This is a genomic window from Hydrogenophaga sp., assembly GCF_030158645.1.
GTDB lineage: Bacteria > Pseudomonadota > Gammaproteobacteria > Burkholderiales > Burkholderiaceae_C > Hydrogenophaga.
The window spans coordinates 1-52582 of record NZ_JAOASO010000065.1; the positions used below are offsets into that span (position 1 = coordinate 1).

General features: G+C 66.0%; 48 protein-coding genes. 23 read left to right on the forward strand and 25 right to left on the reverse strand.

Annotated elements, in window-relative coordinates:
- Positions 1-138: 138 nt before the first annotated feature.
- The gene (gene rpoH, locus Q1W68_RS06790; protein WP_300652596.1) at positions 139-1086 is read left to right on the forward strand and encodes an RNA polymerase sigma factor RpoH; all 948 of its coding nucleotides are present in this window, start codon (positions 139-141) and stop codon (positions 1084-1086) included.
- 67 nt (positions 1087-1153) lie between these two features.
- On the opposite strand, the gene lysS is transcribed toward rpoH, so the two are convergent.
- The 9 genes from lysS to Q1W68_RS06835 all read right to left on the reverse strand — a co-directional run bounded on the left by lysS (position 1154) and on the right by Q1W68_RS06835 (position 11651).
- Complete coding sequence (gene lysS / locus Q1W68_RS06795) at positions 1154-2707, reverse strand: lysine--tRNA ligase (RefSeq protein WP_300652593.1); 1554 nt, start codon at positions 2705-2707, stop codon at positions 1154-1156.
- Positions 2708-2782: 75 nt separating this feature from the next.
- A complete protein-coding gene (locus Q1W68_RS06800; protein ID WP_300652590.1) occupies positions 2783-3499 on the reverse strand; it encodes an ABC transporter ATP-binding protein in 717 nt (238 codons plus the stop codon).
- Between the two features lie 13 nt (positions 3500-3512).
- A complete protein-coding gene (locus Q1W68_RS06805; RefSeq protein WP_291212137.1) occupies positions 3513-4283 on the reverse strand; it encodes an ABC transporter ATP-binding protein in 771 nt (256 codons plus the stop codon).
- A gap of 14 nt (positions 4284-4297) precedes the next feature.
- On the reverse strand, positions 4298-5383 hold the full coding sequence (locus tag Q1W68_RS06810; RefSeq protein WP_300715943.1) for an ABC transporter ATP-binding protein: 1086 nt from the start codon (positions 5381-5383) through the stop codon (positions 4298-4300).
- A gap of 17 nt (positions 5384-5400) precedes the next feature.
- Positions 5401-6330 (reverse strand): branched-chain amino acid ABC transporter permease, encoded by a 930-nt coding sequence (locus tag Q1W68_RS06815; protein ID WP_300715944.1) that lies wholly within the window; start codon positions 6328-6330, stop codon positions 5401-5403.
- Positions 6331-6560: 230 nt separating this feature from the next.
- Positions 6561-7862: a replication-associated recombination protein A gene (locus Q1W68_RS06820; RefSeq protein WP_300652694.1), complete on the reverse strand. Its 1302-nt coding sequence runs from the start codon at positions 7860-7862 to the stop codon at positions 6561-6563.
- On the reverse strand, positions 7859-8494 hold the full coding sequence (lolA, locus tag Q1W68_RS06825) for an outer membrane lipoprotein chaperone LolA (RefSeq protein WP_300652692.1): 636 nt from the start codon (positions 8492-8494) through the stop codon (positions 7859-7861). The genes Q1W68_RS06820 and lolA overlap by 4 nt, the downstream gene beginning before the upstream one ends.
- A 42-nt stretch (positions 8495-8536) precedes the next feature.
- Positions 8537-10885 (reverse strand): DNA translocase FtsK, encoded by a 2349-nt coding sequence (locus Q1W68_RS06830; protein ID WP_300715945.1) that lies wholly within the window; start codon positions 10883-10885, stop codon positions 8537-8539.
- Between the two features lie 91 nt (positions 10886-10976).
- A complete protein-coding gene (locus tag Q1W68_RS06835; protein WP_069045504.1) occupies positions 10977-11651 on the reverse strand; it encodes a Crp/Fnr family transcriptional regulator in 675 nt (224 codons plus the stop codon).
- 153 nt (positions 11652-11804) lie between these two features.
- On the opposite strand from Q1W68_RS06835, the gene trxB reads away from it, so the two are divergent.
- From trxB to rpmG, 3 genes are all read left to right on the forward strand, one after another.
- Complete coding sequence (gene trxB, locus Q1W68_RS06840) at positions 11805-12752, forward strand: thioredoxin-disulfide reductase (RefSeq protein ID WP_300661343.1); 948 nt, start codon at positions 11805-11807, stop codon at positions 12750-12752.
- A gap of 190 nt (positions 12753-12942) precedes the next feature.
- Entirely contained in the window at positions 12943-13176 is a 234-nt protein-coding gene (gene rpmB, locus Q1W68_RS06845) for a 50S ribosomal protein L28 (RefSeq protein WP_056269541.1), read from the forward strand.
- Between the two features lie 12 nt (positions 13177-13188).
- The gene (rpmG, locus tag Q1W68_RS06850; RefSeq protein ID WP_056269543.1) at positions 13189-13359 is read left to right on the forward strand and encodes a 50S ribosomal protein L33; all 171 of its coding nucleotides are present in this window, start codon (positions 13189-13191) and stop codon (positions 13357-13359) included.
- Positions 13360-13482: 123 nt separating this feature from the next.
- Here the strand turns inward: rpmG and Q1W68_RS06855 are convergent, their stop codons facing one another.
- Both Q1W68_RS06855 and Q1W68_RS06860 read right to left on the reverse strand, forming a co-directional pair.
- Positions 13483-14709, reverse strand: a complete 1227-nt coding sequence (locus tag Q1W68_RS06855; RefSeq protein WP_300661332.1) for a fatty acid desaturase — start codon at positions 14707-14709, stop codon at positions 13483-13485.
- A 165-nt stretch (positions 14710-14874) separates the two neighbouring features.
- Positions 14875-16143 carry an RsmB/NOP family class I SAM-dependent RNA methyltransferase gene (locus tag Q1W68_RS06860; protein WP_300652569.1) on the reverse strand — a complete coding sequence of 423 codons (1269 nt, stop codon included), beginning with the start codon at positions 16141-16143 and terminating at the stop codon, positions 14875-14877.
- A 148-nt stretch (positions 16144-16291) separates the two neighbouring features.
- On the opposite strand from Q1W68_RS06860, the gene Q1W68_RS06865 reads away from it, so the two are divergent.
- The gene (locus tag Q1W68_RS06865) at positions 16292-17911 is read left to right on the forward strand and encodes a peptide chain release factor 3 (protein WP_300715947.1); all 1620 of its coding nucleotides are present in this window, start codon (positions 16292-16294) and stop codon (positions 17909-17911) included.
- On the opposite strand, the gene purN is transcribed toward Q1W68_RS06865, so the two are convergent.
- Positions 17912-18502: a phosphoribosylglycinamide formyltransferase gene (gene purN, locus Q1W68_RS06870; RefSeq protein WP_300715948.1), complete on the reverse strand. Its 591-nt coding sequence runs from the start codon at positions 18500-18502 to the stop codon at positions 17912-17914.
- Positions 18503-18516: 14 nt separating this feature from the next.
- Here purN and Q1W68_RS06875 point away from each other — a divergent pair, with 14 nt between their 5' ends.
- The 4 genes from Q1W68_RS06875 to Q1W68_RS06890 all read left to right on the forward strand — a co-directional run bounded on the left by Q1W68_RS06875 (position 18517) and on the right by Q1W68_RS06890 (position 23092).
- Positions 18517-19248, forward strand: a complete 732-nt coding sequence (locus Q1W68_RS06875) for a YceH family protein (protein ID WP_300648386.1) — start codon at positions 18517-18519, stop codon at positions 19246-19248.
- A gap of 78 nt (positions 19249-19326) precedes the next feature.
- Complete coding sequence (locus Q1W68_RS06880; protein ID WP_300715949.1) at positions 19327-20508, forward strand: acyl-CoA dehydrogenase family protein; 1182 nt, start codon at positions 19327-19329, stop codon at positions 20506-20508.
- 12 nt (positions 20509-20520) lie between these two features.
- Positions 20521-21636 carry an acyl-CoA dehydrogenase family protein gene (locus tag Q1W68_RS06885; protein WP_300715950.1) on the forward strand — a complete coding sequence of 372 codons (1116 nt, stop codon included), beginning with the start codon at positions 20521-20523 and terminating at the stop codon, positions 21634-21636.
- A 79-nt stretch (positions 21637-21715) separates the two neighbouring features.
- Positions 21716-23092 carry an alpha/beta fold hydrolase gene (locus Q1W68_RS06890; RefSeq protein ID WP_300715952.1) on the forward strand — a complete coding sequence of 459 codons (1377 nt, stop codon included), beginning with the start codon at positions 21716-21718 and terminating at the stop codon, positions 23090-23092.
- Positions 23093-23106: 14 nt separating this feature from the next.
- On the opposite strand, the gene Q1W68_RS06895 is transcribed toward Q1W68_RS06890, so the two are convergent.
- Entirely contained in the window at positions 23107-23664 is a 558-nt protein-coding gene (locus Q1W68_RS06895; protein ID WP_300648380.1) for an HNH endonuclease, read from the reverse strand.
- Positions 23665-23855: 191 nt separating this feature from the next.
- Between Q1W68_RS06895 and Q1W68_RS06900 the strand changes: the two genes are divergently transcribed.
- The 5 genes from Q1W68_RS06900 to Q1W68_RS06920 all read left to right on the forward strand — a co-directional run bounded on the left by Q1W68_RS06900 (position 23856) and on the right by Q1W68_RS06920 (position 31401).
- Positions 23856-24935 (forward strand): bifunctional riboflavin kinase/FAD synthetase, encoded by a 1080-nt coding sequence (locus tag Q1W68_RS06900; RefSeq protein ID WP_300715953.1) that lies wholly within the window; start codon positions 23856-23858, stop codon positions 24933-24935.
- A 119-nt stretch (positions 24936-25054) separates the two neighbouring features.
- Positions 25055-27922: an isoleucine--tRNA ligase gene (gene ileS / locus Q1W68_RS06905; protein ID WP_300715954.1), complete on the forward strand. Its 2868-nt coding sequence runs from the start codon at positions 25055-25057 to the stop codon at positions 27920-27922.
- On the forward strand, positions 27922-28431 hold the full coding sequence (gene lspA, locus Q1W68_RS06910) for a signal peptidase II (protein ID WP_300648374.1): 510 nt from the start codon (positions 27922-27924) through the stop codon (positions 28429-28431). The genes ileS and lspA overlap by 1 nt, the downstream gene beginning before the upstream one ends.
- 68 nt (positions 28432-28499) lie before the next feature.
- A complete protein-coding gene (locus Q1W68_RS06915) occupies positions 28500-30161 on the forward strand; it encodes a Na/Pi cotransporter family protein (RefSeq protein WP_300715955.1) in 1662 nt (553 codons plus the stop codon).
- 91 nt (positions 30162-30252) lie between these two features.
- Positions 30253-31401, forward strand: a complete 1149-nt coding sequence (locus tag Q1W68_RS06920; RefSeq protein WP_300648371.1) for an aminotransferase class V-fold PLP-dependent enzyme — start codon at positions 30253-30255, stop codon at positions 31399-31401.
- Positions 31402-31577: 176 nt separating this feature from the next.
- On the opposite strand, the gene Q1W68_RS06925 is transcribed toward Q1W68_RS06920, so the two are convergent.
- A complete protein-coding gene (locus tag Q1W68_RS06925) occupies positions 31578-32573 on the reverse strand; it encodes a quinone oxidoreductase (protein ID WP_300715956.1) in 996 nt (331 codons plus the stop codon).
- 125 nt (positions 32574-32698) lie between these two features.
- Here Q1W68_RS06925 and Q1W68_RS06930 point away from each other — a divergent pair, with 125 nt between their 5' ends.
- Positions 32699-33634, forward strand: a complete 936-nt coding sequence (locus Q1W68_RS06930) for a DMT family transporter (protein ID WP_300715957.1) — start codon at positions 32699-32701, stop codon at positions 33632-33634.
- Between the two features lie 94 nt (positions 33635-33728).
- Here Q1W68_RS06930 and Q1W68_RS06935 read toward each other — a convergent pair whose 3' ends face one another.
- The 6 genes from Q1W68_RS06935 to Q1W68_RS06960 all read right to left on the reverse strand — a co-directional run bounded on the left by Q1W68_RS06935 (position 33729) and on the right by Q1W68_RS06960 (position 41197).
- Complete coding sequence (locus Q1W68_RS06935; RefSeq protein WP_300715958.1) at positions 33729-34526, reverse strand: SDR family oxidoreductase; 798 nt, start codon at positions 34524-34526, stop codon at positions 33729-33731.
- 24 nt (positions 34527-34550) lie between these two features.
- On the reverse strand, positions 34551-35468 hold the full coding sequence (locus Q1W68_RS06940) for a DMT family transporter (RefSeq protein ID WP_300648363.1): 918 nt from the start codon (positions 35466-35468) through the stop codon (positions 34551-34553).
- A gap of 39 nt (positions 35469-35507) precedes the next feature.
- Entirely contained in the window at positions 35508-37322 is a 1815-nt protein-coding gene (locus Q1W68_RS06945; protein ID WP_300659883.1) for a type II/IV secretion system protein, read from the reverse strand.
- 7 nt (positions 37323-37329) lie between these two features.
- On the reverse strand, positions 37330-38112 hold the full coding sequence (locus Q1W68_RS06950; RefSeq protein WP_300648360.1) for a spermidine synthase: 783 nt from the start codon (positions 38110-38112) through the stop codon (positions 37330-37332).
- A 356-nt stretch (positions 38113-38468) separates the two neighbouring features.
- Positions 38469-40205 (reverse strand): single-stranded-DNA-specific exonuclease RecJ, encoded by a 1737-nt coding sequence (gene recJ, locus Q1W68_RS06955; RefSeq protein WP_300715959.1) that lies wholly within the window; start codon positions 40203-40205, stop codon positions 38469-38471.
- Positions 40202-41197 carry a phosphoglycerate mutase gene (locus tag Q1W68_RS06960; RefSeq protein WP_300648357.1) on the reverse strand — a complete coding sequence of 332 codons (996 nt, stop codon included), beginning with the start codon at positions 41195-41197 and terminating at the stop codon, positions 40202-40204. Before Q1W68_RS06960 ends, recJ begins: the two co-directional genes overlap by 4 nt.
- A 42-nt stretch (positions 41198-41239) precedes the next feature.
- Between Q1W68_RS06960 and Q1W68_RS06965 the strand changes: the two genes are divergently transcribed.
- Together Q1W68_RS06965 and lolD are read left to right on the forward strand one after the other, a co-directional pair.
- Positions 41240-42496: a lipoprotein-releasing ABC transporter permease subunit gene (locus Q1W68_RS06965; protein WP_300715960.1), complete on the forward strand. Its 1257-nt coding sequence runs from the start codon at positions 41240-41242 to the stop codon at positions 42494-42496.
- Positions 42489-43163 (forward strand): lipoprotein-releasing ABC transporter ATP-binding protein LolD, encoded by a 675-nt coding sequence (lolD, locus tag Q1W68_RS06970; protein ID WP_300659897.1) that lies wholly within the window; start codon positions 42489-42491, stop codon positions 43161-43163. The genes Q1W68_RS06965 and lolD overlap by 8 nt, the downstream gene beginning before the upstream one ends.
- Here lolD and Q1W68_RS06975 read toward each other — a convergent pair.
- Complete coding sequence (locus Q1W68_RS06975; RefSeq protein ID WP_300715962.1) at positions 43160-43576, reverse strand: META domain-containing protein; 417 nt, start codon at positions 43574-43576, stop codon at positions 43160-43162. The two genes, lolD and Q1W68_RS06975, sit on opposite strands and share 4 nt — an antisense overlap.
- A gap of 68 nt (positions 43577-43644) precedes the next feature.
- Here Q1W68_RS06975 and Q1W68_RS06980 point away from each other — a divergent pair, with 68 nt between their 5' ends.
- Both Q1W68_RS06980 and Q1W68_RS06985 read left to right on the forward strand, forming a co-directional pair.
- Positions 43645-44490, forward strand: a complete 846-nt coding sequence (locus Q1W68_RS06980; protein ID WP_300652843.1) for a TatD family hydrolase — start codon at positions 43645-43647, stop codon at positions 44488-44490.
- Entirely contained in the window at positions 44487-44975 is a 489-nt protein-coding gene (locus Q1W68_RS06985) for a DNA-deoxyinosine glycosylase (protein ID WP_300652840.1), read from the forward strand. Before Q1W68_RS06980 ends, Q1W68_RS06985 begins: the two co-directional genes overlap by 4 nt.
- 22 nt (positions 44976-44997) lie before the next feature.
- On the opposite strand, the gene Q1W68_RS06990 is transcribed toward Q1W68_RS06985, so the two are convergent.
- Positions 44998-45732: a LytTR family DNA-binding domain-containing protein gene (locus tag Q1W68_RS06990; protein WP_300652837.1), complete on the reverse strand. Its 735-nt coding sequence runs from the start codon at positions 45730-45732 to the stop codon at positions 44998-45000.
- A gap of 35 nt (positions 45733-45767) precedes the next feature.
- Complete coding sequence (locus Q1W68_RS06995) at positions 45768-46829, reverse strand: histidine kinase (RefSeq protein WP_300652834.1); 1062 nt, start codon at positions 46827-46829, stop codon at positions 45768-45770.
- Between the two features lie 174 nt (positions 46830-47003).
- Here Q1W68_RS06995 and argH point away from each other — a divergent pair, with 174 nt between their 5' ends.
- Positions 47004-48455: an argininosuccinate lyase gene (gene argH, locus Q1W68_RS07000; protein WP_300715964.1), complete on the forward strand. Its 1452-nt coding sequence runs from the start codon at positions 47004-47006 to the stop codon at positions 48453-48455.
- Between the two features lies 1 nt (position 48456).
- Here argH and Q1W68_RS07005 read toward each other — a convergent pair whose 3' ends face one another.
- The gene (locus Q1W68_RS07005) at positions 48457-48771 is read right to left on the reverse strand and encodes a DUF4124 domain-containing protein (RefSeq protein ID WP_300655929.1); all 315 of its coding nucleotides are present in this window, start codon (positions 48769-48771) and stop codon (positions 48457-48459) included.
- A 65-nt stretch (positions 48772-48836) separates the two neighbouring features.
- Between Q1W68_RS07005 and Q1W68_RS07010 the strand changes: the two genes are divergently transcribed.
- The 3 genes from Q1W68_RS07010 (at position 48837) to Q1W68_RS07020 (ending at position 52159) form a co-directional block, all read left to right on the forward strand.
- Positions 48837-50381 carry a bifunctional aminoglycoside phosphotransferase/ATP-binding protein gene (locus Q1W68_RS07010; protein WP_300655930.1) on the forward strand — a complete coding sequence of 515 codons (1545 nt, stop codon included), beginning with the start codon at positions 48837-48839 and terminating at the stop codon, positions 50379-50381.
- 108 nt (positions 50382-50489) lie between these two features.
- On the forward strand, positions 50490-51650 hold the full coding sequence (locus Q1W68_RS07015; RefSeq protein ID WP_300655931.1) for an alpha-hydroxy acid oxidase: 1161 nt from the start codon (positions 50490-50492) through the stop codon (positions 51648-51650).
- On the forward strand, positions 51647-52159 hold the full coding sequence (locus Q1W68_RS07020; protein ID WP_300655932.1) for an anti-sigma factor: 513 nt from the start codon (positions 51647-51649) through the stop codon (positions 52157-52159). The genes Q1W68_RS07015 and Q1W68_RS07020 overlap by 4 nt, the downstream gene beginning before the upstream one ends.
- Before the next feature lie 7 nt (positions 52160-52166).
- Here Q1W68_RS07020 and Q1W68_RS07025 read toward each other — a convergent pair.
- Positions 52167-52582 (reverse strand): SIMPL domain-containing protein (locus tag Q1W68_RS07025; protein ID WP_300715966.1); only part of this gene is annotated, 416 nt, incomplete at its 5' end.

The window sequence follows — 52582 nt, forward strand, 5'->3', positions numbered from 1 at the left end:
CGGCAGGCGACGCCGTTCTTGCTCCCTGTATCGTCTTTTTGACCGGCTTCTTGAACCAGCAAGGTGATGGAACTTCCCTCTTAGCACTCACTCACAGAGAGTGCTAACATCATTGGTACATACCCGAGGAGGTTCTCCATGTCCCACTCACTTGCCCCCATTTCTGCCGCTGCCGGTGGCCAGGTCGCTGTCGCGAACCCCTGGGCGCTGGTGCCGCCACTGGGCAACCTCGACGCCTACATTTCCGCGGTCAACCGCCTGCCACTGCTCACGCTGGACGAAGAGCAGAAGGCCGCACGCCGCCTGCGCGACGACAACGACCTGGAGGCCGCGGGCCAGTTGGTCATGTCCCACCTGCGCCTGGTGGTCTCCATTGCCCGCCAGTACCTGGGCTATGGCCTGCCCCACGGCGACCTGATCCAGGAAGGCAACGTCGGCCTGATGAAGGCGGTCAAGCGCTTCGACCCCGACCAGGGCGTGCGCCTGGTGAGCTACGCCATGCACTGGATCAAGGCCGAGATCCACGAATATGTGTTGAAGAACTGCCGCATGGTCAAGCTGGCCACGACCAAGGCGCAACGCAAGCTGTTCTTCAACCTGCGCTCGCGCAAGCAGGGCTTCCGCTCGGACGCACTGGACGGCGACACCCACCGCGAGGTGCTGAGCGATGTCGAAGTCGGCATCATGGCCAAAGAGCTCAACGTGAAGCCGGAAGAAGTGCGCGAGATGGAAACGCGGCTCTCGGGCGGCGACGTGGTGCTGGATCCCACCCCCGGTGACGACGGCGAAGACGCCTTTGGCCCGATTGCCTACCTCGCCGACGCCACCCACGAACCCACCGCGGTGCTGGAATCGGCCGAGCGCGATGCGTTGGCCACCGAGGGCGTGGCCCAGGCCATGAGCGAACTCGACGACCGTTCCCGCCGCATTGTCAGCGAGCGCTGGCTCAAGGTGAACGACGACGGCTCCGGCGGCATGACGCTGCACGAGCTGGCGGCCGAGTACGGTGTGAGTGCCGAGCGCGTGCGCCAGATCGAGGTGGCGGCCATGAAGAAGATGCGCAAGGCGCTCGCGGCTTACGCCTGAACCACTCAAGCCTGCAAAGCAAAAAGCCGCCCTGTTGGGCGGCTTTTTTTTGGCGAAGGGCCGGGGCTCAGTGCTCGCGCCTGAGGGCGGGGAACAGGATCACGTCGCGGATGCTGGCGCTGTCGGTCAGCAGCATCATCAAACGGTCAATGCCGATGCCGCAACCGCCGGCCGGCGGCATGCCGTATTCCAGCGCACGGATGTAGTCGGCATCGAAGTGCATGGCCTCGTCGTCACCGCTGTCCTTGGCCGAGACCTGGGCGTGAAAACGCGCGGCCTGGTCCTCGGCGTCGTTGAGCTCCGAGAACGCATTGCCGAATTCGCGGCCGGTGATGTAGAGCTCGAAGCGCTCGGTCACCTCCGGTTTGGCGTCGTTGGCGCGCGCCAGCGGCGAGATTTCGGTGGGGTGGTCCATGATGAAGGTCGGGTTCCAGAGCTTGTCCTCGACCTTCTCTTCAAAGTACATCACCTGCAGACTCGCCAGGCTGCGCGTGGAGAGCTGGTGCTTGGCTTCGGTCAGGCCCAGCTTCTTCAGCTGGTTGAGCAACCACTCCGTGCTGTCCACGTTGTCGCCGGCCTCGGTGTGCTTGAGGATGGCTTCGCGGATGGTGAGCCGCTCGAACGGTGAGGTCACGTCCACCGGCTGTCCCTGGTAGGTCAATGGCACATCACCGCGCACCTCGCGCACCACGTGGCGGATGAGCTCCTCGGTGAAGCTCATCAGGTCCTGGTAGTTCCAGTACGCCGCGTAGAACTCCATCATGGTGAACTCGGGGTTGTGGCGGACGCTGATGCCTTCGTTGCGGAAGTTGCGGTTGATCTCGAACACGCGGTCGAAACCACCCACCAGCAAACGTTTGAGGTAGAGCTCGGGCGCGATGCGCAGGAACATCTCCTGGTCGAGCGCGTTGTGGTGCGTCTTGAATGGCTTGGCGTTCGCACCGCCCGGGATGGGGTGCAGCATCGGCGTCTCGACCTCAAGGAACCCATGGCTGACCATGAAGCCGCGCAGGCTTGAAATGCCGCGGCTGCGGTTGACGAAGCGCTGGCGCGCGGTTTCGTCGGTCATCAGGTCGACGTAACGCTGGCGGTACTTGATCTCCTGATCGGCGATCCCGTGGAATTTGTCGGGCAGCGGTCGCAGGCTTTTCGTGATGAGGCGAACGCTGTCGGCGTGGATGGTCAACTCGCCGGTGCGGGTGCGAAAGAGCACGCCTTCGGCCGCCACGATGTCGCCCAGGTCCCAGTGCTTGAACGCGTTGTGCAGCGTCTCGCCCACGCTGTCGTTGTTCAGGTAAATCTGGATGCGGCCACCGCTGGGGCCGAACGAGGCGTCTTGCAGCGTGGCAAAACTGGCCTTGCCCATCACGCGCTTGAGCATCATGCGACCGGCCACGCACGCGCGCACCGGATTCGCTTCCAGCGCTTCCTTGGTGGTCTCGCTGTGCACCGCGAACAATTCGGCCGCCTTGTCGGTGGGCTTGAAGTCGTTCGGGAAAGCCACGCCCTCGCCCCGCTGCTGCGCTTCGCGCATCGCCTTGAGCTTCTCGCGGCGCTCCGCGATCAGCTGGTTGTCGTCGTGCGCCGGGGCGCTGGCATCGGGAGTGTGGACTTGGGTCATGAATGAAAAATGGGTTGGGCACCGAAGTGCGCAACCCATGATTGTAGTTTTGGGCCGACCTCGGCCCTGCCAGTTTTATTCGCCGAGGTAAGCGGCACGAACTTTCGGGTCGTCGAGCATGTCGCGGCCCTTGCCGGTCATGATGATTTCACCCGAGTCCATCACATAGCCCCGGTCAGCGATCTGCAGTGCGCGGCGGGCGTTCTGCTCCACCAGCAAGATGGTCACGCCCTGCTTGGACACGTCGCGCACCACCTCGAAAATCTTGTCAACCATGATGGGCGACAGGCCCATGGAGGGCTCGTCGAGCAGCAAGACCTTGGGCTGGCTCATGAGCGCGCGCGCCATCGCCAGCATCTGCTGCTCACCGCCGCTCATGGTGCCGGCCAGCTGGTCTTTGCGCTCGCGCAGGCGCGGGAAGATGTTGAACATCTTCTCGATGTCCTGTGCGATGCCGGGCTTGTCGTTGCGGATGTAGGCACCCATCTGGAGGTTTTCGGTGATGGTCATGCGCGTGAACACGCCACGGCCTTCCGGCACCATGGCCAGGCCCTGTTTCACCAGATCCCAGGCGCCCTTGCCCTTGATGCTCTGGCCCATGTACTCGATGTCGCCGGCTTCAAACGCCAGCGAACCGGTGACGGCCTTCATGGTGGTGGTCTTGCCCGCGCCGTTGGAGCCGATCAGCGAGATCAGCTCACCTTCGTTCACTTCGAGATCGATGCCCTTGACGGCCTTGATGCCGCCGTAGGCGACCTTCAGGCCGCTGATCTTGAGGAGTGTGTTTGCCATGTCGATTCCTTGATCAGTGTCCACCGGTGCCGAGGTAAGCCTCGATCACCTTGGGATCGCGCTGCACATCGGCGGGCGTGCCCGACGAGAGTTGTTTGCCGTAGTCGAGAACCGTCACACGGTCGCACAGGCCCATGACCAGCTTCACGTCGTGTTCGATCAGCAGGATGGTGCGGTTGTCGTTGCGGATCTGGTCGATCAACTCGCGCAGCTGCACTTTCTCGGTGGCGTTCATGCCGGCAGCGGGTTCGTCCAGCGCAATCAGCTGCGGGTCGGTCGCCAGCGCACGGGCGATTTCCAGGCGACGCTGGTCGCCGTAGCTCAGCGTGCGCGACTTGTAGTCAGCGAACCGCTCAATGCCCACATAAGCAAGCAGTTCGCGGGCGCGCGCCGTGATCTCGGCTTCTTCGCGCTTGAAACCTGGCGTGCGCAACACGGCCCCGATCAAGCCCGAATGGGTGCGCACGTGGCGCCCGACCATCACGTTCTCCAGCGCCGTCATCTCTGCGAAGAGGCGGATGTTCTGGAAGGTGCGTGCGATGCCGGCCTTGGCCACCTCGTGCACCGCGCTGGGCGTGTAAGGCTTGCCCGCGAGCTCGAAGGTTCCGCTGTCGGGCGTGTAAAGGCCCGTGAGCACGTTGAAAAAGGTCGTCTTGCCGGCGCCGTTGGGACCGATCAGGCCATACACCTGGCCACGTTTGATTTCCATGCCCACATCGCTGAGGGCCTGGAGCCCGCCGAAGCGTTTGGAGACATTGGCAACTTTGAGGATGGTTTCGGTCATTGAAGTTGCTCCGCTCACTTGGACAAGGACTTGCCGTGCTCGGGGGCGGGCCACAAGCCTTTGGGACGGATCAGCATCACGATCACCATGGCCAGTGCGATGAGCAACTGGCGCAGGATTTCCGGGGCCAGACGGCCATCGGTCATGGCCGTGAGCGGATGCGCCACATGCCGCAACAATTCGGGCAGACCGGCCAGCAGCAAGGCGCCCAGCACCACGCCCGGAATGTGCCCGATGCCACCCAGCACCACCATGGCCACGACCATCACCGACTCCATGAGCGAGAAGGATTCGGGCGAGACGAAGCGCTGGAACGAGGCGAACAGCACACCGGACACACCGCCGAACGAAGCACCCATGCCGAAGGCCAGCAGCTTGAGGTTGCGGGTGTTCAGGCCCATGGCCTTGGCGGCGATCTCGTCTTCGCGAATCGCCATCCACGCGCGGCCGATGCGCGAGTCTTGAAGACGGTAAGAAATGATGATGGCCAGAACCACGAAAAAGAGGAACAGGTAGTAGTACAGCGTGACGGGCTGGAAGGTGTAGTCGCCGATGGTCAGCCGCTTGCCGAAGTCCAGCCCGAAGACCGAGATGGTGTCGATCTGGCTGATGCCTTTGGGCCCGTTGGTGATGTTCACCGGGCGGTCCATGTTGAGCAGGAAGATGCGGATGATCTCGCCGAAGCCCAGCGTGATGATGGCGAGGTAGTCGCCGCGCAGCTTGAGCGTGGGCGCGCCCAGGATCATGCCGACGATGCCCGCAATCACCGCCGCGAGAATCATCACGATCCAGATGCTGTAGTGGATGCCCTCGGGAAACATGGCCTTGATGGCTGGGAAAGTGTCGGCCAGGTGGGGGGAGCCCAGCAGCGCAAACACGTAGGCACCCACCGCAAAGAACGCGATGTAGCCCAGGTCCAGCAGGCCGGCGTAGCCCACCACGATGTTCAGGCCCAGTGCCAGCAGCACATAGAGCAGCGCAATGTCGAGAATGCGCACCCACGAATTGCTGCCAGTGGACTGCAGGATGATGGGCAGCAGCAGCAGCGCCACAGCGGCCAGCGCGAAGGCAATGAGTTTGCCGGTCTTGGTGTTCATCATGTGATGTCTCCGGGTGGTCAGGCGCGATCGGCCACACGTTCACCCAGCAGGCCCGAGGGACGCAGCGTGAGCACGACGGCCAGCACGATGAAAGCAAAGATGTCGGTGTACTGGCTGCCCAGCACACCGCCGGTGAGCTTGCCGAGGTAACCCGCACCCAGCGATTCGATCAGGCCCAGGGCGATGCCCCCGACCACCGCACCGGCCAGGTTGCCGATGCCACCCATGACCGCCGCCACGAAGGCCTTGAGGCCGGGCATGAAGCCCATGGCGTGTTGCACGGTGCCGTAATTCGAAGCCCACATCACGCCGGCAATGGCCGCGAGCATGGCGCCGATGATGAAGGTGGCGGAAATGACCACATCGGGCTTGATGCCCATGAGTGCGGCCACGCGGGGGTTCTCTGCGGTGGCACGCATCGCGCGACCCAGATTGGTGCGGTTGACCAGCCACATGAGGAAGGCCAGCGTGATGACGGTGGTGGCCAGGATGGTGATCTGCGTAATGGAGATGACCGCGCCACCCAAGGCGACCGGCTCGGTGGGCAGCATGTTGGGATACGACTTGGGATTGGGCTTCCAGATGATCATGGCGAACGTCTGCAACAGCAGCGACATGCCGATGGCGGTGATCAACGGGGCCAATCGGGACGAGTTGCGCAGTGGCCGGTAAGCCAGCTTCTCGATGGTGAAGTTGAGGGTGGCACAAACCACCATGGCAATGATCACCGCCAGCAGCAGCACGAGCCAGCCCGGCATGCCGGGTGTGGCGTCCTGCATCACGCCGATGATGGTCCAGCTGGTGAGCGCCCCCACCATGAGGACGTCGCCGTGGGCGAAGTTGATCAGCCCGATGATGCCGTAGACCATGGTGTAACCCAGAGCCACCAGCGCATACATGCTGCCCAGCACCAGACCGTTGATGATCTGCTGTAGCAAAACTTCCATGAGGGTTCTCCGTGTTTAAGACAGGCCGAATGTGATGTTCTGTGACGGCCGGTTTCAACCTAGCAAAAAACCCGCCAGACGTGACCTGAAACCAGGACAGACTGCGGGTTGGTGCGCGGATTGTAGCGATGGGGTCTGGGGCTCCCCATGCGTGTAAGCCCTTAGCAGACGCGGGTTTACCCTAGTTTTCCAGCGGCACTGCGGCTTGCATCAGTGCGATTGGGATTTCATTAGTTTTTTTGATCGTTGCGTTTTTTGAGTTCGCGCAGCTTATCGGCGATGCGCAGCTCCAGGCCGCGCTCCACCGGACGGTAAAAACCCGGCTGCGCCATGCCATCGGGCAGGTAGCGCTCACCCGCCGCGAATCCGTCCTCTTCGTCGTGCGCGTAGCGGTAGCCCTTGCCGTAATCCAGCGCTTTCATGAGCTTGGTGGGCGCATTGCGCAAATGCATCGGCACCGGGCGCGTGCCGTCTTTCTTCACGAACGCCTTGGCCTCGTTGAAAGCCTTGTAAACCGCGTTGGACTTGGGCGCCACGGCCAGGTAGATCACACACTCGGCCAAGGCCAGCTCGCCCTCGGGACTGCCCAGGCGTTCGTACACGTCGGCCGCGTCCAGCGCCAGGCGCAGGGCGCGCGGGTCGGCCAAGCCGATGTCTTCTGACGCCATGCGGATGAAACGGCGCGCCATGTAGCGCGGGTCGGCACCGCCATCGAGCATGCGCACGAACCAGTACAGCGCTGCGTCCGGGTCCGAGCCGCGCACGCTTTTGTGCAGGGCACTGATGGTGTCGTAGAACTGCTCGCCGCCTTTGTCGTAGCGGCGCATGCGCTCGCCCAGCACTTTGAGCAGCCAGACGTCGGTGATCTCGGTGAGCTTCTCGCTGCCGGCCGCCACCGACAGCGTTTCCAGCGTGTTGAGCAGTCGGCGGGCATCACCGTCGGCGTAGGCAATCAAACGGTCAATGGCGGCCGATTCGATCGCTGGCACCGCGTCAATGGCTTGTGCCTTGGTCACGATCCGCTTCAGGTCGTCTTCGGACAGCGGCTGCAACACATACACCGCAGCGCGCGAAAGCAAGGCCGAGTTGACCTCAAACGACGGGTTTTCGGTGGTGGCGCCGATGAAGGTGAACAAGCCACTCTCCACGTGCGGCAGAAAGGCGTCCTGCTGGCTTTTGTTGAAGCGGTGCACCTCGTCCACGAACAGGATGGTGCGTTGGGGGGAAAGCCCGGTGCGCGCTGCATCTGCGCGCTCCACCGCTTCACGGATGTCCTTCACCCCGCCGAGCACCGCGCTGATGGTGAGGAACTGCGCATCGAATGCGTCGGCCATGAGCCGCGCAATCGTGGTTTTGCCCACGCCGGGCGGGCCCCAGAGGATGCAGCTGTGCGGCTGGCCGGATTCAAACGCCAGGCGCAACGCCATGCCTTCGCCCAGCATGTGCTGCTGGCCGATGACCTCGGCCAAGGTGCGCGGGCGCAGGCGCTCTGCGAGGGGCGCGTGGGGGCTGGGGGCCGGCACCGGTTTCAGGGCCGCATGACCGACGCGCCCGCCGGTGGCTCGAACTTGAAGTCGGCGGCCTTCAGCGGTGCATTGGACTGCCAGCCGTTGAAGGTGAGCACCGAGCGCTGGCCCAGGCTGTCTTCGATGTCGAGCACCGACAGCTGGCCCTGCCTGAAACCGACACGCACCATCTGCAGCTGGCCGTTGCGATCCTTGGGCTTGGCTTCCAGCCACTCCAGGCCGTCCCTGGCCGCACCGGGTTTGAGGTCAAACGCGTCCGACAGGCCTTTGAGGTCGGTGCCCGCCGCGATCAGGGCCGCGGGCGTGCTGCCCAGCACCTCTTTCTGGCCACGGGCCGTGACCTGGTTCAGGTCCACATCGTGCAGCCAGAGCGTCTGCCCGTCGGCCACGATGGTCTGCTCGAACGGTTTGGTGTACTCGAAGCGAAAGCGGTTGGGCCGCAGGAATTCAAAGGTGCCGGTGGACGTCTTGCTGCGCGCCACCGTCTCGGTGGCGCGTTTGGGCGAGGTCACCACCTGGGTGAAGCCGGCCTTGCCGCTGCTCACCTCGCGCAGGAATTTTTCAAGATCCTGCAAGCCATCCGCCGACGCGGCGAAGGTGGCAAGACTCAGGGAACACACAAGCAACAGTTTTTTCATCATGGGTCTGATCCGGTTGGGCCGGCTCGGTTCAAGCCAGCGTCATTCGCCGCGCGCCGGCACCAGGATGTCCCGCTGCCCGCTCGATGTGAGGGCGCTCACGAGGCCCGCGTTCTCCATGTCTTCGAGCAAGCGGGCGGCGCGGTTGTAGCCGATCTTGAGCTTGCGCTGCACATAGGAAATGCTGGCCTTGCGGTCCTTGATGACAATTTCCACCGCCTGGTCGTAGAGCGCATCCTTCTCACCGTTGCTCTCACCACCACCTTCGCCGAACAGGTCATTGCCCTCGCCATCGGCCACGCCGCCTTCCAGCACGCCGTCGATGTAGTTGGGCTCGCCACCCTGTTCCTTGAGATAGGCCACCACGCGGTGCACTTCGTCATCGCTCACAAACGCACCATGCACCCGGATCGGGAATCCTGTACCCGACGGCATGTAAAGCATGTCACCCATGCCCAGCAAACTCTCGGCGCCCATCTGGTCGAGGATGGTGCGGCTGTCGATCTTGCTGCTGACCTGGAACGACAGACGCGTGGGAATGTTGGCCTTGATCAGGCCGGTGATCACGTCCACGCTGGGGCGCTGCGTGGCCAGTATCAAATGGATGCCGGCTGCTCGCGCCTTCTGCGCCAGGCGGGCAATAAGCTCTTCGATCTTCTTGCCCACCACCATCATCAGGTCGGCCAGTTCGTCGATCACCACCACGATGTAGGGCAGGCGCTCCAGCGGTTCGGGCTGCTCGGGCGTGAGGCTGAACGGGTTGCCGATGAACTCGCCCCGCGCCGCGGCTTCGTCGATCTTCACGTTGTAGCCTGCAAGGTTGCGCACACCCAGCTTGCTCATGAGCTTGTAGCGTTTCTCCATCTCGGCCACGCACCAGTTCAGGCCGTTGGCCGCGTGCTTCATGTCGGTGACCACGGGCGCCAGCAGGTGTGGAATGCCTTCGTAGACGCTCATCTCGAGCATCTTGGGGTCGATCAGCAGCAGGCGGACGTCGCGCGCGTCGGCCTTGTAGAGGAGCGACAGAATCATCGCGTTGATGCCCACCGACTTGCCGGAACCGGTGGTGCCGGCCACCAGGCAATGCGGCATCTTGGCCAGATCGGCCACGATGGGCTGACCACCAATGTCCTTGCCCAGGCCCATGGTGAGCATGGACTTGGCGTCGTTGTAAACGGCCGATCCCAGGATCTCGCTGAGCTTGATGGTCTGGCGCTTGGCGTTGGGCAACTCCAGCGCCATCAGGTTCTTGCCCGGGATGGTCTCGATCACGCGGATGGAGACCAGCGAGAGCGAACGGGCCAGGTCGCGCCCCAGGTTGACGATCTGCGAGCCCTTCACGCCGGTGGCGGGCTCGATCTCGTAGCGCGTGATCACCGGGCCAGGTGCGGCAGCCACCACGCGCACATCCACACCAAAGTCCTTGAGCTTCTTCTCGATCAGGCGGCTGGTCATCTCCAGCGTCTGGCTGTCCACCCCGGCCTGGTGCACCGGCGCGCTGTCGAGCAGGTCCACCTGGGGCAGCTTGCTGTCGGGCAGCTCGGTGAACAGCGGTTTCTGGCGTTCTTTCGCCACGCGCTCGCTCTTGGGCACATCGACCAGCGTGGGCTCGATCACCACCGGCGTTGGGTGGTGCTCTTCGATCTCCACCCGCTCGACCTTCACCACCTCTTCGCGCTCGCGCGCGGCCATCTCGCCAATGCGCTGGTCTTCCACCGCTTCGCGCTTTTCGCGGCGCGCTTCGAACCAGCCGTCCAGCGTGTGGCCCACTTCTTCGGCCCAGTGGCCCCAGGAAAAACGGAACACGCGCGGCAGGCACACGAGCAGCAGCGCCAGCATGGTCAGCGCGGAACCGGTGAAGCCGAGCCAGCGCATGGAGAACGCGCCCAGCCCGTGGCCGAGCACGCCGCCCGCATGGCCCGGCAACAAGGCTTCGAGCCGGTAGAGACGACTCCACTCCAGCACCGTGCTCGCCACCATCAAGGTGACCAGTGCGAGCCAGAACAGGCTGCGGCGCACCCAGGGGCGCTGCCAGATGCGCAGATCTTGTTCAGCATCCGCTTCAGCGCGCGTGCCGCGAATCCAGCCAGCCAAGGCAGACAACCAAGCCCGGACACCGACGAGGAAACACCACCAGACCGAAAAACCGAACAGGTAGTAGCTCCAGTCGGCCAGGATCGCGCCGAGCCGACCACCCCAGTTGCCCACCTCGGTGGCGGTGCCGGTCGTGCTCCAGGCCGGATCGGCCAACGAGTGGCTCAGCAAGGCGAGCAGCCAGAAGGCCAGCACGGCCGCACCCAGCACCAGGCCGATCTCCTGGGCAAAACGGGAAACGCCGACCTGCGGTTGACCCGCACGGTCGGCGTTGAGGGTGTTCAGTGAGTAGGTCATGGGCTGTTCAAATGTCCAGCAGCGAGCTTACCCCAAGCCCACCTCTGTGCCACGTTCGGCAGACCCGGCCACCCGGCGGCGGCCGACAGGTTCAGCCCAGGGAATTCAGCCGTTCCTTGATGATGGTGCTGCCGTCTTCCGCCATCTCGATGAAACCCCGGTCTTCCAGGTCTTTCATGACGCGGCTGACCATCTCGCGCGAGGCACCGATCATCTTGGCCACGTCCTGGCGCGACACCCGGTCCTTGATGGTGAGCTGGCCGTCCTTGTCGGGCTGGGCAAATTCGAGCAGCGCGCGTGCCACACGGCCGTACACGTCCATCAGCGCGAGCGATTCGATCTTGCGGTCCGCGTGGCGCAGGCGCTGCACCAGGCCCTTCATGACCGCGTAGGCCATGGAACTGTTCTCCGGCAGGCAACGGGCGAACTCGGCGCGACCCAGGATCAGCACATCGGTCTGCACCTCGGCCTTGACCGTGGCCGAGTGCGGCTGGTTGTCGATCAGGCTCATCTCGCCCACATAGTCGCCGGGGTTCATGGTGGCCAGGATCACCTCGCGACCCCGCGAATCGGTGGTCACTACGCGCGCGCGGCCCGTGAGCACGATCGCCAGACAGTTCGACTTCTTGCCCTGCTCCACGATGCATTCGCCCCGCTTGAAACGGCGCTTGATGACCGCATCTGCAACGCCTTCGGCTTGTGCCTGCGTCAAGGTTGAGAAAAGCGGTACCCGGCGGATCAGATCGAGATTGGACAGTATCGACATGCGTGTATTCCTTGTTCTGGGAAGCGGCTGGAGCGCCGTTTCATACAATGACCCGAAGTCAAGGCCCCCTGCTCCGCAGGCTTCCGACCTGACGCACCAATATAACCGCCGACTCTAAACCACTTGCCCCGGAACCCGATGGGGACTTGCACCATGAAACACGCCAAAGTACTGATCCTCGGCTCCGGCCCCGCGGGCTACACCGCCGCGGTGTACGCCGCGCGCGCCAACCTCAATCCTGTGCTCATCACCGGCATAGCCCAAGGTGGCCAGCTCATGACCACGACCGACGTGGACAATTGGCCAGCCGACGCCGACGGCGTGCAGGGGCCCGATCTGATGCAACGCTTTCAAGCGCACGCCGAGCGCTTCAAGACCGAGATGATCTTCGATCACATCAACGCGGTCGACTTCAGCAAGCGGCCGTTCGTGCTCAAAGGTGACAGCGGGGAATACAGCTGCGACGCGCTCATCATTGCCACCGGCGCATCGGCCAAGTACCTCGGCTTGCCCTCCGAAGAAGCTTTCATGGGCAAAGGCGTGTCGGGCTGTGCCACCTGCGATGGTTTCTTTTACCGGGGACAAGAAGTGAGCGTGATCGGCGGCGGCAACACCGCTGTGGAAGAAGCGCTGTATCTGTCCAACATCGCGAGCAAGGTCACGCTGGTGCACCGCCGCGACACCTTCAAGGCCGAAGCCATCCTGATCGACAAGCTGATGGAGAAGGTCGCCGCCGGCAAGATCGAACTCAAGCTGCACAGCACGCTCGACGAAGTGCTGGGAGACCAGACCGGCGTGACCGGTGTGCGCCTGAAAAACGTGCAGACCGGCGCCACCGAAGACCTCACGCTCAAGGGCTGCTTCATCGCCATCGGCCACCAGCCCAACACCGACATCTTCAAAGGTCAGCTCGACATGAAGGATGGTTACATCACCACCCGCTCGGGCCTGCAGGGGATGGCCACCATGACCAGCGTGCCCGGCGTGTTCGCCGCGGGTGACGTTCAGGATCACGTTTACAGACAGGCCATCACCAGCGCCGGCACAGGCTGCATGGCCGCGTTGGACGCCCAGCGTTTCCTGGAGCAAAGCGCTTCTTGAACGTGGACAAATCCCGCGAGATGGCCGATTGGCTATAATCGTGGGCTTTGCTGAGATTGACCGGTTCTTCAGGAGCCACAGCAGATTCGGGTTACCGCCACCCTTTCCTGGCGAGGTGAGGCTGCACTGACCAGACGCGGAAGTTTTTCCGGTCGCGGTTGTCAGCTGTTTGAATGATCGGAGTGTCCACATGGCACGCGTCTGCGACGTCACGGGCAAGAAGCCCATGGTCGGGAACAACGTTTCCCACGCCAACAACAAAACCAAGCGCCGGTTCCTGCCGAACCTGCAATACCGCCGTTTCTGGGTCGAGAGCGAAAACCGTTGGGTGCGTCTGCGCGTCTCCGGAGCCGCCCTTCGCCTGATCGACAAAAACGGCATTGACGCCGTGCTCGCCGACCTGCGCGCACGCGGTCAAGCTTAAGGAGAACCGAACATGGCAACCAAAGGCGCACGCGAGAAGATCAAGCTGGAATCCACCGCTGGAACCGGCCACTTCTACACCACCACCAAAAACAAGAAGACCACGCCCGAGAAGATGCTGATCAAAAAGTTTGATCCAAAAGCTCGCAAGCACGTGGACTACAAAGAGATCAAGCTGAAATAAGCGGGATCTCTTCCAACAAAAAAAGCCGCTGTGACCCAGCGGCTTTTTTTGTGCTCGATCGAAGTCCGTGCACCCATGAAAAAAACCACCCCGCAGGGTGGTTTTTATCTGCAGCGGCCGAGTTCAGGCGTGGGCCGAGCGAAGGCGAATGGAGAAATCGCGCAGGGCAGCAATGCCACTCTCTTCGGCCCGACGGCACCATGCCTGCAGGTCGGTGGCCAGCTGCTCGCGCGTGGCGGTGGTGCTGGACCACAGGGCACGCAGCTCTTCGCGCATGGTCACCATCTTGTCGAGCACGGGATGCTCGGCGCGCACTTGTGCAAGCTGGGGCTTGACGCTGGCAGGCACTTTGTCATCGTCGCGGTGCAGCCACTGGCGAGCCGATTGCAGCACGGTGGCATCGCCCCGGCGCTGCTGCAGCGCGTCCATTTCACGCTTGCAGGCCGCGCGCATTTCGCGAGCGTAACCGGCCATCACCTCGTATCGGTTGGCGATGATCGCCTCCAGGGTTTTCTCGTCGGCCACCGGCTTCACATCGCCAAAGGCCATCTTCGGCGGCAACTTCTTGACCGAAGCCAGGCCCACCGAACGCATCATGCTGATGTACATCCAGCCGATGTCGAACTCGTAGGGCTTGACCGACAACTTGGCCGACGTGGGGTAGGTGTGGTGGTTGTTGTGCAACTCTTCGCCGCCAATCAGGATGCCCCAAGGCGACACGTTGGTGCTGGCGTCGGTGGCCTCGAAGTTGCGGTAACCCCACCAGTGGCCGATACCGTTGATGATGCCGGCGGCCGTGATCGGGATCCAGATCATCTGGATGGCCCAGACGGTCACGCCCAGCACGCCGAACAAAGCCACGTTGATGATGAGCATGAGGCTCACGCCCAGGCGCGAACGGCCAGTGTAGACCTCGCGTTCGACCCAGTCGTTCGGGGTGTTGTGGCCGTATCGATCCAGGGTTTCCTGGTTCTTCGCCTCGGCGCGGTACAGCTCGCTGCCTTCAAAGAAGACTTTCTTGATGCCGAACACCACCGGGCTGTGAGGGTCGCCTTCGTGCTCGCACTTGGCGTGGTGCTTGCGGTGGATGGCGGTCCATTCCTTGGTGACCATGCCGGTGGTCATCCAGAGCCAGAAGCGGAAGAAGTGCGAGGCAATCGGGTGCAGGTCCAGCGAGCGGTGGGCCTGGTGGCGGTGCAGGTAAATGGTGACGCTGGCGATGGTGATGTGGGTGAACACCAGGGCCACGATCATGGTTTGCCACCAGGTCGCCCCCGTCACCCCGTGAGCGAGGAACTGGATGAGGCCGTCCCAGATGGACGAAAAAATGCCGAAGTCGGAAGAGAACATTGATTTCCCAATAAACGCTCAGGGGCGCGGATGGATACCGAGTAGGCTCCAGAACACCCGGAGCAAAGAGAACCACGATTTTAAAGGCGGGGGTCACAAACACCAACCCATAACCCGCTTCCAATGTGGAAACTACTGTCCCAGATCAAGTGAATTGACGGCTTTTCAAGGCTTTTTCCGCCAAACGGCAGCAAAGAAGCCATCCGTAGCATGCCGATGCGGCCACAAGCGGAGCCAGCGCCCTTCGTCGCCCTGACACAGGAATGCGGCGTTTTGAACTTGGGCGGTGTCCAGCAAACCGCACACAGGCACCACCTCGAAGTCGGCATGGGCCAACTCAAAGGCGGCGCAGACGGCCTCGTTTTCTTCCTTGAGCAAGCTGCAGGTGGCGTAAACCAGCCGTCCACCCGGCTTGAGCAGGCGCACCGCGCTGTTCAGGATGGCCAGTTGCAGTTCGGCCTGGGCCGCCACGGTCTGGGGGTTCTGGCGCCACTTCAGGTCGGGGCTGCGGCGCAACGTGCCCAAACCCGAACAGGGGGCATCGACCAGCACCCGATCAATCTTGCCGGCGAGGCGCTTGATGCGATCGTCGCGCTCGTGCGCAATCGCCACCGGATGCACGTTGGACAGGCCGCTGCGTGCCAGGCGCGGTTTGAGCGCATCGAGCCTGTGGCCGGAGGTGTCAAACGCGTAAAGGCGGCCACTGTTGCGCATGGCAGCGCCAATGGCCAGGGTCTTGCCACCGGCACCGGCACAAAAATCCACCACCATCTCACCGCGTTTGGCGTCCAGCAGCAAGGCGAGCAACTGCGAACCTTCATCCTGCACCTCGACCTCGCCCTCGGTGAAGGCGGGCAGCTTGGCCAGCGACGGTTTGCCTTGCAGGCGGATGCCCAGCGGCGAATAGGGCGTGGCCTCGCCCACCAGACCCGCTTTTTGAAGCGAAGCCAACACCGCTTCGCGTTTGGCTTTGAGCACGTTCACGCGCAAGTCCAGCGGCGCGGGCTGGTTGAGGCTGCTCACCAAGGCGTCAAATTCGTTGCCCACCTGCTCCCGCAGGGACGTGGCGAGCCAGTCGGGCAGGTTGTGGCGGTGTGGCGCCATCAGGTCGGCGTCTTTGACCGCATCGCAGTGGTCCAGCCAGGTCTTTTCGGGCTCGGTGAGCGCGCTCTTGATGAAATCGCGGTCGCCCGGAAAGGCGAGGATCGCCAACCGACGCCACTTGGAACCGCTGCCCGAGCGGGCCAGCCATTCGAGCTTGAGGCGCTCGCGCAGGATCTTGTAAACGGTGTCGGACAAGGTGGCGCGCTCGCGGGACCCGAGCGAACGGTTCTCGCGAAAGTGGCGGGCGACGACGGCGTCGGTGGGGTGTTCGAACTTGAAGACCTGTTCGATCAGGCTGGCGCTTTCGTCCAGGAGGGCTTTTGGATGCATGGCGGGTATTGTCACCCCCCCCTGCGCCGCTGACGCGGCTTCCCCCCAGGGGGACGATGCCTGTGGCCCGGCGGAGCCGGTTCCACGGCATCTCTGGGTTGGGGCACGCGCGCCGGAGTCGCTCCCTGCACAGGGATAATCGGAGGCTATGTCCGAACTTTCCCAACAGGTGCGCCGTCGCCGCACCTTCGCCATCATTTCCCACCCCGACGCGGGCAAGACCACCCTCACCGAGAAGTTGCTGCTGTTCTCGGGCGCCATCAACATCGCCGGCAGCGTGAAGGCGCGCAAGGCGGCGCGCCACGCGACCAGCGACTGGATGGAGATCGAAAAGCAGCGGGGCATTTCGGTGGCCTCGTCGGTGATGCAGATGGAATACCGCGACTGCGTGATCAACCTGCTGGACACGCCGGGCCACCAGGACTTTTCGGAAGACACCTACCGCGTGCTCACCGCGGTGGACGCCGCGCTGATGGTGATCGACGCGGGCAACGGCGTGGAGCCGCAGACGCGGCGCCTGCTGCAGGTCTGCCGCGCGCGCAACACGCCGATCCTGACCTTCGTCAACAAGATGGACCGCGAGGTCAAAGACCCGCTGGTGCTGATGGACGAGATCGAGCGCGAGCTCGGCATGGAGGTCGTGCCCTTCACCTGGCCGGTGGGCATGGGCAAGGCCTTCCACGGCGTGATGGACCTGCGCGAGAAGCAGATGCGGGTGTTCAGCCCTGGCGAAGACCGCAACCACCACAACGACGAGATCCTGGCCGGCCTCGACAACCCCGCCTACGCCCAGCGCTTTGGCATGCAGTACGAACAGGCGCAAGGCGAGATCGAACTGCTGACCGATGCGGCGCCGCCGTTCGACCGTGACGCCTTCTTGAACGGCCAGCAAACCCCGATGTTCTTCGGCTCGGCCGTCAACAACTTCGGCGTGCGTGAGGTGCTCGATGCGCTGGTCGATCTGGCGCCGCCACCGAGTGAGCGCGCCGCCATCCAGCGGGTGGTGCAGCCCGGCGAGCCCAAGTTCAGCGGTGTGGTGTTCAAGATCCAGGCCAACATGGACCCGGCACACCGCGACCGCATTGCGTTTGTGCGGGTGGCCAGCGGTCACTTCGAGCGCGGCATGAAGCTCAAGGTGGTGCGCTCGGGCAAAGACCTGCGGCCCAACACCGTGGTGAGTTTTCTCTCGCAGCGGCGCGAGCTGCTGGACGAAGCCTTTGCCGGCGACATCATCGGCATCCCGAACCATGGCGTGCTGCAGCTGGGCGACACGCTCACCGAAGGCGAGAGCCTGCAGTTCACCGGCTTGCCCTTCTTTGCGCCGGAAATCATCCGCAGCGTGGAAGTGGCCGATCCGCTGCGCAGCAAGCAGTTGCGCTCAGGCCTGACGCAGCTCGGCGAAGAGGGTGCGATCCAGGTGTTTCGCCCCATCGCCGGGTCGGTCATGCTGCTGGGCGCTGTGGGTCAACTGCAATTTGAAGTGGTGGCGCACCGGCTGGAGCACGAATACGGCGTGAAGGCCCGCATCATGAACAGCCCCTACCAGGTGGCGCGCTGGGTGACCTGCGCGCCCGAAGACGGTGGCGAGATCGAGCTCAAGAAGTTCATCGATGCCAACAGCCACCGGGTGGCGCTGGACGCGGTGGACGCACCCACGCTGCTGGTCGACCACGGGGCCACGTTGCGCGCGGTGGAAGCGAACTGGCCGAAGATCCGGTTCCACGCGATGCGGGAGCATGCGGGCCTGGTGTTCGCCAAGGGCGTCTGATCAGGCAGCCAGCAGCCGCTCCAACGCTCGGGGGTAAATGAGGTGCTCCTGCGTCAGCACCCGCGCGGCCAGCGTCTCGGCCGTGTCGCCCGGCACCACCGGCACCACCGCCTGGTCGAGGATCTCGCCGTGGTCGAGCTCGCTGGTCACGCGGTGCACCGTGGCACCGGCGACGCGGCAGCCCATGTCGATGGCGCGCTGGTGCGTCTTGAGCCCCGTGAACGCCGGCAGAAGGCTGGGGTGGATGTTGACCAGCCGGCCCTCGTAGTGCTGCACGAATCCGGGTGTGAGGATGCGCATGAAGCCGGCGAGCACCACCAAGGCGGGCTCATGGCGGTCGATCTCGGCCATCAGCGCTGCGTCAAAGGCCTCGCGGCTGCCGAACCGGGTGTGGTCCAGGGCTCGGGTTGCGATGCCCTGCTCCCCCGCCCACGCCAGCCCCTGGGCACCGGCCTTGTTGCTGATCACCGCGACCACGCGCGCGCCGAAGCGGTCTTGCCAGCGCTGCGTCACAGAGGTCTCCACGATGGCGGCCATGTTGGAGCCGCTCCCGGAGATCAGAATCACGATGTTTTTGTTCACGCCAGCCATGGCCGGGAAGTGTAATGACCTCAGACCTGCAAACCCCCTCAAACGGCCGCCCACGCGGCCACGATTTCACCCAGCGCCCGCTCTCCCAGGCCGAAGCCCGCGTGCTCGGCACGCTGATGGAGAAAGCGCGCACCGTGCCCGACAGCTACCCGCTCACGCTCAACACGCTGGTCACCGGCTGCAACCAGAAGTCCAGCCGCGAGCCGGTGATGAACCTGGCGGATGCCGCCGTGCTCGAGGCGCTGGACGCCTTGCGCGCCCTGCACCTGGTGCTGGAGAGCAGTGGCAGCCGCGTGACGCGCTACGAACACAACTTCATGCGCGCCGTGGCCGTGCCCGAACAATCGGCCGTGCTGCTGGGCATGCTGATGCTGCGCGGTCCACAAACCGCAGGCGAACTGCGGCTGAACACCGAACGCTGGTACAAGTTCCTCGACATCGCCTCGGTCGATGCCTTTCTGGAAGAACTGCAGGACCGCAGCGACGACAAAGGTGGTGCGCTGGTGGTGAAGCTGCCGCGCGCACCGGGTGCTCGCGAGCAACGCTGGGCGCACCTGCTGTGCGGCCCGGTGGACGCATCCCTGCTGACCCAGACCACACCCCCCGCCGCCAGCGCCGCCACCGAAGACGAGCTGATCAACCTCACACGCCGTGTGGCCACGCTGGAAAACACCGTGGCTGCCTTGCAAGAGCAACTGCAAAATCTGAACGATCAACTCGGCTTGTCGCAGCCCGGACAGCCGTAAAACGAACGGTCGTGCCAAACTGCCCGGCGTTGTTCAATCTGCCGGCACATTTCTGTGGCGGCCATCAGGAGACACCCCATGGATTTGGCATTCACGCCCGAAGAGCAGGCGTTTCGAGAGGAGATCCGCGGCTGGGTCAAGGCCAACCTGCCCGCCGATATTTCCCACAAGGTTCACAACGCGCTGCGGCTGTCGCGCGACGACATGCAGCGCTGGGCGAAGATCCTCGGCAAAAAAGGCTGGCTCGGCTGGGGCTGGCCCAAAGAGTTCGGCGGCCCGGGCTGGAACGCGGTGCAGAAGCACCTGTTCGAAGAAGAATGCGCCCTGGCCGGTGCGCCGCGCGTGGTGCCTTTCGGCCCGGTGATGGTGGCGCCCGTGATCATGGCCTTCGGCAACAAGGCACAACAGGAGCGCTTCCTGCCCGGCATCGCCAGCGGTGAAGTCTGGTGGAGCCAGGGTTACAGCGAACCGGGCTCCGGCTCGGACCTCGCCTCGGTGAAATGCCGCGCCGAGCGTCAGGGCGACAAGTACATCGTCAACGGCCAGAAAACCTGGACCACGCTGGGCCAGTACGGCGAGTGGATCTTCTGCCTGGTGCGCACCAGCACCGAAGGCAAGCCACAAACCGGCATCTCTTTCTTGCTGATCGACATGAAGTCGCCCGGCATCACCGTGCGCCCCATCAAGCTGCTCGACGGCGAGTGCGAGGTCAACGAGGTCTGGTTTGACAACGTCGAAGTGCCTGCTGAAAACCTGATCGGCGAAGAAAACAAGGGCTGGAACTACGCCAAGCACCTGCTGGCGCACGAGCGCACCAACATCGCCGACGTGAACCGCGCCAAGCGCGAACTGGAGCGCTTGAAGCGCATCGCCAAGGCCGAAGGCGTGTGGGACGACCTGCGTTTCCGCGACCAGATCGCCCTGCTCGAGGTGGACGTGGTGGCGCTGGAGATGCTGGTGCTGCGCGTGCTCTCGGCCGAGAAGTCGGGCAAGAACTCGCTCGACATCGCCGGCCTGCTCAAGATCAAGGGCAGCGAGATCCAGCAGCGCTACAGCGAACTCATGATGCTCGCCGCCGGCCCCTACAGCCTGCCCTTCATCGAAGAAGCCATGGAAGCCGGCTGGCAAGGCGACTTCCCCGGCGGCGTCAACGCCAACGCACCGCTCGCATCGACCTACTTCAACATGCGCAAGACCACCATCTACGGTGGCAGCAACGAAGTGCAACGCAACATCGTCGCGCAAACCGTGCTCGGCTGAGGAGATCAACACATGGACTTCGATTTTTCCGACGATCAAAGCGCCTTGCGCGAAGCCGTTCAAAAGTGGGTGGAGAAGGCCTACACCTTCGACCGGCACACCGCCATCGTGGCCGCAGGCGGCTTTGACCGCGCGGCCTACAACGAACTCGCCGAACTCGGCCTGGCCGGTCTCTACGTGAGCGAAGACGACGGCGGCATGGGCATGGGCCCCATCGAGGGCATGGTGGTGATGGAAGAACTGGGACGCGGCATCGTGCTCGAGCCGCTCGCCCAGACCCTCATCACCTCGGGTGTGCTCGGGGGCTACGCCCCAGCCGAACTGAAGGCCGCGTGGCTGCCACGCATGGCTTCCGGTGAAGCGCTGGTGGTGCTCGCGCACCAGGAGCGCAAGGCCCGCTACCAGCTCGACGTGTGCACCACCACCGCCACACAGGCCGGCAGCGGCTGGACGCTCTCCGGCACCAAGAACGTGGTGCCGGCCGCCGACCTGGCCGACGCCTTTGTGGTCCCCGCCATGGCGCTCGGCAAGCTCGCCTTGTTCCTCGTGGAGCGCACCGCCTCGGGCGTGAGCACCCGCGGTCACCACACGCAGGACGGCGGTCGCGCCGGTGACCTGACGCTGAAAGATGCAGCAGCCCAACTGATCACCACCGACGGACTGACCGCGCTGGAACACGGCGTGGACATCGGCATCGCCGCCACCTGCGCCGAAGCCGTGGGCGTGATGGACAAGACCGTGGCCATCACGGTCGAGTACATGAACACGCGCAAGCAGTTCGGCGTGGCCATCGCCAGCTTCCAGGCGCTGCGCCACCGTGTGGCCGACATGAAGATGCAGCTGGAACTGGCGCGCTCCATGAGCTACTACGCCAGCCTCAAGCTCAACGCACCCGCGCCCGAACGGCGCGCGGCCATGTCACGCGCCAAGGTGCAATTGGGCACGTCCATGCGTTTCGTGGGCCAGCAGGCGGTGCAGCTGCACGGCGGCATCGGCGTGACCGACGAGTACATCGTGAGCCACTACTTCAAGAAGCTCACGCAGCTGGAAATGTCCTTTGGCGACACCTTGCACCACTTGGGTGAGGTGTCCAGCCGCATGCAGGACACGGCCGGCGTGTTCGCCTGATCCGGCTTCAGCCTCCCAACGGCCCGCACGCTGCGGGCCGCTTTGTTTTTGCCACCCCGAACACGACACGGTGACCCCCATGACCACCCGCCGCACGTTCTTCGCCCTGGTCGCCAGCAGCCTGCTGCTGGGCGCCTGCGCCACCGCGCCGCCAGTCGCCAGCCAGCCCCCCATCGTGTTCGTGCACGGCAACGGCGACTCGGCGTCCATCTGGCAGAGCACGGTGTGGCGCTTCGAGTCCAACGGCTGGCCGCGCGAACGCCTGCACGCCATCGACCTGCCCTACCCGCTGGCACGCGATGAGGACGGCAAGGCCCAGCCAGGCCGCACGTCCACCGCCGAACACATGGCCTACCTCAAGGCCGAGGTGGACCAGGTGCTGAAGGCCACGGGCGCGACGCAGGTGGTGCTGGTGGCCAACTCGCGCGGCGGCAACGCGGTGCGCAACTACATCCAGAACGGCGGTGGCGACAAGACCGTGAGCCACGCGGTGCTGGGCGGCACACCCAACCACGGCGTGTGGGCCACCAAGGGCTTTCGCGAGGCCAACGAATTCTCCGGCACCGGGCCTTTCCTCACCGGCTTGAACGCGCCCAAGAATGCGGCGGGGGACGAAGTGACCGGCCCGGTGAAGTGGATGACCATCCGCTCCGACAACAACGACAAGTTCGCTCAACCCGACGGTCTGTGGATCGGTGCCAAGGGCACGCCCACGAACGTCACCTTTGAAGGCCCGGCGCTCAAGGGCGCGACCAACGCCGTGCTGCCGCGCGTGGACCACCGCGAGACATCCTTCTCGCCCGCCGCCTTCGACACCACTTACCGCTTCATCACCGGCAAGGCCCCCACCACGCTGGCACCGACGCCACAGGCGCCGGTCGTGCTCAACGGCAAGATCACCGGCCTGGGCCTCGTGCCCACGGACCCGGCCAGCGGCAGCTACGCCAACAACCTGGCGCTGCCCGGTGCACAACTGGTGGTCTACGCCACCGATCCCGCCACCGGCGAACGCAAGGGCGCCGCCGTGCACAGCAAAACCGTGGGCGCTGATGGGCTCTGGGGACCGTTCACCGCCCAAGCCGGTGTGCCGCACGAGTTCATGATCAGCGCACCGGGCTACGCCACCACGCACATTTACCGCAGCCCGTTTCCGCGCAGCAGCGACCTGATCCACCTGCGTGCCGAGCGCATCCCGGCGGCCGACCAGGGTGCCAGGTCCACCGTGACCTTCACCCGCCCGCGCGGCTACTTTGACGCCGGGCGCGACGCGATGGCGTTCGACGGCAAGGCGTTGCCCGGCGTGCCGCCCACAGGTGCCGGTGTGTCGAGTTCGAAGATCAAGCTGATGGAAGACGGCGTGCGGGCCATCCCGGCGACGTTCAACGGCGAGACGATCACCGGACGCACCTGGCCTGCGGCAGAGAACCGCGTGGTGATTCTTGAATTGACCGATTGAGGCCGATCCGGACCTCAGGCGTGCAGGCGCGAGGTCTTGGGCAGGTGCGACATCAAAAACTCCATCTGGTCCGCCAGGATGCGGCGGTTGCGCAGGATGAAGTCTTCCCACAGGCTGGGCACATAGGGCGCATACAACAGCCCCATGTGCGCCTGCTCGGGCGTGCGGTTGCCCTTGCGGTGGTTGCACGAGCGGCAGGCGGTGACCACGTTCATCCACAGGTCGCGCCCGTTCTGGCCCAGCGGCACGATGTGTTCCCGGGTCAGTTCTTCCTCCACAAAATGTTCGCCGCAGTAGGCGCACACATTGCGGTCGCGTGCAAACAGCTTGCTGTTGGTGAGCGTGGGCCGCAGGTCGAACGGGTTGATGCGCGGCACGCCCTGGGTGCCGATGATGGAGTTGACGTTGATGACCGACTGGCGCCCGGTGATCGCATTGTGCCCGCCGTGGAACACCGCGATCTCGGCCCCCATCTCCCAGCGCACTTCATCCGCCGCGTAGTGCAAGACGGCCTCTTCAAGGCTGATCCACGACTGTGGCAGACCCTGGGCTGAGAGCTTCAAGACCTTCAAGACGGACTCCTTTGTGCATGGGCATCAGCGGAAAACAGACCCCGGGGGGCCCGACATGTCTCGCAGGCAGGGCCTGCAAACGTGTATCGTCGTGTGTCAATATAGCGCGCTTTGATGACGCAGCCCGTGGCGCCCCTACATTCCCCACCGCAGCCCGTCTTGCAGCGGCTGCCTCACCCCACCGACCCGGCATGAAAATCTTTCGCGGCTTGCGCGGCCGTCTTCCCAGCCACCTGCAGGCCAACCGCGGTGGTTGCGCGCTCACCATCGGCAATTTTGACGGCGTGCACCGCGGCCACCAGGCCATGCTGGCGCTGCTCAACAACGAAGCCAGGCACCGGGGCGTGCCCAGCTGCGTGATGACCTTTGAGCCGCACCCGCGCGACTATTTCGCCGCCCTGCACCACCAGCCCGACCTGGCGCCCGCCCGCATCGCCACCCTGCGCGACAAGCTGCAGGAGCTGGAACGCTGCGGCGTGGACGAGTGCGTGGTGCTGCCCTTCAACGCACAGCTGGCAGCGCAAACGCCGCAGGCTTTCATTGAAGACATTCTGGTGGGCTCGCTGGGCGTGAAGTACGTGCTGGTCGGTGACGACTTCCGCTTCGGCGCCAAGCGCGCGGGCGACTACGCCATGCTGGACGCCGCCGGCAACCGCCTGGGCTTCGACGTGGCGCGCATGCAGAGCTACGAGGTGCACGGCCTGCGCGTGTCGAGCTCGGCCGTGCGCCAGGCGCTGGGCGCTGGGCGCATGGAAGACGTGGCCGCCCTGCTCGGCCGGCCCTACAGCATCAGCGGCCATGTGGTGCACGGGCGCAAGCTCGGCCGCCAGCTGGCCGAAAGCGCTCCCGGTCGTGGCGACGGTTTTCGCACCCTCAACCTGCGCTTTTCCCACTGGAAACCGGCCGCCAGCGGCATCTTCGCGGTGCTGGTGCACGGCCTCGGCCCGCACCACGATTCACCGCCCTTGACCGGTGTGGCCAACCTCGGCGTGCGGCCCTCCCTGGACCCGGACGATGTGAACGGCGGACGCGTGCTGCTTGAAACGCATGGCCTCGACTGGCCCCGGGCTCTGAGTGAGAGCCTGCCCGGCGGGGAGGCCTACGGTAAAATCGTCCGCGTGGAACTGCTGCACAAACTGCATGACGAGCTGAAATACGACAGTCTGGACGCCCTGACCCAGGGCATCGCACGCGACTGCGACGACGCACGCGCCTTCTTCGCCTCGCTGCACGCCCAAACCCACCGCCAGACCACGCGCGACCGAATTTAGACCTCGCGTCTATCCGGTCGCTGCCCTTCGACAGGCTCAGGGCGAACGGTGTCTCCTTCTGTCTCCACCCACTCCCCCGTTCGGGCTGAGCTTGTCGAAGCCACCACGGAACCTCCGCCATGTCCGAATCCACGCCCGCTGCCGCCGACTACCGCAGCACCCTGAACCTGCCCGACACCCCGTTCCCGATGCGCGGCGATTTGCCCAAGCGCGAGCCGGGCTGGGTCGACAGCTGGAACGAGGGCGGCCTCTACAAACGCCTGCGCGACGCCCGCGCCGGTGCCCCCCTGTTTGTGTTGCACGACGGCCCGCCGTACGCCAACGGCAAGCTGCACATCGGCCACGCGCTCAACAAGGTGCTGAAAGACATGATCGTCAAGAGCCGCCAGCTCTCGGGCTTTGACGCGCAGTACATCCCCGGCTGGGACTGCCACGGCCTGCCGATCGAGAACGCGATCGAAAAACTGCACGGCCGCAACCTCAGCCGCGACGACATGCAGGCCAAAAGCCGGGCGTTCGCGACCGAGCAGATCGGCCAGCAGCGGGAAGACTTCAAGCGCCTGGGCGTGCTGGGCGACTGGGAGCGCCCCTACCGCACCATGGACTTCGCCAACGAGGCCGGTGAAATCCGCGCCTTCAAGCGCGTGATCGAGCGCGGCTTTGTGTACCGGGGCCTCAAGCCCGTGTACTGGTGCTTCGACTGCGGCTCGTCGCTGGCCGAATTCGAGATCGAATACGCCGACAAGAAGAGCGAGACGCTGGACGTGGCCTTCGAGACCGATGACGCTGCAAAGCTCGCGGCCGCCTTCGGCGTGGGTGCGATGCCCGCGGGCAAGACCGCGTTCGCGGTCATCTGGACCACCACCGCCTGGACCATCCCCGCCAACCAGGCGCTCAACGCCCACCCCGAGTTCACCTATGCGCTGGTGGACACGCCCATGGGTTGCCTGGTGCTGGCCGAAACGCTGGTCGAGAAATGCCTGGAGCGCTTCGGCCTCACCGGCACCGTGATCGCCACCGCGCCGGGCAAGGCCCTGGGCGGCCTGAACTTCCGCCACCCGCTGTTCGACGTGGACGCTGGCTACCAACGCCTGTCGCCGATGTACCTCGCCGAGTACGTGAGCGACGCCGACGGCACCGGCATCGTGCACTCGTCGCCCGCCTACGGCGTGGACGACTTCAACTCCTGCGTGGCACACGGCATGTCGGTCGACGACATCCTCAACCCGGTGCAGGGCAACGGCGCCTACGCCGCCGAACTCCCACTGTTCGGTGGCCTGCACATCTGGAAAGCCGTGCCGGTGATCCTGGAGGCGCTCAAGGCCGCCGCGCGGCTGATGGCCACGCAGACCATCACCCACAGCTACCCGCACTGCTGGCGCCACAAGACGCCGGTGATCTACCGCGCCGCGGCGCAGTGGTTCGTGCGCATGGACGAGGGCGAAGGCGTGTTCACCAAAGACAAGGCACCCAAGACGCTGCGCCAGCTGGCGCTGGAGGCCATCGACGCCACCCGCTTCTACCCCGAGAACGGCCGCACCCGCCTGCGCGACATGATCGCCAACCGGCCCGACTGGTGCATCAGCCGACAGCGCAGCTGGGGCGTGCCCGTGCCGTTCTTCCTGCACAAGGACAGCGGCGAGCTGCACCCGCGCACGATGGAGATCCTCGACCAGGCGGCCGACATCGTGGAGAAAGGCGGCATCGAGGCCTGGAGCCGCGTCACCGCAGAGGACATTCTGGGCGCCACCGACGCACCGCACTACACCAAGAGCACCGACATCCTCGAGGTGTGGTTCGACTCCGGCTCCACCTTTTCGCACGTGCTGCGCGGCAGCCACGCCAACGCCTACCCCAACGGGGCGTTCCACACGGAAGGCCCCGAGGCCGACCTGTACCTCGAAGGCCACGACCAGCACCGCGGCTGGTTCCACAGCTCGCTGCTGCTGGGCTGCGCGCTCTATGACCGCGCGCCCTACAAAGGCCTGCTGACCCACGGCTTCGCCACCGACGGCCAGGGCCGCAAGATGAGCAAGAGCCTGGGCAACACGGTGGAGCCGCAGAGTGTGACCAGCAAGCTCGGCGCCGAGATCGTGCGCCTGTGGGTGGCCAGCACCGACTATTCGGGCGACCTCAACATCGACGACAAGATCCTGGCCCGCGTGGTCGACGCCTACCGCCGCATCCGCAACACGCTGCGCTTTTTGCTCGCCAACGTGAGCGACTTCGACCCGGCCAAAGACGCCGTGCCACTGGACCAGATGCTGGAGATCGACCGCTACGCGCTGGCGCGCGCGGCGCAGTTCCAGGCCGAGGTGCTGGCGCACTACGCGGTGTACGAGTTCCACCCGGTGGTGGCCAAGTTGCAGGTGTACTGCTCGGAAGACCTGGGCGCGTTCTACCTCGACGTGCTCAAAGACCGGCTCTACACCACCGCACCCGGCAGCCTCGCGCGTCGCAGCGCGCAGACCGCGCTGCACCAGATCACCCACGCCATGCTGCGCTGGATGGCGCCCTTCCTCAGCTTCACGGCCGAAGAGGCGTGGCCGGTGCTGGCCGGTGCGCAGAACCAGGGCTCGATCTTCTTCGAAACCTTTGCCCAGCTGCCGGCGGTGGACGAGCCGCTGCTGGCCAAGTGGTCGCGCATCCGCGCGGTGCGCGAAACGGTGAACAAGGAGATCGAGACGGTGCGCACCGCGGGTGGCGTGGGCTCGTCGCTGCAGGCGACGGTGAAACTCACCGTGCCGGCGGACGACCATGCGGTGCTCGCTTCGCTCGGCGACGACCTCAAGTTCGTCTTCATCGTCTCGCAGGTGGCCCTGCTCGAAGGCGATGCGAAGGTGGAGGTGATCCCGGCGGTCGCCGCCAAGTGCGAGCGCTGCTGGCACTACCGCGACGACGTGGGAGCCGACGCTGCGCACCCCACACTGTGCGGGCGCTGCACCAGCAACCTGTTCGGCGCGGGTGAAGCCCGCTTGGTGGCCTGATGAGCAACCTCTCGACACGTGGCATCTGGCCCTGGCTGGGTCTGGCGGCCTTGCTCGTGGCGGCCGATCAGGCCACCAAGGTGCTGATCCTGGCCAACTACCAGTTGGGCGACAGCACCTTCATCACCAGCTTCTTCAACATCGTGCGTGTGCACAACACGGGCGCGGCGTTCTCGTTCCTCGCCGATGCCGGGGGCTGGCAGCGTTGGTTCTTCACCGGCGTGGGCGTGGCCGCCTCCGTGTTCATCGTCTGGATGCTGCGCACGCACCCGGGCGAGAAGCTGTTCGCGCTCGCGCTGGCCTGCATCCTGGGCGGTGCCATCGGCAACGTGATCGACCGCGTGCTTCACGGCTACGTGGTGGACTGGCTGGACTTCCACTGGGGCCTGCTCAGCGGGCTGTTCCCGGGTGGGCACTTTCCGGCCTTCAACATCGCCGATGCGGCCATCACCGTGGGCGCGGTGTCGTTGATCCTCGACGAGATCCTGCGCTGGCGCCGCAGCCGCTGACCCGCGCGCGCGCACCGCACGGCCGCGCACCCCGGACGACGCCCAGAGCGGGCGTATAACTTCCGCTCATGAAACACCTGTTGGACCTGCTCGCGGCCATCGCCCTGCTGGTGTGGGGCACGCACCTCGTTCGCAACGGTGTGTTGCGCGTCTTCGGCAGCAACCTGCGCCAGGTGCTGGCTGCGAGCATGGGCAACCGTTTCACCGCGGCGCTCTCGGGTCTGGGTGTCACGGCACTGGTGCAATCCAGCACCGCCACCGCCCTCATCACCGCCTCGTTCGTGGGCCGCGGCCTGATCGCCCTGCCCGCGGCGCTGGCCGTGATGCTGGGCGCCGACATCGGCACCAGCGTCATGGCGGTGGTGTTTTCCTTCGACCTGTCGTGGCTCTCGCCGTTGTTCATCTTTCTTGGCGTCACGCTGTTCATCTCGCGCCAGGGCACCTCCGCCGGTGACTTCGGGCGCGTCCTGATTGGCCTGGGTCTGATGCTGCTGGCCTTGCAACTGATCTCGGGCGCCACGAACGTGCTCACGCAGAACCCGGCGGTGCAGCTCATGCTGGAGTCGCTCACCAGCGACCGTTTGCTGGAAATCCTGCTCGGCGCCGCGCTCGCCGTGGTGGCCTATTCGAGCCTCGCGGTGGTGCTGCTGGCCTCCTCGCTCGCGCTGCAGGTGGTGGGGCTCGACGTGGCGTTGGGCATCGTGCTGGGCGCCAACCTGGGCAGCGGACTGCTGGCCGTGATCACCACGGCCAAGTCGGGCGTGAGCACGCGCCAGGTGCCGCTGGGCAACCTGCTGTTCAAGGTGTTCGGTGTGGCGATTGCCATCTGGCTGATCCCCATCTGGGTGCGTTTCATGCAGCCGCTGGTGCCGGACCCGGCCACGCTCACCGTGCTGTTCCACCTGAGCTTCAACCTCATGGTGGGCGCGGTGTTCATCGGCCTCACGCAGCCGGTGGCCAGGCTGGTGGAGCGGCTGCTGCCGCTGCAGGCCAACAAGGGTCCGCTGGACCGGCCCAACCACCTCGACCCGTCGGCCTTGGCCACGCCCTCGCTGGCCATTTCATGCGCTGCGCGCGAGGCCATGCACCAGGCCGATGTGGTGGAGACCATGCTGCGCGGTGTGGTCACGGTGATCAAGACCAACGACCTGAAGCTCGCACAAGACCTGCGCAAGCTCGACGACACGGTGGATGGCCTGTACTCGTCGATCAAGTACTACCTCACCAAGATCTCGCGCCAGCAGCTCAGCGAAGCCGAGAGCCGGCGCTGGACCGACATCATCAGCTTCACGATCAACATGGAGCAGATCGGCGACACGGTGGAGCGCGTGCTGCTCGACATCGAAGACAAGAAGATCCGAAAGGGCCGCGACTTCTCCGAGGCCGGCATGGCCGAGATCACCGAGCTCCATGCGCGCCTGATCGACAACCTGCGCCTGGGCATGAGCGTGTTCCTCAACGGCAACGTGCGCGACGCGCAGCGCCTGCTCGAAGAAAAGGTTCGTTTTCGCAACATGGAGCGCGCCTACGCAGCCACCCACCTTGACCGCCTCTCGGGTCTGAGCCAGCAGAGCATGGACACCAGCGCGCTGCACCTCGATCTGATCAGCGACTTGAAGCGCATCAACTCGCACATCTGCTCGATCGCCTACCCCATTCTCGACAGTGCGGGCGTGCTCGCGCCGAGCCGTTTGCGCGAACCACCGCCGGCCGACGTGAGCCGCCTCTGACGGCCCGCGGGCCGTGCCGGGCAAGGCTGTGAAATGAAGGGTGCTGTGCTACGCTGACCCTCCATTTCGCGACCCGACAGGAGACAACAACATGCCCGGACTGCTGCCCCACATCGACCCCGACGGCCTGCTCGAGTTTTCGGTGGTCTACACCGACCGCGCGCTCAACCACATGTCCAGACGCTTCCAGGGCGTGATGACCGACATCTCGGCCATGCTCAAGCGGGTGTACGGCGCGCACTCGGCCGTGCTGGTGCCCGGCAGCGGCACCTTCGGCATGGAGTCGGTGGCACGGCAGTTTGCCCACGGCAAACACGTGCTCGTGATCCGCAACGGCTGGTTCAGCTACCGCTGGACGCAGATCTTCGAGATGGGGAGCATCCCCGCCAGCCACACGGTGGTGAAGGCGCGGCGCACCGGCGCCGGCGCACAAGCACCCTGGGCTCCGGCACCGATTGACGAGGTGGTGACCACCATCGCACGCGAGAAGCCCGCGCTGGTGTTTGCGCCCCACGTGGAAACCTCGGCGGGCATGATCCTGCCCGACGGCTACCTCAAGGCCGTCAGCGACGCGGTGCACGCGGTGGGTGGCTTGTTCGTGCTCGACTGCATCGCCTCGGGTGCGATGTGGGTCGACATGAAAGCCACGGGTGTTGACGTCCTGATCTCGGCGCCACAAAAGGGCTGGAGCAGTTCGCCCTGCTGCGCCATGGTGATGCTCAGCGAGCGCGCACGGGTCGCCATCGATGCCACGCAGAGCACCACGTTTGCGATGGACCTGAAGAAGTGGCTGCAGATCATGGAGACCTACGAAGGCGGCGGCCACGCGTACCACACCACCTTGCCCACGGATGCTTTGGTGCGCCTGCGCGAGACGATGGTGGAGACCGAGGCCTATGGCTACGAGCGCGTGCGGCAGGAGCAGATCGCACTGGGCACGCAGGTTCGCGCGCTGCTGGAGCGCAACGGTTTCCCCAGCGTGGCGACGTCGGGGTTTCAGGCGCCGGGTGTGGTGGTGAGCTACACCACCGACCCGGAGATCCAGTCGAGCAAGAAATTTCTGGCGGTGGGTTTGCAAACCGCTGCGGGGGTGCCGCTGCAGTGCGACGAAGGCCCGGATTTCAAGACCTTCCGCATCGGTCTCTTCGGACTGGACAAGTGGCACGACGTGCCTTCGACCTTGCAGCATCTTGAGCAGGCTTTGGCGGAGGTGGCGCCTCGGCAGGCGCAGCCCGCCTGAACTGTTCTGCTGGGTTCTTTGCTCGCTACGCATCGCGGGCAACGACCTCGCGGGCTCGGGGCATGGGGTGAGCGACGCAGCGAAATCAAGGAGGAGCCGGCACCAGCCGGCGGGGGACATTCGCGGAGTCGGTTACCCCATGCTCCAAGGCAACCGACAACGCAGGCACGAAGAACTCAGGGCAACAAAACTGTGCAACCCGTGGTCGAGCGAGCCTCAAGACTCTCATGCGCCTTGCGCACATCGGTCAGCGCAAAACGCTGGTCGATGCGGATCTTCACCTGATGGCCTTCGACCATCGCGAACAGATCGTCGGCCATGGCCTGCGTGCGTTCGCGGCTGGTGATGTGCGAGAACAAGGTCTGGCGCGTCATGTAGAGCGAACCCTTGGGGCCGAGGATGCCGGGCGCAAACGGCGCCACCGGGCCGGACGCGTTGCCGAAGCTGGCCATGAGACCGAAGGGGCGCAGGCAGTCGAGTGACTTCTCGAAGGTGTCCTTGCCCACCGAGTCGTACACCACCTTCACGCCCTGGCCGCCTGTGATCTCCTTCACCCGAGCCGCAAAGTCTTCCGTGCGGTAGTTGATGGCGTGGCTGGCGCCGTGTTCCAGGGCCAGCTTGCATTTGTCGTCCGAGCCGGCCGTGCCGATGAGCTGCAGGCCCAGCGCCTTGGCCCACTGGCAGGCGATCAGGCCCACGCCACCGGCCGCGGCGTGGAACAGCACGAAGTCGCCCGGCTCCAGGCCTTCGACCGGGCGGCAGCGCTTGAGCAGGTACTGCGCGGTCAGGCCCTTGAGCATCATGGCCGCGCCGGTCTCGAAGTCGATCGCGTCGGGCAACTGGCACACGTTCATGGCCGGCATCACGCGCACGTCGCAGTAGCTGCCGGGCGGGTTGGCCGCATAGGCCGCGCGGTCGCCGGCCTTGAGGTGCGTCACGCCCTCGCCCACCGCCTCGATCACGCCGGCACCTTCCATGCCCAGCGCCAACGGCATCTGGAAGGGGTAGAGGCCGCTGCGCTGGTAGACGTCGATGTAGTTCAGACCGATGGCGTGGTGGCGGATGCGCACCTGGCCGGGTCCGGGCTCGCCCACGCTCACGGTGTCGATGACCAGCTGCTCGGGGCCGCCAGCGGCGTGGATGCGCACGGCGCGCGATTCTTGTGTGCTCATGAAAAGTCTCCTCGTTGTGGAATCAAACCCTGCGAATGCTGCCACGAATGTGCCCGATCGCCTGCGCGACAGCGCTTCGCCCCCGTGCCGCAGGCGGACAAGCCCGGGTTGCTACAGTCCAGCCGATGTCCTCTCCCCCCGCTCACCGCCTCACGCCCGCCACGCTCGCCCTGCTGCTGATTCCGCCGCTCATGTGGGCGGGCAACGCTGTCGTGGGGCGCCTCATGCAGGGTGTGGTGCCGCCGGTCACGCTCAACTTTCTGCGCTGGGTGCTGGCCCTGCTGATGCTGCTGCCGGTGGCCGGCTGGGTGCTGCGCCCGGGCAGTGGCCTGTGGGCCCACTGGCGGCGTTTCGCCCTGCTCGGCCTGCTGGGGGTGGGCATGTACAACTCGCTGCAGTACATGGCGCTCAAGACATCCACGCCGCTCAACGTGACGCTGGTGGCGTCGAGCATTCCAGTGTGGATGCTGATCATGGGACGCGTGCTGTACGGCGTGGCCATCACGCGGCGCGCGGCGGTCGGGGCCTTTATGTCCCTCTGCGGTGTGGTGGTGGTGATCGCGCGCGGCGATCTCGGAGGGCTGTTGTCGGTGCAGCTGGTGCCGGGTGATCTGCTGGTGTTGCTGGCCGCGCTGGCCTGGGCCTGGTACAGCTGGCTGCTGGCGCGCCCCCCAGCCAACGAACCCGCAGCCATCAAGGCCGACTGGGCCGCCTTTTTGCTGGCGCAAATGGTGTTCGGCCTGGTCTGGTCGGGGGCATTCACAGCCGCCGAGTGGATCACGCTGCCCGCATTGCCGGCGGGCCAGAGTGCCATCCAGTGGGGTTGGCCGCTGGTGGCCGGGCTGTTGTTTGTGGCGGTCGGCCCGTCGCTGCTGGCCTACCGCAGTTGGGGCGCGGCCGTGGCCCGCGTGGGCCCGGCCACGGCCAGCGTGTTCTCCAACCTCACGCCCCTGTTTGCTGCGCTGATGTCGGCCACGCTCTTGCGCGAGCCGCCCCAGCTCTACCACCTCGCCGGCTTTGTGTTGATCGTGGGCGGGATTCTGGTTTCGTCTCGGCGCTAGAGACGATCCGGCGCCGGGCCGCCCCAAGCCGGATCAGCCCCCTCGGGGGGCAGCGGACCTCGCGCAGCGGGGGAGCGTGGGGGCCCTTGGTTCTTCAGAAAGTGCCGGGATAGGCCCCACCATCGGCCAGCACGTTCTGGCCGGTGATGTAACCCGCGTGCACGCTGCAGAGAAACGCGCAGATCGCGCCGAACTCTTCGGACGTGCCGAAGCGTTTGGCCGGGATGCCCTTGCGCCGCGCATCGGCGATTGCGTCCACCGACTGGCCGGTTTTCTCGGCGGCGCCGGCCAGCGTGGTCTTGAGGCGGTCGGTGTCGAAGGCGCCGGGCAGCAGGTTGTTCACCGTCACGCCCTGCGCGGCCAGCGGGCTGCGCGCCACGCCGGCCACGAAGCCGGTGAGGCCGCTGCGCGCGCCGTTGGACAGGCCCAGGATGTCGATCGGCGCCTTCACCGCGCCCGAGGTGATGTTGATGATGCGACCGAAGCCGCGCTGCGCCATGCCGTCCACCGTGGCCTTGATGAGCTCGATGGGCGTGAGCATGTTGGCGTCGATGGCCTTGATCCACACGTCGCGGTCCCAGGCGCGGAAGTCGCCCGGGGGCGGGCCACCCGCGTTGTTGACCACGATGTCGAAGGCGGTGCCGGGTCCGCCCGCCACCGACAGCGCAGCCGCACGGCCCTCGGGCGTGGTGATGTCGGCGGCCACTGCCAGCACCGTCACGCCGGGTGCGGCGGCCTGCAGCGCCTTGGCGGCAGCTTCCAGGTCGCGCGCACCGCGCGCCACCATCACCACGTGCGCGCCTTCGGCCGCCAGCGCCTGCGCGCAGCCCAGCCCCAGGCCCTTGCTCGCGCCACACACCAGCGCCCATTTGCCCTTGATACCCAGATCCATGAAAAGTCTCCTGTAAAAAATCGATCAGCTGGCGCGGCCAAAGCGCGTCACCAGAAACACACCCGAGAGCACGAGCACCGTGCCCACCACGATCCAGCCGTTGAACGGCTCGCCGAGAATCACCACGCCCATGACGATGGTCGACATCGGGCCGACCATGCCGGTCTGCGCCGTCAGACCCGAACCGATGCGCTCGATCGCCATCATCACCATGAGCACCGGTGCAAACGTGCACAGCGTGGCGTTGAGCACCGAGAGCCAGATCACCTCGGGCGCCACCAGCGCAGCGCTCATGGGACGCAGCAACACGAACTGCGCCAGACACAACACACACGCCACGCTGGTGGCCAGGCCCACCAGCCGCAGCGAACCCAGCCGCTGCACCAGTTCACCGCTGTACAGCAGGTAGACGGCGTAGCTGATGGCGCTGCCGAACACCAGCGCGGCACCCAGCAACGCGTCGGGCCCCTGCAGGCCAGCTTCGTGACCGAACACCACCAGCACCCCGCCGTAACTCACCGCCATGGCCAGTGCCTGCAGGCGGGTGATGCGGCGCTTGTAGATCACCCAGCCGAGCACCAGCACCAGCGTGGGGTTGAGGTACAGGATGAGCCGCTCCAGGCTTGCGCTGATGTACTGCAGGCCCCAGAAATCCAGAAAGCTGGCGAGGTAGTAGCCGGTGACACCCAGACCCAGGATGCCCAGCCAGTCGTCGCGCGAGAGTGGTGGCTGGTTCCCTCCACCTTGCCGGTAGGTGGCCCACCAGGCCAGCGCCAGAAACAGCGGCAGCGCAAACAGCATGCGGTACATGATGAGCGTGACCGCGTCGACACCGTGGCGGTAAGCCAGTTTCACGATGATGGCCTTGCCGCTGAACGCAATCGAGCCGGCGGCCGCGAGCATCAGTCCGGCGGCGAGGTGGGGCGTGGGAGCGGCGCGCATCCTCCGATTGTCGGCAACGACCGACGGGGTTGACCCGCCTCATTGCACCGGCGGCGTGCAGGCCAGCACCTCGTCCATGGTGGTCAGACCCTCGGCCACCCGCATGGCACCCGCCAGGCGCAGCGGGCGCATGCCGTCGGCCACCGCCTGCTTGCGCAGCACGTCCAGGCGCGGCTCGCGGCTGACCTTGTCCTTGAACGACTCGGTGACCGTGAGCAGCTCGTACAGGCCCATGCGCCCGCGAAAGCCGGTCATGCGGCAATCGACACAACCCACCGGTTCGTAAGGCCGGTAGCCACCGCTGATTTGCCAGGGCTTGACCAGCTCGGCCAGCGACTCGCGCGAAGTCGCTGCCTGGGCCTTGTCCTGCTGCGTTTTGCAGGCCGGGCACAGCGTGCGCACCAGGCGCTGCGCCAGCACGCCCAGCACGGTGGCGTTGATGAGGTAGGGCGGAATGCCGAGCTCCATCAGCCGCATGATGGCGGAGGGCGCGTCGTTGGTGTGCAAGGTGGTGAACACGAGGTGGCCGGTGAGCGCGGCCTGCACCGCCATCTCGGCGGTGGCCAGATCGCGCACCTCACCCACCATGATGATGTCCGGGTCCTGCCGCATGAGCGCGCGCAGGCCCTGCGCAAAGTCCAGGTCCAGGTGGGCCTGCACCTGGGTCTGGTTGAAGGCCGGCTCGATCATCTCGATCGGGTCTTCGACCGTGCTCACGTTGACCTCTTCGGTGGCCAGGCGCTTGAGCGTGGCGTAGAGCGTGGTGGTCTTGCCCGAGCCCGTGGGCCCGGTCACCAGCACGATGCCGTGCGGGTGTTTGGTCAAGGCTTCCCAGCGCTGCGCGTCGTGCGCGGCAAAGCCCAGCGCGCTCAAGTCTTTCACCGTCGACTCGGGATCGAAGATGCGCATGACGAGCTTCTCGCCAAACGCCGTGGGCAGGGTGGACAGGCGCATTTCCACTTCTTCGCCGCGCGCACCCGCCACACCGGGGCGCAGCGTCTTGATGCGGCCGTCCTGCGGGCGGCGGCGCTCCACCACGTCCATGCGGCCGAGCAGCTTGATGCGCGCGGTCATGGCGGTGAGCACGCCGATGGGCATCTGATACACCGGGTGCAGCACGCCGTCGATGCGGAAGCGGATCACGCCCTGCTCGCGCCGCGGCTCCAGGTGGATGTCGCTGGCGCGCTGGTCAAAGGCGTACTGCCACAGCCAGTCGACCACCTGCACCACGCCCTGGTCGTTGGCATCGAGCTGTTTGTTGGCCTTGCCCAGCTCCACCAGTTGCTCGAAGCTGCCGAAACCGCCGCTGCTGCCACCGCTCTTGCTGGCCGCGCGCACCGACTTGGCCAGCGCAAAAAATTCGGCGGTGAAGCTGTTGATGGCCTGCGGGCTGGACAGCACCAGGCGCACGTTGCGCCGCGTCTGGCGCTCCACCTCGGGTACCCAGTCGCGAATAAACGGCTCGGCGGTGGCCACCACCACCTCGGTCGGGCTCACCTGCACCGGCAGCACCTTGTGGCGCTCGGCGTAGGCCGCGCTCATCACGTCGGCCACCTTGCCCACGTCGACCTTGAGCGGATCGATGCGCATGTAGTCCAGCCCGCTGCGCTTGGCCAGCCACTGGGTGAGCAACTCCACATCGAGCACATGGCTGTCGGCCTGGCGCGCCATCGCCACCACCGACAGGCGCTGCAGCGGGTGCTGCGCACTGTGCGCCGAAGCGCAGCGCGCCACGGTGCGCTCGGCCTCGGCACCCGAGATCACACCGTCGTCCAGCAACCACTGCACCAGCGTTCGCCAGTCCAGTGGACCGTTGTACTCCATCACCTGGGACGTTTTGGCGGTGTGTTTCATGGTCGATTCAAGCAACGGGTTTGAACAACTTCATCCACTTCACGGCGGGCAGGCCCCAGCGCTCCTGCACCACCTCGGCCCGCGCCAGCAGTTGCATGCGCGTGGGCCGGCTGGGCGTGCGCTGGGCGAGCACCACGGTGTTCCCCTCGCGCGTGGGCTTGAAGGCCCAGACAGCATCGTCACCAAAGGCCGCACACAGGCTCTGCAGCGAGCGCTCGTAGCTGGTGTCGCGCCCGAACAGGTTGACGGTGAGGCAGCCGTCGTCGGTCAGCGCATTGCGGCAGTCGGCATAGAAGTCGGGGCTGTCGAGCACGGGTGCGGCGGCTTCGTGGTCGTACAGGTCGACCTGCAGCGCGTCATACGCCCCGAGGTGATCGGCGCGGCGGATCTCTTCGCCCGCATCGGCCAGCACCACGCGCAGCTTGGCGCCGTCGGCGGGCAACTTGAACCAGCTGCGGCACACGGTCACCACCTGCGGGTTGATCTCGATGGCGGTGGTGTCCATGCGCAGTTTCTTGAAGCAGAACTTGGTGAGCGCGGCCGACCCCAGGCCAAGCTGCAAGGCACGGCGTTGGCCGACCGAGTCGGGCTCCACAAACAGCAGCCAGGCCATCATGCGTTGGACGTAGTCGAGCTCGATGTCGAACGGCGCGTCCAGCAACATGGAGCCCTGGATCCACTCGGTGCCCAGGTGCAGGAAGCGCACTTCGCTGTCTTCGGAGATCGTGACCTCTGGAAGTTCTTGCGTGGTGCGCCGCTTCAGCGCTGCGGCGTTGGCGCCGGCCTTCACGTGGGGTGTCCTGTTCGGTTTTGCATGGTCATGTCGTCTCTTGCTTGGGAAATCATTATGAGCACGCTGAAGGGTCGGTTGTCTCCGGCTGCTCCTGCTGCGTGATCGGGGTGGCCGACTCCGCGAATGTCCCCCGGGGCCTTTGGCCCCTCCTCCTTGATTTCGCTGCGTCGGCCACCCCGCTCACGCAACAGGATTGGCGCTTGAAACATTGGTGCGCTTACCCGTTGTCAGCTCGTTGCGCCGGTGCGCTCTGCGCAGCGAAATCAAGGAGGAGGCGGCACCAGCCGCCGGGGGACATTCGCGGAGCAGAGCGCACCGGTGCAACGAGCACGCGAAGAAGGTGGAGCGAAAAATCAAACCTCAGCCGCCTCCACCAAAAACCGGACCCGCCGCTGTCCCTGCCACTCATCCGCATCCAGGCGAAACGCAATCTTCACGCGCGCCGGCAAAGGCTCGGTGTGGCCAAACCAGATCCCGTCCACCGGTTCACCCTGGTGCTTGAGCTTCAACGCCAGATGCTTCTCACCCACCAGCCGCTGCGACACCACCTGCACCTCTTCGCAAAACACCGGCGGCGCAAAACCCTGACCCCACACCTCCTGGTGCAGCGTGTCCACCAGGTCGGCGCGGCGGTACTTCGTGTCCAGCGCGCCATCGGCTTCCATGCGCCGCTGCAGCGTGGCAGCGTCGAGCCACTCGTGGGCCACCTGCTGCAGCGCCGCTTCAAACGTTTCCAAATGCTCTTCGTCGATGGTGCAGCCCGCCGCCATGGCGTGACCACCGAACCGCAGCAACACCCCCGGGTGCCGCTTGGCCACCAGGTCCAGCGCGTCGCGCAAGTGGAAGCCCGCAATCGACCGACCGGAACCCTTGAGCTCGTTTTCCTTGCCCTCGGCGCCACTGGCCGCGAACACGAAGGTGGGGCGGTGCAGCTTGTCCTTGAGGCGCGAGGCCACGATGCCGACCACACCCTCGTGAAAGTCGGGGTCGAACACGATGAGCGCCGGCGGCGGCTCCTCGGATTCGTCGAACATTTCCTCGGCCATCTGCAAGGCCTGATCGCGCATGTCGCCCTCGATCGCCTTGCGCTCGCGGTTGATGCCGTCCAGCGTGCGCGCGAGCTCGTCGGCGCGCAGCGCGTCGTCGGTGGTCAGGCACTCGATGCCCAGCGTCATGTCGGCCAGGCGGCCAGCCGCGTTCAGGCGCGGGCCGAGCGCAAAGCCGAAATCAAAACCGGTGGCGGCCTCGGGCTTGCGCGCGGCCACGTTGAACAAGGCCGTCATGCCCGGCGGCATGGCGCCCGCGCGCACCCGCTTCAGACCCTGGGCGACCAGGCGGCGGTTGTTGGCATCGAGCTTGACCACGTCGGCCACCGTGCCCAGCGCCACCAGCGGCAGCAGGGCATCGATCTTGGGTTGGGTCTGCGCCGTGAACACACCGCGCTCGCGCAGCTCGGCGCGCAGCGCCAGCAACACATAGAACATCACGCCCACGCCCGCGATGGACTTGCTCTCGAAGCCGCAACCCGGCTGGTTGGGGTTCACGATGATGCAGTCCTGCGGCAACACCACCTCGCCGTCTTTGATGGCGGGCAGGTGGTGATCGGTCACGATGACCTGCAGGCCCAGCTCGCGCGCGGCGCGCACACCGTCCACGCTGGCGATGCCGTTGTCCACCGTCACCAGCACGTCGGCGCCCTGCGCCTTCACGCGTTTGGAGATGGAGGGCGTGAGGCCGTAGCCATCGGTCACGCGGTCGGGCACAAGGTAGTTCACGCGGTCGAAGCCCATGGGTGCGCCCAGCAGACGCAGGCCGCGCAAGCCGACCGCGCAGGCGGTGGCGCCGTCGCAGTCGTAGTCGGCCACGATGCAGATGGATTGGTTGGCCGCCATGGCGTCGGCCAGGGCGCGTGCCGCGTCTCGCGCACCCAGCATTTGAGCAGGCGGAATCAGGCGGGCGAGTGCGTCGTCGAGCTCGTCGGTGCTGGTGATGCCGCGCGCTGCAAACAGGCGCGCCAGCAGCGGGTGCAGACCGCCTTGCTCCAGCGCCCAGGCGGCGCGGGGGGGCACGTCGCGGGTGATGATCTTCATAGGGTTTCCAGGGTCTTCGAGGCCGGGGCGTTGCCCAGCCACTGTTGGATGAGGCGGCCGGCGCGCGCCACGGCGCCGCGCGGGGCATTGGTGAAACGCTGAGCCACCCGCTCGCCACACAGGGTGAGTGTGACCGGCTCGCCCCGACGCGCGCGGTCCAGCAGGTCCTGGATCTCGCGCTTGTCGAGCGCCGCCCAGGCATCCTTCCAACGAACCCAATCGGCCTGCAGCGCCGCGCTTCGCAGTTCATCCGGCATGGGCGGCGCGGCTCGCAGCGTTGTCGGGTGGTCAATGGCACCCGCACCGCTGAGCCAGAAGCCGTTGACCGGGTGCAGGCGCAGGGCCTCGCGCGCGTCATGCGCGGGGTGTGTGTAGAACAGCATCTGCGCTTCGCTCTGAAGTCGTTTGAGCAACTGCCCGCCAGCGGGGTTGGCCGTGCTGTCGGTCATCCAGGCCTCCACCGACCGGCCGCCCACGCGGTCCAGGCTGGCGCAGGCGATACCGCGCAGCACCTCGCCGCTCGCGTGCCAGCGCGTGGCGGACTCGTAACGCAACGTGATGCCGTCTTCCGCGCAGTAGGGTGCGAGCGCGTCGAACAGCGGGCGCGCGTGTTCGTCGGTGAGACCGAGTTGATCGCCGGGGAGCAGCGTCACCTGCTCCATGCCCACCTGAAAATGACACGGCGTGAACCAGGCTTGTGGCAGAGCGGGTGTGTCGCTTTGTGCAGCGGCCCAGGGCAGGCGCCCGTCGGGATAGGCCAAGCCGTCCGCGCGCAGCAGGCCGATGGCGTGCGCCAGCGCACGCTCGTGCGGCGCGCTCAGGCTGTGGTCGGTGCCGCTGTCGGTGTGCACGGGCTGCAGCTCGGCCAGCAAGGCGGTGAGGTGGGGCAGTGGCAAGCCCGGGAGCAGGGCCCGGCAAGCGGGGTCGCTGGCGCTGGCGAAGGGAACCAGCAGGTGCGTGGCAGGCTCAGAGGCCATGTGGGGAGCGGGCATGACGCGATTGTCGGGGATGCCACAATGCCCGCTGGACCTCACATGCAAACTCCCTACGAACTCATCCTCGGCTGGCGCTACACGCGCGCCGGCCGCGCCACCCGGCGCAACGGCTTCATCTCCTTCATCTCGGGCGTGTCCATGCTGGGCATTGCGCTGGGTGTGGCCGCACTCATCATCGTGCTCTCGGTCATGAACGGCTTCCAGAAGGAAGTGCGCGACCGCATGCTCGGTGTGCTCTCCCACATCGAGGTGTTCGAGCCCGGTGGCCAGGCCATTCCCAACCTGGCCGACACGCTGGCGAAGATCGAACGCCACCCCGAGGTGCTCGGCGCCGCGCCCTTCGTGGGGGCCCAGGCGCTGATCGCGCGCGGCGAGGACATGAAGGGCGCGCTGGTGCGCGGCATCGATCCAGCGCTCGAGCCCAAGGTGACCGACCTCGCGGCCCAGTTGGCCGACACCGTGCTGCCGCGCCTGGTGCCCGGTGAATTCGGTGTGATCCTGGGCGGGGAACTCGCGCGCAGCCTGGGCGTGATCGCGGGTGACAGCGTCACGCTGATCGCGCCCAGCGGCCAGGTGACCCCGGCCGGCGTGGTGCCGCGCATCCGCCAGATGACGGTGGTGGGCACGTTTGATTCGGGCCACTATGAATACGACTCGGCGCTGGCCCTGCTGCACCAGGAAGACGCCGCGCGCATCTTCCGCGTGGAAGGCCCGACCGGCGTGCGCGTGAAGATCAAGGACCTGCACGCCGCGCGCGAGGTGGCCGTGTCCATCGCCGCCGACCTCGACCCCGGCCTGCTGGTGCGCGACTGGACGCGCCAGAACCGCACCTGGTTCGCCGCGGTACAGCTCGAAAAACGCATGATGTTCATCATCCTCACGCTGATCGTGGCCGTGGCGGCGTTCAACCTCGTGTCCACGCTGGTGATGACGGTGACCGACAAACGCGCCGACATCGCCATCCTGCGCACGCTGGGCGCCAGCCCGCAAAGCATCATGGGGATCTTCATGGTGCAGGGCGCCATGGTGGGCGTGATCGGCACCGGCGCGGGCCTGCTGCTGGGCCTGGGCATCGCCTTCAACATCGACACGCTCGTGCCCGCGCTGGAGCGCCTGCTGGGCGCGAGCTTCCTGCCGCAGGACATCTACCTCATCAGCCGCATGCCCAGCGACCCGCAACAGGCCGACATCCTGCCGGTGGCGGTGATCTCGCTGGTGCTCTCCTTCCTGGCCACCATTTACCCGAGCTGGCGCGCAAGCCGCGTCAATCCTGCCGAAGCCCTCCGCTATGAGTGAAATCGTTCTCCAGGCCACGGGCCTCACCAAACGCTTCACCGAAGGCCGGCTCGACGTCACCGTGCTCACCGGCGTGGACCTCACGGTGCGCAAGGGCGAAACCGTGGCCATCGTCGGGGCTTCCGGCTCGGGCAAAAGCACCTTGCTGCACCTGCTCGGCGGGCTGGACGCGCCCACCAATGGCAGCGTGCAGCTCATGGGCCAGACGATGTCGGGCCTGAGCGCCACGCAGCAGGGCGTGCTGCGCAACCAGCACCTCGGGTTCGTCTACCAGTTCCACCACCTGCTGCCCGAGTTCAGCGCGCGCGACAACGTGGCCATGCCGCTGTGGATCCGCCGCATGCCGCGCGCCGAGGCGGCGGAGCAAGCCCGCAAGATCCTCACCCGCGTGGGCCTGGCCGAGCGCCTCGGCCACCGGCCGGCCGAGCTCTCGGGCGGCGAGCGCCAGCGCGTGGCGATCGCGCGTGCGCTGGTGACGCAGCCCGCCTGCGTGCTGGCCGACGAGCCCACCGGCAACCTCGACCGCAACACCGCCGAAGGTGTGTTCCAGCTCATGCTGGAGTTGGCTCGAGATCAGGGCACGGCCTTCATCGTGGTCACGCACGACGAGACTTTGGCGGCGCGATGCAACCGCGTCCTGCGGTTGACCACGGGCGTGCTGACCTAAGGTTTGGTTCGCGAAAACCGCAGGGGCTTCTCCAGCCCCTGCACGTGCATCAGCATCGTGGTGCCCTGCACCTCCAGCCGCTGCGCCTTTTGCAGCGCGTCCAGATAGCGTGTCTCCTGTTCGTCCACCGCCGGTGCACACGCCATGCGCGTGCCCGCCAGTTGCCCCAGCGCGATGCGGTCCTGCATCAGCGTGTAGGAGCCAAAAAAGCGGTTGCACGAGCTGTTGCCCGCCACCCGCCCGGCTTCGGGAAAGGCGAGCGTGGCCAGCGAACCGTTGATCACACCGCGTCCACCCAGGTCGTCCAGCCGCCACTCGCTGCCCACCAGCGGCGCGGCACCGGGCGCACCCGGCAACGCGCAGGCGGTGAGCGCCAACAACAGGGGTGCGGTGAACCAGAAGAGGCGGGGCATGGTGTGTCCTTGGGTGGTGGGGCCGGCCCTCGCTCGGGCTTGTCGGCACAATGGGCCGTTATACCGCCATGTGGATCGACTCTCACTGCCATCTGGACGCGCCCGAGTTCGGCGCCGACCACGCGCTCGCGCTGAGCCTGCGCGAACGCGCAACCGCGCGGGGCGTGGGCGTGTGCGTGATCCCGGCGGTGGAGCGCGCCAACTTCGACACCGTGCGACGACTCGCGCACCGCACCGGCGACGCCTACGCCCTGGGCATCCACCCCTTGTACGTGCCGCAGGCGCGGGAGGCCGATCTCGCCGCGCTCGATGCCGCGCTCACCGAACACCGCGACGATCCCCGCCTGGTGGCCGTGGGCGAGATCGGGCTCGACTTCTTTGTGCCCGCGCTGTGCACGCCAGAGATGCGCGAACGGCAAGCCTTCTTTTACCGTGCGCAATTGCGGCTGGCGCGCCAACACGGCTTGCCGGTGATCGTGCACGTGCGGCGCAGCGCCGACATGCTGCTCAAACACCTGCGCGAGCTGCCCACGGGCGGCGGCATCGCACATGCGTTCAACGGCAGCGAGCAACAAGCCCAGGCCTTTCTGGGGCTGGGTTTCAAGCTGGGGTTCGGTGGCGCGGTCACGTTTGAGCCTGCGCGGCAGTTGCGCCGCCTCGCCGCCGAGCTGCCCATCTCGGCACTGGTGCTGGAGACCGACGCACCCGACATCCCGCCGCACTGGCTCTACGCCACCGCCGCCCAGCGCGCCGCGGGACAGCCGCAGGGCATCAACAGCCCGGCCGAGTTGCCGCGCATCGGCGCGGTGATGGCCGAACTGCGGGGCCTGCCGGTCGACGCACTGATGCAGGCCACCACCGCCAACGCCGTGGCCGCCCTGCCCCGCCTCGCGGCGCTGCGGGCGGCGCCATGAGCCGGCTGCTGGGTCTGGCGCCGCTGCTGGACGCAAACACCCGCGTGCTGGTGCTGGGGAGTTTCCCGGGCGTGGCCTCGTTGCGCGCTCAGCAGTACTACGGCCACCCGCAAAACCAATTCTGGAAGATCCTGGGTGCGCTGTGGCAGATGCCCTTGCCCACCTTGCCGTACCCGGAACGGGTGGCGGCCTTGCTCGCCCACGGTCTGGGCGTGTGGGACGTGTACGCCGCCTGCGAACGCGAAGGCAGCCTGGACGCGAACATCCGCCACGCCGAGGTCAATGACTTTGCATGGGTTCGGCGCGCCTGCCCAAATCTGCGGGCCGTCGCGCACAACGGCGGCGAAAGCTTCCGACATGCGAAGCACACCGAACCACTGGGTTTGCCGGTCTACAGACTGCCATCCACCAGCCCGGCCCATGCGAGCTGGAGCTTTGATCGCAAGCTGGCGGCGTGGGCCGAGGTCTTGCAGCGCCACACCTGAAGGGCGCAGTGGCTGGTGTGACTCAGCTCATCAAGGCTTCGCGCACGGCAGCCAGTTGACGGCGCGAGACCGCCAGGCGCTCGTCGACACCGTCGAGCCGCACCGTCCAGCCTTCGCCCTCGACCGGATCGTTGTGTTTCTCCACGGCCCGCACGGCACGGCGCGACACCAGAGCGTTGCGGTGCACGCGCACGAAGAGGTGGGCGTAGCGCTGCTCCAGATCGCTGAGCGCGCCGTCAAAAATGTGTTCTTTGTCGGCCGTGCGCACAGTGATGTACTTCAGTTCGGCCTTGAGGTAGATCACGTCGGCCAGCGCCACGCGCTCGCTGCGCCCACGCTCCTGGATGATCAGGCTCTCGGGCAGCCCCACCTCGACGGCGCTCTCCGCCCGCAGCCGTTGCACCTTTTGCAGCGCCTGCTGCAGGCGCTCGCGGCGCACCGGCTTGGTCAAATAATCCACCGCCTCCAGGTCAAAGGCTTGGACAGCGTGTTCGGCGTAAGCGGTGATGAACACCACCGCTGGCGGCAGCGCCAGTTCGCGCAAGGTCCTGGCCAGGGTCATGCCGTCCACGCCGGGCATGTGAATGTCCAGCATCACCAGGTCGCAACCGGTGCGCTGGATCAACTCCATGGCCTGCACCGCGTTGGCCGCCTCGCCCACCACGTCGGCGCGCGGTTCACTGCATTCGCCCAGCAGGGTGCGCAGGCGCGAACGTGCCAGCGCTTCATCGTCAACGATCAGTACCTTCAGTGTCATGTCACGCTCCGTAGCCAGACCCATTCAATATCCGCTTATACCGGTATTTCAAGGCGAACCTGAAACACCCCGTTGACCAGCGCGCTCTGAAACCTGCCCTGTACGTCGTGCAACAGCGCCAGCCGTTGCCGGACATTGTCCAGCGCCAGGCCATTGCCGGGCCGGCCACTGCCCGCCGGCACCGTGTTGGTGACCTTGATCACCACCAGACTGCCGCGCCGCTGGGTGCTGATGCGCACCACCGCGCCCGAAGGGCTGGGCTCCACACCATGTTTCACCGCATTCTCCACCAGCGGCTGCAAGATGAGCGGCGGCAATTTGGCCTTGGAAGCCGAGTCGTCCACGCTCCACTCGACCTTGAGCCGATCGCCAAAGCGCACCTGCTCGATCGCCAGGTAGTGCTCGGCCAGCTCCAGCTCCTGCCACAAGGGCACGGCTTCCTGCGCATCGGCCAGCGCATGGCGGAACAATTCACTCAGGTCTTCCAGCAGATTCTCGGCCTTGGCGGGCTCCTCGCGCACCAGCGCAATGGCGCTGTTGAGGGTGTTGAACAGGAAGTGCGGCCGGATGCGGGCCTGCAGCTCGGCCAGCCGCGCGGTGGTGCCGGCGGGCATGCGGGCCTTGGCGCGCCACACCAGCGCACCCACCAGCACGGCCGACACCAGCCCACCCGCCGCACCGCTGCCCACCCAGGGAGCCGCCTCGGCCAGCCCCATGAGCACCAGCAAGCCGCAGCCGTACAGGCCCGCCAGCACGCCCAGGCCGACGCCCGCGGTCCACTGCGCCCGAACGGGCATGCGCCCGAGTTTGCGTTTGAGCGCACACACACACAGCAACCAGGCCAGCACGGCGGGCAAGGCGGCACCGGTGAGCACCGCCGTCTGGGTGATCCAGCCCACCGGCGTCGATGCGCCAAAGATCGCTGCCACAGCCACGATGGCCTGCACAAACAGCACGGCCCGCAACACCACGCCGACCTGGCAGGTGTCGAACACGCGGTCGCGCGCACGGATGTGCTCGGGCATCTCCTGCGGCGACTGCGTGCCCAGGGTGCTGGGCAGATCCTGGAAGGTCGATAAAATTCGCGAGTCTTTCATGGGGCGTGCGTCAATACCCGGGTCGGGCGACCATGGATTGTGCGTTGATCCGGTCCCTGCACTTCGAGTCCGCGGGGCGCTGCGATCAAAAGATCATTCGGGTCTCCTCTGCACGCCCTCTGTCCCGCGGTTTTCCGCTCCACCATTTCTCTGCAAAGCCGCTGGCAACACCGTATGTCCACCAACCAATTCGACAAGAAATCCGAAGCCTGGTCCGCCCTATTCTCGGAGCCCATGAGCGAGTTGGTCAAGCGCTACACGGCCAGCGTTTTCTTCGACAAGCGCCTCTGGCAAGCCGACATCACCGGCAGCCTTGCCCACGCCGAGATGCTGGCGGCACAGGGCATCATCGGCGCGGCCGACCTCGCCTCCATCCAGCAAGGCATGGCGCAGATCACCGCCGAGATCGAAGCGGGCAGCTTTGAATGGAAGCTCGATCTCGAAGACGTGCACCTCAACATCGAGGCCCGCCTGACCCAGCTGGTGGGCGACGCCGGCAAACGCCTGCACACGGGGCGCAGCCGCAACGACCAGGTGGCCACCGACGTGCGTCTGTGGCTGCGCAGCGAGATCGACCTCATCGTCCCGCTGCTGGGCGAACTGCAGGCCGCGCTGGTGGACGTGGCCGAAAAGAACGTGGATGTGATCCTGCCCGGCTTCACCCACCTGCAGGTGGCGCAGCCGGTGAGCTTTGCGCACCACCTGCTGGCCTACGTGGAAATGTTTTCGCGCGACGCCGAGCGCATGGTCGACGTGCGCCGCCGCACCAACCGCCTGCCACTGGGCTCGGCCGCGTTGGCCGGCACCACCTACCCGCTGGACCGCGAACGCGTGGCGCGCAGCCTGGGCATGGTGGACGAGCGCGGCGAACCACAGGTGTGCCAGAACAGCCTGGACGGTGTGAGCGACCGCGATTTCGCGATCGAGTTCACCGCAGCCGCGTCGTTGTGCATGGTGCACATCAGCCGTTTCAGCGAAGAGCTGATCCTGTGGATGAGCCAGAACTTCGGTTTCGTGAAAATCGCCGACCGCTTCACCACGGGTTCGTCGATCATGCCGCAGAAGAAAAACCCCGACGTGCCCGAACTCGCCCGCGGCAAGACCGGCCGTGTGGTCGGCCACCTCATGGGCCTGATCACGCTGATGAAGGGCCAGCCGCTGGCCTACAACAAAGACAACCAGGAGGACAAGGAGCCGCTGTTCGACACGGTGGACACCTTGAAAGACACGCTGCGCATCTTCGTGGAGATGGTGGGCGGTCAGCCGAACCCGGCCACGGGCGTCAAGGAAGGCGGCATCACGGTCAATGCTGTGGCCATGGAAGAGGCGGCCAAAAAGGGCTACGCCACCGCCACCGATCTGGCCGACTACCTGGTGAAAAAGGGCCTCCCGTTCCGCGATGCGCACGAGACCGTGGCCCACGCTGTGAAGGCGGCTGTGACGCACAACTGCGACCTGTCGGAACTGCCGCTGGCGGTGCTGCAGGGCTTCAACGCGTCCATCGAAAAGGATGTGTACGAGTGCCTGAGCCTGCGCGGCTCCCTGAACGCCCGCAACACGCTGGGCGGCACGGCGCCGGCCCAGGTGCGGCACCAGATCGCGCGCCACCGCGCCCGACTGGCCTGAGTCAGTTGCAGTCGGGCTGCGGCACTTCGGTGCAGCGCTCGAAGGCCTCGGGCTTGAGGCCGCCGCCCACCAGTCGGTACTGGTCAAAACACGCCGCACTGGCCGCGAACCGGTGCCAGCGCGCCTCACAGGCGGTGGTGCCGGGTGGCAAAGGCGTGCTGGCGGGCACGGCGCGTCTGGCGTAGCGCTGCGGCACATCGGTCAGCACGCCGTAGTGCACGCGCCCCCCGTCGTCGGTCCACCGGTAGAGTTCGGTGGACAGGGCAGCACCAGATGCAGCCAACGACAGCACGACAAACCAGGTTTTGAGCTTCATACCGCCTGTGACCGCGCCGGCCCGCACGCGGTTCCGCCGTTCGTCCGGGCCTACACTGGATCGACATGAACGCACCACAACCGGCCTTGATCACCGCCCTGCTGGAGCCAGGCCGCTGCCCGCCCCCGGTGCAGCGTGTGGACCTGGTGGAAACCCACGGCGCCTGGGTGCTGCTGGCGGGTGACCGGGCCTGGAAGATCAAGAAACCGGTGTGTCTGCCCTTCATGGACTTCAGCACGCTGGCCCTGCGCCGCGCGGCCTGCCAGGCCGAGGTACGGCTCAACCGGCGCTTTGAGACCGACGACCCGGCCACCCACCTGTACCTGGACGCGTTGCCCATCGTCGGCCCGGCGCACGATCCCCACTGGGGTCGGCCGGGGACCGACGACGCCGGTGCCATCGAATGGGCGGTCCACATGCGCCGCTTTCACGAAGACCTGCGGCTGGACCACCTTTGCGTGCGCGGCGCGCTGAAACCGGAACACCTCACCTCGCTGGCGCAACGCATGGCGGCGTTCCAGTCCCAAGCGGCCGTGGCCTCGGCCAACGGACCTTGGGGAAAGACCGCAGACGTGCTGGCCTTCGCACGCGACAACATCACGGCCCTGCGTGCGGGTCTGAAGGGTGCAGGCGATGCCCCGTTGATCAACGCACTGGACACATGGACCGAAGCGCGCGCCGCACAGCTGGCCCCGCTGCTCGCGCAACGCCTGGGCACAGGCCGGGTGCGCGAAGGCCATGGCGACCTGCACCTGGCCAACCTCGTGCTCATCGGCCACGAGGTGCTGCCGTTTGATGGCATCGAGTTCAACGACGCACTGCGCTGGATCGACGTGGCCAGCGACATGGCCTTTGTCTGGATGGACCTGCTCCAGCACGGCCAGCCCGGCCTGGCCAACGGTCTGCTCAGCGACTGGCTGGACGCCAGCGGCGACAACACCGCGCCCGACGTGCTGCCGTTCTTCGCGGTTTACCGCGCGCTGGTGCGCGCCAAGGTGGCGGTGATCCGCAGCACGCAGGCAGGAGCCGACGCGGCGGGTTCGCAAGCTGAAGCGCGGGGTTATGCCGAACTCGCGCTGCGCATGGCCCGACCACCCGCACCACAACTGGTCATCACCCACGGCCTCTCGGGCAGCGGCAAGACCAGGGCGTCCAGCCGCTGGCTGCAGGCCGAGGCCAGCGGACGGGCCGTCCGCCTGCGATCCGACGTGGAGCGCAAACGCCTGCACGGTCTGCGCGCCACGCAGGCCAGCGGCTCGGGTCTGAACACCGGCCTGTACAGCCCGCAAGCACACACCGACACCTACGCCCACCTGCTGGAGCGCGCACGGCTGCTGCTGCGAGCGGGCTGGTCGGTGCTGGTGGATGCCGCCTTTCTGCGTCGCCAGGAGCGCGAAGCCTTCGCCGCGCTGGCGCAGGCGACCGGCTGCCCGTTCCACATCCTGGCCACCGAGGCGCCGCTGGCCGTGCTGCGCGAGCGCATCACCGCGCGTCAGGCGCATGGCGGTGACGCGTCCGAGGCCACGGTGGCGGTGCTCGAACAGCAGCTGGGCTGGCTGGAGCCGCTGGACGAGGCAGAGCGGGCACGGTGCCTCCCAGAAGCGGCCTGACACGCGTCACCAAAAATTTCAATCCGCGCTGTCCCGCTTTCACAAGCCTTTTCCCGGGTGCACCGCTACCATGGATCAACAACCGATCCCCACCACACTGGAGACCCCATGAGCGTCATCACCACTGTCGAAGACCTGCGCATCCTGGCCAAAAAACGCGTGCCGCGCATGTTTTACGACTACGCCGATTCGGGCTCCTGGACCGAAGGCACCTACCGCGCCAACAGCGACGACTTCCAGAAGATCAAACTGCGCCAGCGCGTGGCGGTGAACATGGAAAACCGCAGCACCCGCAGCACCATGGTGGGCCAGGACGTGGCGATGCCGGTGGCGATTGCGCCCACGGGCCTGACCGGCATGCAACACGCCGACGGCGAGATCCTCGCCGCGCGGGCCGCGAAAAAGATGGGCATCCCGTTCACGCTGTCGACCATGAGCATCTGCTCGATCGAGGACGTGGCGCAACACGCTGGCGAAGGTTTCTGGTTCCAGCTCTACGTCATGAAAGACCGGGCGTTCATCGAGCGCCTCGTCGACCGCGCCAAAGCGGCCCGGTGCGCGGCGCTGGTGCTCACGCTCGATCTGCAGATCCTCGGCCAGCGCCACAAGGATTTGAAGAACGGCCTGTCCGCCCCGCCCAAGCTGACCATCGCCAACATGATCAACATCGCCGGCAAACCCCGCTGGGCGCTGGGCATGCTGGGCACCAAGCGCAAGCAGTTCGGCAACATCGTTGGCCACGTGAGCGGTGTGGCCGACATGAGCAGCTTGAGCGCCTGGACGGCCACGCAGTTCGACCCGGCACTCAACTGGGGCGACGTGGAATGGATCAAAAAACGCTGGGGCGGCAAGCTCATTCTCAAAGGTATCCAGGACGTGGAAGACGCGAAGCTGGCCGTGGCCTCGGGTGCCGACGCACTGATCGTGAGCAACCACGGCGGTCGCCAGCTCGACGGGGCGCAGAGCAGCATCGAGGCACTGCCGGCGATCGTGGATACGGTGGGCAGCCAGATCGAGGTGCACATGGACGGCGGCATCCGCAGCGGTCAGGACGTGCTCAAGGCGCGCGCGCTGGGCGCGCGCGGCGTCTACATCGGCCGGCCCATGCTCTACGGCCTGGGCGCCATGGGCGAGGAAGGGGTGTCCAAGTGCCTGCAGATCATCCACCGCGAACTGGACCTGACCATGGCCTTCTGCGGCCACACCAACATCGAGACGGTGGACAAGAGCATCCTCTTGCCTGGCACGTTCCCGACGGCCGCACCATGAAGTCCGCAGAGCCCGCGGCACGGCCCCGCACCTCGAAGTGGTGGCTGGGCGTCAGCGTGGTGCTGATGCTGTTGCTGCTGCTGGGTGCGGCCACCACGGCCAGCATGGTCGAACAGCTCAAGGCTCAGATCGTGCATCTGCAGGAGCGGCTGCTGGTCACGCCGCAAGTGCGGTACGTGTCGGTGCTGCTCGACGCTCAGGCACTGCCGGCCTTGCTGGTGACCCTGGACCCGCAGGCGGACGTGTTGCAGGTGCAGCGGCTCAACGAGGTCAAGGAAGGGCGCGAGGACAGCATGCAGCTGTGGGCGCTCGCCGGCGACCAACCTCCCCGCTCGCTGGGTGTGATCGCGAGCAAGTTCAAGACGCTGCAGCTGACGGCGAAGGAAGTCCAGCTGGCCGGCGTGACCCAGCTGGCGATCAGTGTGGAGAACAAGGGCGGCGTGCCCGAGGCCGTGGGGCCACGCCTGCCCTATCTGTTTCAGGGTTGGCTGATCCAGAAGGCGATCTGACGCCCGTTCACTTCAGCTCGTACTCGAACGTGCTCACCACCCGCAGCCGCTTGATGCGCGAGCTGCCGTCGTCGAAGTCGTTGCCGTCGTCGCCGGTGATGCGGATCACACCCTGGTTGGCGTTTTTCAGCGGGCCGAGTTCGGCACCCGCTTCGGCCGCGAACTTGTCGGCCTGCTCGCGTGCGTTGCGCGTGGCCTCGGCCAGCAGCGGTGCCTTGATGTCGTTGAAGCCGCGCAGCTGGAAACGCGGGCCGCTGCGGCCACCTTCGTTTTCACCACCCAATTGCACGCCGGCCTGGATCAGCGGGTCCACCGCGCGCGCGGCGCCCTCCACCTCGGCCACGCGGGCCGACTTCACCAGCACCTGACCGGTGCCGTTGAAGCGGAACGGCTGGTTGCCCTGCGCGTACTCGCGGGTGAACA

What these genes read in the sequence shown, in the direction of transcription:
- recJ (WP_300715959.1), bottom strand. Translation starts at nt 40,205, where the DNA reads ATGAAGATCATCACCCGCGACGTGCCCCCCCGCGCCGCCTGGGCGCTG.
- Q1W68_RS06835 (WP_069045504.1), bottom strand. Translation starts at nt 11,651, where the DNA reads ATGTCGATACTGTCCAATCTCGATCTGATCCGCCGGGTACCGCTTTTC.
- Q1W68_RS06965 (WP_300715960.1), top strand. Translation starts at nt 41,240, where the DNA reads ATGCAAACTCCCTACGAACTCATCCTCGGCTGGCGCTACACGCGCGCC.
- Q1W68_RS06930 (WP_300715957.1), top strand. Translation starts at nt 32,699, where the DNA reads ATGTCCTCTCCCCCCGCTCACCGCCTCACGCCCGCCACGCTCGCCCTG.
- Q1W68_RS06880 (WP_300715949.1), top strand. Translation starts at nt 19,327, where the DNA reads ATGGATTTGGCATTCACGCCCGAAGAGCAGGCGTTTCGAGAGGAGATC.
- rpmB (WP_056269541.1), top strand. Translation starts at nt 12,943, where the DNA reads ATGGCACGCGTCTGCGACGTCACGGGCAAGAAGCCCATGGTCGGGAAC.
- Q1W68_RS06860 (WP_300652569.1), bottom strand. Translation starts at nt 16,143, where the DNA reads ATGCATCCAAAAGCCCTCCTGGACGAAAGCGCCAGCCTGATCGAACAG.
- Q1W68_RS06815 (WP_300715944.1), bottom strand. Translation starts at nt 6,330, where the DNA reads ATGGAAGTTTTGCTACAGCAGATCATCAACGGTCTGGTGCTGGGCAGC.
- Q1W68_RS06875 (WP_300648386.1), top strand. Translation starts at nt 18,517, where the DNA reads ATGACCTCAGACCTGCAAACCCCCTCAAACGGCCGCCCACGCGGCCAC.
- purN (WP_300715948.1), bottom strand. Translation starts at nt 18,502, where the DNA reads ATGGCTGGCGTGAACAAAAACATCGTGATTCTGATCTCCGGGAGCGGC.
- lspA (WP_300648374.1), top strand. Translation starts at nt 27,922, where the DNA reads ATGAGCAACCTCTCGACACGTGGCATCTGGCCCTGGCTGGGTCTGGCG.
- Q1W68_RS06975 (WP_300715962.1), bottom strand. Translation starts at nt 43,576, where the DNA reads ATGCCCCGCCTCTTCTGGTTCACCGCACCCCTGTTGTTGGCGCTCACC.
- Q1W68_RS06830 (WP_300715945.1), bottom strand. Translation starts at nt 10,885, where the DNA reads ATGACCTACTCACTGAACACCCTCAACGCCGACCGTGCGGGTCAACCG.
- Q1W68_RS06935 (WP_300715958.1), bottom strand. Translation starts at nt 34,526, where the DNA reads ATGGATCTGGGTATCAAGGGCAAATGGGCGCTGGTGTGTGGCGCGAGC.
- Q1W68_RS06990 (WP_300652837.1), bottom strand. Translation starts at nt 45,732, where the DNA reads ATGACACTGAAGGTACTGATCGTTGACGATGAAGCGCTGGCACGTTCG.
- trxB (WP_300661343.1), top strand. Translation starts at nt 11,805, where the DNA reads ATGAAACACGCCAAAGTACTGATCCTCGGCTCCGGCCCCGCGGGCTAC.
- Q1W68_RS06960 (WP_300648357.1), bottom strand. Translation starts at nt 41,197, where the DNA reads ATGCCCGCTCCCCACATGGCCTCTGAGCCTGCCACGCACCTGCTGGTT.
- Q1W68_RS06940 (WP_300648363.1), bottom strand. Translation starts at nt 35,468, where the DNA reads ATGCGCGCCGCTCCCACGCCCCACCTCGCCGCCGGACTGATGCTCGCG.
- Q1W68_RS06920 (WP_300648371.1), top strand. Translation starts at nt 30,253, where the DNA reads ATGCCCGGACTGCTGCCCCACATCGACCCCGACGGCCTGCTCGAGTTT.
- rpoH (WP_300652596.1), top strand. Translation starts at nt 139, where the DNA reads ATGTCCCACTCACTTGCCCCCATTTCTGCCGCTGCCGGTGGCCAGGTC.
- Q1W68_RS06945 (WP_300659883.1), bottom strand. Translation starts at nt 37,322, where the DNA reads ATGAAACACACCGCCAAAACGTCCCAGGTGATGGAGTACAACGGTCCA.
- Q1W68_RS06980 (WP_300652843.1), top strand. Translation starts at nt 43,645, where the DNA reads ATGTGGATCGACTCTCACTGCCATCTGGACGCGCCCGAGTTCGGCGCC.
- Q1W68_RS06855 (WP_300661332.1), bottom strand. Translation starts at nt 14,709, where the DNA reads ATGTTCTCTTCCGACTTCGGCATTTTTTCGTCCATCTGGGACGGCCTC.
- Q1W68_RS06985 (WP_300652840.1), top strand. Translation starts at nt 44,487, where the DNA reads ATGAGCCGGCTGCTGGGTCTGGCGCCGCTGCTGGACGCAAACACCCGC.
- Q1W68_RS06800 (WP_300652590.1), bottom strand. Translation starts at nt 3,499, where the DNA reads ATGGCAAACACACTCCTCAAGATCAGCGGCCTGAAGGTCGCCTACGGC.
- Q1W68_RS06885 (WP_300715950.1), top strand. Translation starts at nt 20,521, where the DNA reads ATGGACTTCGATTTTTCCGACGATCAAAGCGCCTTGCGCGAAGCCGTT.
- Q1W68_RS06925 (WP_300715956.1), bottom strand. Translation starts at nt 32,573, where the DNA reads ATGAGCACACAAGAATCGCGCGCCGTGCGCATCCACGCCGCTGGCGGC.
- argH (WP_300715964.1), top strand. Translation starts at nt 47,004, where the DNA reads ATGTCCACCAACCAATTCGACAAGAAATCCGAAGCCTGGTCCGCCCTA.
- Q1W68_RS06865 (WP_300715947.1), top strand. Translation starts at nt 16,292, where the DNA reads ATGTCCGAACTTTCCCAACAGGTGCGCCGTCGCCGCACCTTCGCCATC.
- lolA (WP_300652692.1), bottom strand. Translation starts at nt 8,494, where the DNA reads ATGAAAAAACTGTTGCTTGTGTGTTCCCTGAGTCTTGCCACCTTCGCC.
- rpmG (WP_056269543.1), top strand. Translation starts at nt 13,189, where the DNA reads ATGGCAACCAAAGGCGCACGCGAGAAGATCAAGCTGGAATCCACCGCT.
- lysS (WP_300652593.1), bottom strand. Translation starts at nt 2,707, where the DNA reads ATGACCCAAGTCCACACTCCCGATGCCAGCGCCCCGGCGCACGACGAC.
- Q1W68_RS06890 (WP_300715952.1), top strand. Translation starts at nt 21,716, where the DNA reads ATGACCACCCGCCGCACGTTCTTCGCCCTGGTCGCCAGCAGCCTGCTG.
- Q1W68_RS07020 (WP_300655932.1), top strand. Translation starts at nt 51,647, where the DNA reads ATGAAGTCCGCAGAGCCCGCGGCACGGCCCCGCACCTCGAAGTGGTGG.
- Q1W68_RS06915 (WP_300715955.1), top strand. Translation starts at nt 28,500, where the DNA reads ATGAAACACCTGTTGGACCTGCTCGCGGCCATCGCCCTGCTGGTGTGG.
- ileS (WP_300715954.1), top strand. Translation starts at nt 25,055, where the DNA reads ATGTCCGAATCCACGCCCGCTGCCGCCGACTACCGCAGCACCCTGAAC.
- Q1W68_RS06805 (WP_291212137.1), bottom strand. Translation starts at nt 4,283, where the DNA reads ATGACCGAAACCATCCTCAAAGTTGCCAATGTCTCCAAACGCTTCGGC.
- Q1W68_RS07010 (WP_300655930.1), top strand. Translation starts at nt 48,837, where the DNA reads ATGAACGCACCACAACCGGCCTTGATCACCGCCCTGCTGGAGCCAGGC.
- Q1W68_RS07015 (WP_300655931.1), top strand. Translation starts at nt 50,490, where the DNA reads ATGAGCGTCATCACCACTGTCGAAGACCTGCGCATCCTGGCCAAAAAA.
- Q1W68_RS06810 (WP_300715943.1), bottom strand. Translation starts at nt 5,383, where the DNA reads ATGATGAACACCAAGACCGGCAAACTCATTGCCTTCGCGCTGGCCGCT.
- Q1W68_RS07005 (WP_300655929.1), bottom strand. Translation starts at nt 48,771, where the DNA reads ATGAAGCTCAAAACCTGGTTTGTCGTGCTGTCGTTGGCTGCATCTGGT.
- Q1W68_RS06995 (WP_300652834.1), bottom strand. Translation starts at nt 46,829, where the DNA reads ATGAAAGACTCGCGAATTTTATCGACCTTCCAGGATCTGCCCAGCACC.
- lolD (WP_300659897.1), top strand. Translation starts at nt 42,489, where the DNA reads ATGAGTGAAATCGTTCTCCAGGCCACGGGCCTCACCAAACGCTTCACC.
- Q1W68_RS06900 (WP_300715953.1), top strand. Translation starts at nt 23,856, where the DNA reads ATGAAAATCTTTCGCGGCTTGCGCGGCCGTCTTCCCAGCCACCTGCAG.